Here is a 57,671-nt window from a genome sequence, read left to right as displayed (position 1 = left end):
ACCCTCATCGGAAGCGTACTGTTCCCGCAGGACCTTGATAGCAACGGTTCTGTTCAGTAATGTATCCTTGGCCCGGTAGACGATTGCCATCCCTCCGGCCCCGATCTTTTCTTCTATTTCATATCTTCCTCCGAACATCTTTTCCATTAGTTTTCACCTTCTTTCAATTCAAGTGCTTTCTCTATGACTGCTTTAGCAATCGGCGCTGCCGCTCCGCCGCCAGTTCCGCCATGTTCCACCAGGACTGCTACAGCTATTTCCGGATTCTCCGCAGGAGCGAAAGCAATATACCAGGCGTGGGTATCCCCGTCTCCGCCCGGTTCCGCCGATCCGGTTTTCGCTGCTATTTGGGCCCCAGATATGGCTCCGGGAGATGCTGTTCCTTTATTGACAGCCAATACCATGCCGCTTGTTATTTTTTCTGCTTCTTCCTTACTGAGAGGCGTCAGCCAAACTTCAGGTGTCCTTTGATAGATACTATTTTGCTTGGAATCGAGCACACTGTCAATCAAATGTGGGACCATTATTTTGCCGTCATTGGCAACTCCGGCTGTGATCAAGGCCATATGGAAAGGACTAACCATCACCTGACCCTGACCGAAGGTACTCTCGGCAAACAAATTGAGGCTTAAGTTTTCCGGCAAAGGGTCATCTCTGGTAATTGAACTGATTGGAACATACTGATCAAACGGGATATCCCTGCCAAATCCGAAATTGGACACAGCCTCCAAAAAATGATTTACACCAGCTTTGATCCCATACTGAGCAAAATAAGTATTGCAGGAGTAGGCCAAAGCAAGATCATAATTGACCCAGCCATGCGCTTTATCATTTTGTTCCTGGATCGTCTGCCCGTTAATCACTGTAGAACCTTCACAATCATAGAGTTCCGTCGTGCCGAGTCCTGCCTGAAAAATGGCTGCTGAAGTAACGACTTTCATAATTGATCCTGGAGGAAACAACGAGAAAGCGTGATTCACCAGCGGACTGTCCTTCTCGGCAATAATTTTGTCCCAGTCTTGTTCAATTGCTCCAGCATCATAGCTTGGCTGACTGACCAGCGCCAGAACATCCCCGTTTTGCGGATCGATTGCCACCACTGCTCCGGTCTTGCCCTGCAAACTCTGATAAGCAGTCTCCTGTAGACGGGAATCAAGTGTCAGTATCAGGTCATTACCCGTTCTCTGCAATTCAAATGCATTCTGAATCCGTCTGAGAATGGAAGGATTCTTCATTCCGAGAAGTGTTTCCGCCTCCGTTGCTTCAATGCCGGCAGAACCGTATTTTACTGTGGCATACCCCAGTAAAGGTTCAAACATCTCACCCTGCGGATACGTTCTGACTTTTCCGTCAGCGGTATGCTCCGTCTTTGCCAGAACAACGCCGTTGCGGTCAAAGATGCCGCCCCGGGTAATTCTTTCCTCTAAATAAATCGCGCGGCGGTTAGCTGGATTATCCAGCATCTCATCGGCCTTAACCACTTGCCAGTATACCAGACCCAGGCTTAGAAAAACAAAGCTAAAAACCATGATCAGTGCAATTTTGCGGATTCCATCGTTCATAAGGCATCTGCCTGCTTTCCGATTGGTATTTGACTCACGGAGAAAGCTGAGCTATGAGAAATGCCGGCCAGAATCCCAAGGAGTAAAAAGTGTCCGACCATGGAACTTCCCCCGTAACTCATCCAAGGCAAAGGCAGACCTGTAAGCGGAAGCATTTTGGTCACCCCGGCCAGGATGATCAGTGCTTCCACACCGATCAGAATGCCTATTCCCGCCGCCAGGATCTGGCCAAACCGGTCCACAGCTCTGGTGCTGACGCAGAAACAGCGCATTACGACAATAATAAACAGACTGATGACTGCCATTGCGCCAATAAAACCAATCTCCTCAGCAATCACCGAAAAGATAAAATCAGTGTCCGCATTTGGAATCTGGTAAGCACCTATCCCGTTTCCGAGACCTGTCCCCAGAAGCCTTCCCCCGCTTATGGCGAAGATCGACTGGGAGATCTGATAAGCCCCGCCGCTGGCATCCACCCACGGATTAATCCAGGTAGCGACCCTTACGCGAACATGATCAAACAGGAAATAACCAGCTGCCCCGGTCACCATGACCAGCGGAACGGAAACCACGAGATAAAGCAGTCTTTCGGTTGCGACATACAGGATAAACACCATGAGAAGGAAGAATACCAGCGCCGTCCCAAGGCTTTTCTGGGCACCCAGCAAGCCGAGAACAAATACGCCGATAAAAACAAACGGGCCCATTGTTTTGGCATCAGGCAGAGAAAATTTCCCGACCTGAATCGTCCCAAAACGCAAAAGTTCTTTATTGTCATTTAAGTAGGATGCCAGGAAAAGAAGCAGCGCTACTTTAACAAGCTCCTCGGGCTGGAAGCCCATCCCGGCAAACCTAAACCAGCTTGTCGCACCATTGATGGTGGTCCCAAATATCAGCGTCAGCAGAAGCATAAGCAAGGCCAGCATTCCCCAGAGATACTGATACTCGCCAAGCTTGCGGTAATCTCGCAAAATAAAAAAGACAGCATAGTAAATAATCAAACCCAGGTTCGCCCAGATAAATTGGTCCGCCGCCTGGGCAGGATTGATCCTTGCCAGAAACACCAAGCCAATCGCGAGGATGGTCTGGACTACCGGCAGAAGATAAGGATCTCCTTGATAGCAAAAAAATATTTCAAACAAGGCACCTGCTACGATCAAAAAAGAAAATACAGCTCCTTGCAGGAAAAAACCGCTTTCAGTCATATCATCCAGTTTCAGTACACCGAGTCCCATCCATAGAATTAGTAAAGTCAGAACTCTCAAAGATAGACGATGTAACATGTTCTCACCGCTCCACAATACAGCATATAGCCGTAAAATTATCCGGAGCCCCCCGTTCGATCACAACATTCTTCAAGGTTTCGAGATGATCATCCCATGATTTGGCCTCGGAAAACTCCGCAGCAATCTCCTGATCACTGATCTCATTCGAAAAGCCATCCGTGCACAGAAGAAAAACATCTCCGTCCTGTACTTTAAGTTGGAAACAGTCTACATCAATGTTGAGCTCCACACCCAGCGCTCTGGACAAAACATGTTTATGCGGATGATTTTTGGCTTTCTCCTCCGTCAGCTCTCCGAGGCGGACAAGTTCGTTTACCATCGAATGATCCTCCGATAGGAGCGTGAGGGTCTTATTTCTCCATAAATAAATCCTGCTGTCGCCCACATGACCGACAACGGCTTTATTGTCATAGATCATCAGAGCAGTCAGGGTTGTCCCCATGCCTTCCGTTCCTTCAGTCCGAAGCGATACTTCGTATACTTCACGATTGGCCTGATTCACAGCCTGAACAATCCAGTCCTGCAGATCCTGAATCTCCGAAGATTTTAATTCAGCTGCTTTTCCCTCCAATTGTTCGACCGCGATCCTCGAAGCTATTTCCCCGGCATTATGTCCGCCCATTCCATCGGCCACCGCAAAAAATGACTCCTCCGGCAATATAAGAAAATAATCTTCATTGTTTTTTCTAACACAACCGGTCTCATAGATCTTAACTGCTTTCATTTCCCCACCTCGAATAAAGAAAAGTAATGCTGCCTATCTTAATGAAGTCACCGGAAACAAGCTGGACCTGGGAGTTGATCCGTTCTCCGTTCACCCAGGTGCCATTCGTGCTCCCAACATCCTCCAGCGTTGTCATCCCTCTGTTATGCTTAAATTCAACATGATCCAGCGAACAGTAATGGTCCGGAACGACGATATCGTTGTGCTTTCCTCTTCCGATGGAAAGCCCCCGGGAATCAATCTTGATCTTGCGTCCTTTGGGCAGCTTTTCAGCTCCGCTTAAGACCTCGATACAGCCAAGATCAGATTCGGTCTTGCTCATGATTCCCTTCGACCTTAAATCGGCCAGCATAACCGTCAATATCCGTAAGAGAAAAAGATAGATGAAACCAACAAAGACAATCCTTCCAATTACCGTAAGCATTTGCATTCAATCACCGACTTTACTTATCTACATGAAATTGAAAATGCGTTTGTCCGGCCTTTATCCTGTCTCCAGGATTCACCATATAGCGGTCAACCCTTAATTTGTTCAGATAGGTACCGTTGGTACTGCCTAGATCCTGAACAAACCACCTTCTATTCTCTGTATAAAGCTTCAAATGGTGACGGGATATCTCCAGGTCTCTGACTTCAATATCACAATCTTCCTGGCGTCCAACAATATACTCTTCCTTATCAAGATCGTAAATGTCACCTTCGTTTGTCCCTTTTATAACTTCGAGATAAGGATGAATTTTCCTGCCGACTGTTTTGGATGATGCCATGATTAATCTTGCAGCATCCGCCAGGACTGTTGTTTTTTCCATTTCCTCATCTTCCGCAGGCAGTTTTTCTTCGTTAATCCGCCAATTGGCGACAACAGAATCTTTAAACTCAACCTGGGTTTTCATTAAGCCAGCATCCATCTTCTCTGAAGGCTGCATCCGCACAACCGGAAGCGCCAAAAAAGTGTAGCCCTGCCTGGTCCCTTCGTCATAGAGATGTTTGGCCAGTTCCACCAGCAGTGTCTCTCCAAAACTTTCCAAGACCGCATAATCCTCAGGGCTTAAACTTACGGTGTAAACATTCGGGACATAGACATGGGATATGCTGACCTGTTTATTTTTCAGCATGATTTTATTTAGTTCTCTGGCAACCTGAACAGGCTGAATTGTGCCCACCGACTTACTGAACAAAAATGTAGCCATCTGTTCGGCAATCGATTCAACTTTGTTTAAGAGACGCATACTCCTCACACTCCAAACGCTGTCTAAGCTGACCACAGGCTGCGTCAATGTCCAGACCTTTTTCTTCTCTGATCGAAACAGGAATCTTGCCCATTTCGAGAACCCTTTTGAACATCGTTAACCGCTCTTTGCCCGTTCTTTGGACGTCGCTGCCGATTACCGGATTAATGGGGATCAAATTGACATGGGCCAGCATGCCCTTAAGGAGAACGACCAGTTCTTCTGCTTCCTCTTTGGAGACATTCTGTTGGTGTAAAGCAAACTCAAATGTAACTCTTCTGTTCGTCTGACCGGAATAATACCGGCAGGCTTCCAGCAGTTCCTGCAATGGATATCTCCTGTTGATAGGAACCAGCGTATCCCTGACTTCATTTCTGACTGAATGAAGCGATACAGCTAAACCGACTTGCGGGTTGTCATGTGCCAGCTGAATGATCTTGGGGGCAACACCGCTCGTCGAGATGGTCATTCTCCGCATGCCGATATTCTGACCGTTCTCGCTGTTCAGGATTCGAATCGCTTTCATCACCGCATCATAATTAAGAAAAGGTTCACCCATCCCCATGAAAACAATATTGGTTACTTTGAATTCCGGATCTTCCTGCTGAAGCAGCCGGCTGATTTCGAGCACCTGTCCGGTGATCTCTCCTGCAGTCAGGTTTCGGCGGAATCCATCCATTCCGGTTGCACAGAAAGGGCATCCTACAGGGCATCCTACCTGAGTCGAGACACATAGCGTGTGTCTGTCCCGGCTTGTCAGATGATCATAATCCATCAGCACCGTTTCAATGCTTTCTCCATCAGCCAGGCGGAATAAAAACTTCCGGGTCCCATCGGCAGAACGCTGCGCTCTTAAAACAGTCAGCGGCTGGATAAAGAAAACCCTGTCAAGCCGTTCGCTGTCCTGTCTCCCGATATTCTTCATTTCATCCCAATGATGGACTCCTCTGGCATTAACCCAGTTGAAAACCTGATTGGCCCTGAACTTTTTTAAGCCGTTTTCGAGGCATACTGCACGCATTTCTCCTTCAAGACAGCCGCGGCAATCCAGCTTTTCCATAATTAGTATTATTCTCCCAATTTCATCATTTTAAACATGCTTCTCCGTCAGACGTAAAGCTTTGTCAAGTAGAGCATATAGGCTTGCTATAAAATCTTCTTGCCGCTCCTTGCCATCCGTAGCATCGCGTCACTAGGCCATCCGTGGCCTTCGAAACTTAGCGACAAAGAATCCATCCATATTGTGATGATGAGGCAGGATCTGCCATACCCCTTTCCGGAGTTGTTTCAGATCTCTCTCCTCTGCTGCAAAAGGCAAACTTCCCGACAAGTCGACGGAAACAAACTCGGGCTTAAGCTGCCGGAAAGCTTTAACCACTTCAAAGTTTTCTTCCGGCTCCGTGGTACAGGTCGAATAAACAAGCTCTCCGCCTTCCCGCACATGATCGGCAGCTTTCAGCAGGATTGCCAGTTGGAGTTCTGGCAGTTTGCTGATCTCGTCTTCTCTCTTCTGCCAGCGCAGATCGGCTCTTTTTCTAAGCACACCCAAGCCCGAACAGGGCGCATCGACCAGGACCCGGTCAAATTTATCTCCGATCCCTTCCAAAATCCGGGCGTCGCCCTCAATTGTTTTTATGATCGTAATTCCGAGCCGCTCGGCTGATTCCTTAATCAAATCAAGTTTTTGGGGATACATATCTACAGCAACAATGGTTCCCTTGTTTTCCATCAATTGCGCCAGATGGGTTGTCTTTCCTCCCGGGGCACTGCAGACATCCAATACGCTGTCCCCTTCCCGGGCTCCCAATATATGAGCAGCTAACTGAGAACTTTGATCCTGAACCGTGAAATATCCGTTTTGGAATTCCCGAAGTTGGTCCAATCCGCCAAAATCTTTCAGAATTAAGCTTTCCGGTGTGTATTCTCCGTCCGTGACCTCAATTTCCTGGCTTTCCAATAAGGTTTTTAATTCCTGCCTTGTTGTCTTTAGGGTGTTTACCCGGATCGAAGTAGAGGAAGGTTCATTGTTGGCTTTGAGCAAAGCTTCTGTTTCTTCCTGCCCCCACCTTGTCAGCCATCGCTTGATCATCCATTCAGGATGGGAATATCTGACCGAAAGATAGCGGACCGTTTCCCTCTTTTGGTCTGGCCATTCAAAATTCCAGCCTGTTTCAGCCGCCTTACGCAGGACACTATTGACAAGGGGGGCATAGGTTTGGTTGAGCTGGTTCATCAGGTCAACACTCTCATTGACTGCGGCAGGCGCCGGCACTCTGTCCATAAGTAGTATCTGAAAAACACCGGTCCTTAAAACAGCCCTGACTTCCTGCGGCAGTGCGGACATCGGCTTCGTCAGATGTTTTCTCAACGCATAATCCAGCGTCAATTTATTTTTTAATACCCCGTTGACCAAAGCAGTAGCCAGATTCCTGTCCCGGCTCTGGGTCAGTCCGGAAAGCTGGGAACGCAAAAGGAGATTGGCATAGGCCCCCTCCCTCTCGACCCGCGTAAGAATACGCACGGCTATCAGCCGTGCGTTTTGATCGTTTATGCGTTTCCGCGTACGTTTGGTTTTTTCTTCAGTAATAGGATTATTCTTCTCCGTCATTTTTCTATCCCAATCTTTTTTATTCTCTTAATTCGGTATTAATCATCCCGGCCTTGTGCAATCAATACAAAGCGCAGCAAGGTCAGAATCGCAGTCAGTGCTGCGGCAACATAAGTCAGGGCGGCTGCACTCAGCATCTTTTTAGCGCCTGTCATTTCTTCTGCATCTTTAATAATACCGCTGTCTCCCAGAAAAGCTAAGGCCCTGTTGCTGGCATTGTATTCAACAGGAAGCGTAACGATCTGAAACAGGACCGCAAACGCAAAAACATAAATCCCGATATCCAGCAAGAAAGATATCGACGGTAGGAACAAGCCAAGAAGAATCAAAACAGGCCCTGCCTGGCTGCCAAATGAAGCTACAGGCACAAAAGCTGTCCTGATTTTCAACGGAACATAGCTGTCGGCATGCTGTACTGCGTGACCTGTCTCGTGGGCAGCAACAGCCAGCGCCGCAATAGATGTGCTGTTATATACACCGCTGCTGAGCCTTACAACATGAGTCCTCGGATCGTAGTGGTCCGTAAGGTTACCAGCAACCTGTTCTACCTGAACATCATAAAGCCCATTTTCATTTAGCAGGGCTCTGGCCACGTCCGCACCTGTTGTACCTGAACTGCTTCTGATTTTGGAATATCTGGAGTAAGCACCGCTGATCTTGGCCTGAGCATAAACAGTTAGAATAATCGCTGGAATCAGTAGTATTATTGTGTAATCTAAGTAAAACATAATCTTCCTCCTTAAAAAGCCAGTCCTGCTCAAATAGCATAGGAATCATGCTTCTTATCTATAATTCAAGGCACTTAAACAATCATTGTTTTAACTATTAGAAGTATATCCATTTATTCTTAGATTTTGCTTAAAAGAAGGAAAGACGAGCGCGATCGTTTACTCAAAGCGCTCGTTCGCTTTAAGTCTGTATCCGTTATAAAAGTCCTGGGCACGCATTTTCTTTTTCCCGGCAGGCTGAAGCTCTGAAATTTTTAAAATACCTTCCCCGGTCTGGACCAGCAGTCCTCCCTTAGCAAGGGACAAAATGCTTCCCGGCAAAGTATTTTGCGCAGTCTGTCCGTATAAGGCAGTTTTTCCGGACAGCTCACTTAGCCATATTTTAACCTGTTCTCCCCGGAAAAGCGTAAAAGCACCGGGCCAGGGATTCAGCCCGCGAATCCTGTTATGGATTTTGGCTGCGTCCCAGGACCAATCCACCTGCTCATGTTCTCTTTTCAGAAGCGGTGCATACGAAAATGCTTTAGGCTGAGGTACCGGCCGAACGGTCCCATTCTGCAATCCTTCGAGTGTATCAAGCAACGCCTTTGCGCCGATTCGGGCCAGCGCATCGTAAACTTCACCCGTTGTGGCCTCCGGTACGATTGCATATTCTTCGCTGATAAGCATTGCGCCCGTATCCAGACCTTCGTCCATCAGCATGGTTGTAACACCGGTTTTAGACTCTCCGTTCATCACGGCCCAGTGGACCGGAGCTGCTCCGCGATAAGCCGGAAGCAGTGAGGCATGCACGTTAATGCATCCAAAAGACGGTATTCCCAGAATCTCTTTGGACAGGATTTGTCCGAAAGCGACCACCACAATGCAGTCCGGCCGCAAATCCCTGATCTGGCCGACCACTTCCGGTGTTTTGATCCTGGCAGGCTGAAATACAGCAAGTCCATACTTTTCAGCAAGTACTTTGACCGGACTCGCTTTTAATTTGTTTCCTCGTCCCGCAGGTTTGTCGGGCTGGGTAAAAACGCCGCCGATTTGATGTCCTGAAGCATAGAGCGCCTTCAGAACAGGCACCGCAAAATCCGGTGTTCCCATAAAAACAAGCCGCATCTGACACTGTCACTTCCCGTTCCGTATTCTAAATGCAAAAACTTTCTCTTCGCGCATTTAGTAAATCTTAGCCATAAATCTTATACCCCATATTTTGTCTGCGTGCTACAATTTCAGCGTCAAGCGGAGCATGGAGTGCGTAGCGCGGCCTTTTGACGGCCATGGATGGCCTAATGTCGCGATGCCATGGATGGCAAGGAGCGACGGGTCAAGGATGACACAACGGCCGAAAGCGGAATTGTGGCACGCAGACAGACCCGAGATACTATGGTACTACACATTATAAATCTTGTCTGCAATATCGACGAAAAGTATCCCGTCAAGATGGTCTGTTTCGTGCTGCATCGCTCTGGCCAGGAATCCATCGGCATGATATTCTTTCATCTCTCCATTGCGGTCCATGGCCTGAACTACCACTTCGACTGCCCGTTTCACCCTGCCAGTCTTATTGGGGACACTTAAGCATCCTTCTTCATCTACTTCCGAACCGGTTTTTTTAATAATCATCGGATTGATCAATTCTAAAAGACCGTCTCCGACGTCGATCACCACAACTCTTTTGGATACGCCGACCTGGGGAGCTGCCAGCCCTACCCCTTTCGCCTCATACATGGTCTCAGCCATGTTATCGAGCAATTTAATGATATTCGGGGTAATTTTCTTGACTTCTATTGCTTTTTCCCGCAGAATGTCTTCTCCAATTTTTACTATCTGGTAAACGGCCATTGCTGGATCCGCTCCCTTCTCATACAATTTCTGAAATAATATCCCATAAAAAAACCATATAATAGAATTATACATTTCTGAAAGCCTGAAAGCAATTAACACCTTAAGAGCGACGTGTCAGGGATGACATAACGGCCAAAAGCGGTACTGTGGCATGCAGACCTCCCTCAAATATGTTGTATTTAAGATAGTGGATTCACCTCAATACTTATATTGATCCCTGAACTGCTCGTTCCAAGATAGAAAGCCCGGACTCCTTGATGTACGATCCTGCGGAGAACCGCTGGGTTCTTTCCTTTGACCGATACCTGCCAGCGAAATTCATTCTTCAGCCTGGTCAAAACAGCCGGTGCCGGTCCCAAAATCACATATTCCTGATCTTGATCAGTAAGCACCTGGCGGATGCCGTTGGCCATGGCCTGAGCCGCTTTAATTACCCGATCTTCTTTTTCATGAAAAATCATGATCCTGATGATATGGACAAACGGCGGATAATTTTGCTGTTTTCGGTAAGCAATCTCTTCCCAGAAAAAGGCTGCATAATCCTGTTTAGCTGACCGCAGGATCGATCTTTCTTCAGGTGAATAGGTCTGGATCACCACTTCGCCGCCTTTAGCCCCACGTCCTGCCCTGCCAGCAACCTGAGTCAGCAGCTGGAAAGCTCGTTCTCTGGATCGAAAATCGGGCATATTGAAAAGCTGATCGGCAGAGATTACACCGACAAGGGTAACGTTCGGGAAATCTAGCCCTTTGGCCAGCATTTGGGTCCCGACAAGAATCGGAACCTCTCCGCTGCGAAACCGTTCTAGAATTGTATTGTATTCCCGGGAGCCGGAGGTCGTATCCGTATCCAGTCGTAAGACTTCAACTCCGGGAAACAAAGCAGAAACCTCTTCTTCAACTTTTTGGGTTCCCTGGCCGAAGAAACGAATAAACCGGCTGTTGCATTCCGGGCAACGGTGAAAAACATCCTGTTGGTAATTACAGTAGTGACAGCACAACTGCTGATGATGACTGTGGTATGTCAGGGAAACATCACAATGCGGGCAGCGTGCGACATACCCGCATTCACGGCAAAATACAAAGGTCGAATAACCTCTGCGGTTCAGAAAAAGGATACTTTGTTCTCCGTTGTCAATTCTATCCTGGAGCTTGTTTCTAAGTGCCATGGAGAACATTGTTTTATTGCCGCTAGCCAGTTCCTGTTTCATATCCACAATATTAACCACGGGTAAAGCTCGTTGGTTGAAGCGCTCTTCTAGCGACACAAGACCAATCTTGTCCCTTTGGGCTGCCGCATAGGCTTCTAGGGATGGGGTAGCGCTGCCCAGAAGCACAAGCCCGCCTCTGTCTTCCATCCTTTTCCGGGCGACGTCCCGGGCATGGTACTTGGGGTTTTCATCCTGTTTATAAGCGTTATCGTGTTCCTCATCCAATATGATCAGTTTAAGGTTTGACAGAGGTGCAAAAACAGCGGAGCGCGCTCCGATAATCACGCGCTTATTCCGTTGCAGAATTTGCTCCCAGATTGCTAATTTATCGCCGGAGCTGATGCCTGAATGAATAATTCCGACCATGTCTCCGAACTGTTCTAGAAATATTCTGGAGATCTGAGAAGTAAGTGAAATCTCAGGTACAAGCAGAATAACATCGCCGCCTTCAGCCAGTACTTTTGCCACCAGCTCTTTATAAACCTGTGTCTTGCCACTGCCGGTTATCCCATGGATCAAAACTGTTCCGCCATCATTTTTATTGCGAAACGTTAGAATATCCTGGAAAGCTTTTTCCTGGGCAGGACTTAACGTGTTATTTTTTTTTCTTTCAATGCCTATATTTTCTACCCGGTTCTTCATGTCGGGACTGCTTGCTTTTCCGGAAAATCGGATTTCTTTTTTGATCCATCCCTGCTTAAGCATATCCTCAAGCAGTTCTTTCTTCGCTCCGCTTCTTTTTAGCAGGACATTTTCCGGCAGACCTCCCCGGCGCGCCCTGTTAAGGATTTTTAAGACCTGAAATGTATCCGGATCAAGAAGTTCCAAAACTTTAACGTCTTCATCGTCCATGCTGACCATGGAAGTCATCCAGGTTTCTCCCTTTCCCTTTAAAAAAGGCCACACAGAATGAAGGGCTTGTGCTTTTGGGCAGATCGTCGTCTCCGAAAGCCAGCAGGCCAGTTCTATGAGCTCCTGCGGAATCAGACAGTTTTCCTCCAGGACTGCTTCTATGCTACGGAATCTGGGCTCACCGTCAAGTTCAGGCGGGTCAGGACTGATACTAACAACAAGGCCCCGGACTTTTCTGTGCTTAAGCGGGACAACCACCATCATTCCCACCTGAATAATGAGATTGTCCGGAACGTAATAATGAAAACTCTGATCAAGACGCCTGTTGGCGACATCGATCAGCACCTCTGCGTATCCGCTCAATTTCAAAGGCTCCTCCCTGCTGATGTCAAAAAAATCGAATGCTGTATTAATTATAGCAGATAACCTGTCATCTGTTCATGCTGAAAAAATACATGCAATATGAAAATCATTCTGACGCAGAAAAAGTATTTGCCGAAAAATCTCTGATATGACGGCGTTCCTCGGGCGTCAGCCTAAACTGTTCCATAATGAATTGGTCCAGGATTTCAAACTGATCTTCCCCGACGATGATTTGGTTCGTTAATTGCAGGATATGGTCAATCACTGCCTGTTCCCATAAGGGCAGCGGAAGCAGTTCCAGATCTCCCCTGAGCACTTTCAGGGTATGAAATCTCTTGCGAAAAAGAAATTGATAAAGGCTGCTGTTAAATAAAGCAAGAATTACTTTCACTGGATAGTTTCCTGGTTCGGGGATCAGGATATTGGCACTGTTCAGTGTAAGACTACCTTGATCATCATAGGCAAAAACAAGTCTTTCAGAAATGAAGCGGTAAATCAGTTTCTCCGCCGTCCTGTATTTATGTTCCGGTGCTGTTTGCTGGAACTTGTCTGGCTGAAACCGTAAAAAAGAAGACGGCTTCTTAAGAACAAATCTGTCCACATCCGAGCCTTTGTAGACCGGCTCAGTATCCTGTTCTTTTGTCTGAAGCAGGTATCTCCTGTTATCTCCGGTGACAATTCCCAAGGCCCAGCCGGCCTTATCTTTCAGGTAAGTATGTTGGGTCGAATAGACCTTGCTGAAAATGGCTTCGTCCTGGCTGCTCAGATAAATATCAAAAATATGCCAGGCATTACTTCGGAACCTTTCCTGAGAGACCAGGTATTCCTGTTCCGGAAATTTCACCAGAACTTGGTCCTTCTCTGACGGCAAGGCCTTTCTTAGGTCAAGGCGGATCACGGCTGAGAAGACATTTTTAAATCTCCTGCCCAGATATTCGATCCTGATGATCTGACAATTCTCAAGCAGATATCCTCTGATATCAGCATGGGCACGGATGTTCAGAATGGATTCTGGCAGAATAAACGAGATAACCCCTCCGTCTTTCAGCAGATCAAGACTCGCCCTGAGAAAATAAGAAAAGGACTCCCCGGAAGTTATTTCCGGAAACTCCACAGCCATTTTCTGGCGGACACCCAGATCAATCTCCGCTCCCCACGGAGGGTTCGTGGCTACAAAATCAAATTTCCCGAAAGCGGAAGATTCCCGTCGCATATCGGTTAAAGTATTGCAGTGAATAACGTTAGGCTGAAAATCCCGGGAACATGTCAACAGCAGATTGAGTCTGGCAATCCTTACCGATGTCAGATCGAGGTCCATCCCGTAGATGTTTTCGGGTTCGTCCATATTCCAGGCAAAGGATAAAAGATACTGTCCCGTGCCGCAGCAGGGATCAAGCACCTTCTGTCCGCTGCGGATATAAGCCCGGACAGCATCATCCGTGATGCCCGGCGGAGTAAAGTAAGAGCCAAGGCGGGATTTATTCCCCTCCATGGTCAGCGCTTGATAAATGAGACCAAGTATATCGTCTTCAAAAGGGAAACAGATATTAAAAAGATATTCAAGGTGCTGAGAATCTGGCCTTCCGTTTGAAGACTTCAAAGGAGCTTCCAAAGAAGATTTCTCAGATGCCCGGAGGATATCCTGATAGAAATTCTTTAGTTCCATGCGGACATGCTGTCGCTGGAAAATAGCTTCCGGGAAATCAATAATCTGTTTCAGGTCGTCGGACAATATGTCTCCCGAGCTCCGAAAAAGATTCAAAGCCAAAATGAAGACTGCCCATCCCCGGTCTATGTTGTGCCGGAGCAGATATGCCAATAGATCCACGACCTGCTTACGTGTTCTTTCGTTAGAGATGTATTCCGTCGGAGCAAAACGTTTATCAGCTCTGACTTTGTTTGCCCTTTTCCTTAAGCGGTCAAGCTCTCCCTGCGTAATTTTTTCCCGAAGTAGGATCACCTCAGCAAGATCAAAGACCTTTCCGTCAGGATCTGAAGGATGGAGATAGCCATGCCGGACCCAGTTGCGGATACTTGGCACAGATACCCCCAGAATTTCAGCGGTTAACTTTGCATCAATTCGATGATTATCCATTTCTGTGTTCCTACCGTTTTAGATTTAAGCTAGGTTGCCTTCCTTCCTGGTTTCCTGGCTGTTCACCGCATAGAAAAGAGAATCGAGGTTGCGGACTAAGTCCTTCGCAATCTGCGGTTTGTTCATCGTATAGATATGGACACCGTCAATATCATTCGCAAGCAATTCCACAATTTGTTTGGTCGCGTAAGCAATACCGGCATCTTTTAAAGCTTCCATGTTATGCTCAAATTTGTCAAGTATTTTAATCAGTTTCTGCGGCATCCGTGCATTCGACAGTGCTAATATTCTTTCAATCTGAACCCGATTAGTGATTGGCATGATCCCTGCCAGAATCGGAACATTAATGTTCAGCTTAGCAACTTTCTCCTGGAAACGGAAGAAGGCGTCATTATCATAGAATAACTGTGTAATAAGAAACCCGACTCCGGCATCGACTTTCCGCTGAAGGTTTTCAATATCATGGTCTTTATCGGGACACTCGGGATGGCCTTCCGGATAACAGGCGCCGCCCAGGCAGAAAGAATGTTTGTTCTGAATATACGCGACAAGATCAGAAGCATATTGGAAATCCCTTGCCCTGCCGGTCTCACCCGCACCCTTCGGAATATCTCCCCGTAAAGCGAGAATATTGGAGACATTGCTGTCTGCCAGCTGTGTCAGTGTTTCCTCGATTTGTTCTTTGGAAGAGGTAATACAGGTCAGATGAGCCAAAGAATTAATGTTGTATTTGTTTTCAACAATGGATGCGATTTCTGCAGTCGTTTTGCTGGTACTTCCTCCAGCACCGTAGGTAACACTGATAAAATCAGGACGGAGCGGTGCCAGGGCATCAATCGTATCATAAATGACCTCTATAGATGAAGTAAGTTTTGGTGGGAAAATCTCAAAAGATACGACCTTTTTCTGTTGGAACAATTCGCAGATAAACATTCTAAAACCTCCTTCATCTTTAATACAATCCAAATTTATTCGATTGGAATAAGCACCGGAATTGAATCATTGGATGTTGAGTCCTTTAATCCCTATGTCGGTGCGGAAATGGGCATCAGGGAACTTGATACTGTCGACGAGCGCATAGACATTCTCCCTGGCTGCCGCGATCGATGCATCACGGACGGTGACGCCAAGTACCCGGCCGCCTGAATTGACTAGTTTTCCGTCTTCCATCTTGGTGCCGGCATGGAAAACTACCTGGTTTTCTTGGGTCATCGGAAGACTGATCGGAATCCCCTTCCTGTATTCGCCCGGATAGCCGGGAGCAGCCATGACCACACACAGCGCGGTGCCGGCATGCCATTCGATTTTGACTTCGGACAGTTTCCCGTCGATACAAGCTTCGAAGATTGGGATCAAGTCCGACTTGAGCAGGGTCATCACAACCTGTGTCTCAGGATCACCGAACCGAACATTGTATTCCAGAAGTTTAGGGCCTTTGGACGTAATCATTAAGCCTAAAAACAGTACGCCGGTAAATGGCGTTCCTCTTTGGCGCATAACTGAAAGCGTCGGCTGAGCAATCGTATCGATAACTTCCTGTTCTAACGCTTTGGTCCAGAAAGGAGGTGGAGAATAAGTCCCCATTCCGCCTGTATTTAACCCCTTATCTCCGTCGAGTGCTCTCTTGTGATCCTGAACGGGAGTCATCGGAAGAGCCTTTTCACCGTCGCAAAAACATAGCAGGCTGACCTCCTGCCCCTCCAGAAATTCTTCAACCACGACCTTGTCTCCGGCAGCACCAAAGGCCCCGCCCATAATGGTCTCGATGCCTTCAAACGCCTCTTCCAGTGTAGCTGCCACAATGACCCCTTTACCTGCCGCCAAGCCATCCGCTTTAATGACAATCGGGGCGCCGATTTCTCTAATATATCTTTCTGCTTCACTCTTCTCGGTAAAAGTCCGGTAGTCTGCTGTCGGAACCTTCGCCTGTACCATAATTTCCTTGGCAAAGGCTTTGCTGCTTTCAAGCGTCGCTGCCGCTCCGGACGGGCCAAAAACTCTGAGCCCTGCAGCCTGAAAAGCGTTGACAATTCCCAGACTAAGTGGTTCCTCAGGACCAACAATCGTAAGATCAATCCCTTCATCCTTGGCGAAGTCAACCAAAGCGTCAAGTTCATTGGCCTTGATTGGGACATTCCATTGCGCTGTTCCTGCGTTACCCGGAGCTACAAAGAGTTTCTGACAAGAAGTGCTCTGATTGATTTTCCAGGCAAGGGCATGCTCTCTTCCTCCTGAGCCTACAAGCAGAATTTTCTTCCCGTTTTTTTGACAACCAGACAAGTCAGCCATCCTTTTTCCACCTCAATAAGTCATATTTATTCCTAGTGCTCAAAATGTCTTCTTCCGGTATGGAGAATGATCATTCCCAGCCTGTTGGCTGTTTCAATCACTTCTTTGTCCCGGATGGAACCACCGGGATGAACAATAGCTTTGATCCCATGGGAATGAGCCAGTTCGACCGTATCCGGAAACGGGAAGAAAGCATCCGAAGCCATATAGGCGCCCTGTGCTTTTTCTGCAGCCTGCTCAAGCGCAATTTTGGCCGAGCCGACTCTGTTCATCTGGCCGGCTCCGACACCAATGACCTGTCTTTTCGCTGAAATAACGATCGCATTGGACTTGACATGCTTGCAGGCTTTCCAGGCAAACTCTAGTTCCGCCAGATCATCTTCGGTCGGCTTGGCTTCCGTGACGACTTCCCATTCGGCAGGCGGTGTCGTTCCTTCATCCTCATCCTGAACCAGGAAACCACCGTTTATCGTACGGATTTTCCAGCCCCGCGTCTTACAACACGCTTCCCTGCCAACTGCGAACAAACGAAGGTTAATCTTTACAGCCAAAATTTCCTTCGCCCGCGGGCTGAAATCTGGAGCAACGACCACTTCGTAGAATTTCTCTTTAATCGCTTCAGCTGTGGCCTCATCTACCACACGGTTAAGCGCAATAATTCCGCCGTACGCCGAGACCGGATCCGCTTCCAGCGCTCTTTGATAAGCTTCCAGCAGTGAGTTTCCAAGCGCAACACCACATGGATTGGTATGTTTAATGATCACACAGACGGTCTTGTCATATTCCGCAGTGATTTTCCAGGCCGCGTCCATGTCCATCCAGTTATTGTAGGATAGCTCCTTGCCCTGGAGCTGCTGGCCATAGGCAAGTGTCCCTTTTCCGGCCTCCGGGTCCACATAAAAGGCCGCCTGCTGCCCGGGATTTTCTCCATAGCGAAGATCCTGCACCTTAGTCGCCACTACACGGAGATGCTGCGGAAAAGAAGCTTTTGTATCGATTTGGCCTTCCAGATATCCGGCAATCAGACGGTCATATTCCGCCGTATGCGCAAACGCTTCGGCTGCAAGTTCTTTCCGTAAGGCCAATGGGATGCCACCGTTCTCCCTGAGGCTCTCAAGCACCCTGCCGTAGTTTTCCGGATTGACAATAATAGTTACTCTGTTGTGATTTTTCGCAGCCGAACGGACCATGGTCGGTCCGCCGATATCGATATTTTCGATCGCTTCTTCGAAGGTAACCCCTTCTTTAGCAATTGTTTCTCTGAAAGGGTAGAGATTTACGCAAACTAAATCGATAAAATCAATTCCGTTTTCCGCGCACTGAGCCCGGTGTTTCTCAGTATCAATCGCGAGGATTCCGCCGTGAATCTTCGGATGGAGGGTTTTAACCCTGCCATCAAGGATTTCCGGAAACCCTGTAATTTCACTGACATAACGAACAGGAATATCCGCTTCTTTCAATGTCTTATACGTACCACCTGTTGAAATCAGTTCAAAGCCCTCGGCAACAAGGCCCCCGGCAAATTCTACGATACCTGTTTTGTCTGAAACACTGATCACTGCTTTTTTCACCATCATGTCAACCCCCTATCATCATTCCTTGGAGATTTCCTCAGAACAATCCTAAAATTATCCTTTAGAACAACCCCCGAATAATCCTTAAATACGCCGATAGATTCGTGCCAACTCAACCCTAAATCTTATATATCCTGGCGGCATATTTCTCGTAATACTGCATTGTCTTGCAGCTCCTTGCTTTACAAGAAATCTGCTCGCCATTTTAGGGTTGACAAGGTACTCGCAATTATGAATCTCTGAGGACAATCACTCTTCTTCCCTCTCTTTTTATCTTCCCATTCACAATAAGTCTGACTGCCTCTGGATAGATGGTGTGCTCAACTTTCAGAATTCTTGCAGCCAGCTGATCGGCATCATCCTCAGCAAAAACCGGCACCGCCTCCTGCAGGATAATCGGTCCTGAATCCATCCCCTCGTCCACAAAATGCACCGTGCAGCCGCTGACTTTAACACCATATTCTACTGCCTGTTTTTGGGGATGTAAGCCCGGGAAAGACGGCAGCAGCGAAGGATGGATGTTCAAAATCGGATATTTGGCCCTGCGGATAAAATCCGAGCTTAACACCTGCATGTAACCTGCCAGAATCAGCAGTTCCGTATCAATGACTTCAAGCCAGTTTAAGATATCCGTTTCCTGAGAGTTCTTGTCCGCATAGCTTTCCCTCGGAAAGGTCCGGATCTGAATACCGGATTTTTCTGCCCTGGCCAGAGCTTTTGCGTCTATTTTATTCGAACCTACGCCCACAAATTCTACAGGAAGCCGTCCATCCTGCCATTCGTCCAACAAGGCCTGCAGGTTGCTGCCACGCCCTGAAGCGAGTACGGCAACTTTCATCGATAACTCACTCCTTGTCCAGAAATCACACTGCCTATCCTGACCGGCTCTTCCCCGTTTCCAGCCAGAATATCCATGGCCTGTTTTTCATTTTCAGGATGAATGACCAGGACAAAGCCAATTCCCATATTAAACGTCCTTAACATTTCCGGATCTTCAACCTTGCCAAGTTTCTGCATTAATTGAAATACCGGCGGAACTTGCCATGTAGAAGGGACAATCTCCGTTCCAAGTCCGGACGGCAGAACCCTTGGAATATTTTCAGTCAAACCGCCACCGGTAATATGTACCATACCGGGAACAGCCATCTTATCCAGAAGGGCCAGCACTGACTTTACATAGATCCTGGTCGGGATAATCAGTACTTCCCCGAGTGGCCCCCCGAGTTCCGGGAACACCTTGTCAAGCGGGTATTCCGCAAAAATCTTGCGGACAAGAGAAAAGCCGTTGCTGTGCAGTCCGCTGGACTTCAGACCTAAAAGGATATCCCCTTCGCGGATGTCCGAACCGTCGATCAGCTTGTCCCGGTTCACCGCACCGACAGCAAAGCCGGCAATATCATATTCTTCTTCAGCGTAAAAGCCGGGCATCTCAGCAGTCTCGCCGCCAATGAGTGCACAGCCTGCCAGACGGCAGCCTTCAGCCACGCCACCTACGATGGAGGCAATTCTTTCCGGAACCAGCTTTCCTACCGCAAGATAATCGAGGAAAAACAATGGCTCGGCACCCTGGACCAGAACATCATTCACGCACATCGCAACAGCGTCCTGGCCGATGGTATCATGCTTATCTAACTGAAAAGCCAGGCGCAATTTTGTTCCGACACCATCCGTACCGGAAACCAGCACGGGGTCAGAATATTTCTGCAGATCCAGGCTGAACAATCCGCCAAATCCGCCGAGTCCCCCTAAAACTCCGGGCCGCCAGGTTGCAGCTACGGCAGGCTTAATTTTCTCCACAGCTTCATTTCCGGCCTGGATATCCACACCGGCATCTTTATAGGTAATTCCCATGATTACTCCCCCTAACGGTTCGTTTAACACTCCATGTCTTCTTTGGAGAACTTCTTCGGAACAGTGGTCGGATAATCACCGTTAAAACAGGCCAGGCAAACTGGATCACTACCTAAAGCCTTTTTCAGCCCTTCCTCCGACAGATAGTACAGGGTGTCCGCTCCTACAAACTTGCGAATTTCATCAATGTTCATTTGATTGGCAATCAATTTTTCCCTTTCAGCCGTATCGATGCCATAATAACAGGAATACTTCACCGGAGGTGAGCTGATCAGTAGATGAACCTCCTTGGCGCCGCATCCTTTGACCATCTCGACGAGCTTGGAGCTCGTTGTCCCTCTGACAATCGAATCATCAATCATCACAACCCTACGTCCGCGGATGACCTGCTTGTTGGCATTCAACTTAATCCGGACAGCAACTTCTCTTAACTCCTGCGTTGGCTGAATGAACGTCCGTCCAACATACCTATTTTTGAGCAGCCCCTCCTCAAAAGGGATACCCAGCGTTTGGGCATAGCCCAGAGCGGCCGGCGTCCCGGAGTCTGGAACCGGAATAATCACATCAGCCTCAATCGGACATTCTTTAGCCAGCTGAACACCCATTTGCCTCCTGCTTTCCCAGACATTCAGATTATCCAGTGTACTGTCAGGCCGTGCGAAATAAATATATTCAAATGAACAGGGAGCAATCCGTTCCTGCGGTGTACCCAAACGGGTATGAAGCCCTGCTTCGTCAATTGTCACGACTTCTCCTGGTTTAACGTCCCTGACAAATTCCGCGCCAATCGTATCAAGTGCACAGCTTTCCGAAGCGAAACAGTACCGCTCTCCCAGACGTCCGATACACAAAGGCCTCAGACCATGGGGATCTCTCGCCCCGACAATTTTGTCTTCAGCCATGATTAGCAGTGCATAGGCTCCCTTGATGTCAATCATCGTTTTGATAATTGCATCTTCCAGGCTATGCCTGCGGTAACGTGCAATCATATTTAGAATGACTTCGCTGTCAATGGTTGTCTGAAAGACTGTTCCCTGACTGCCAAGTTCTTGTCTGATTTCTACGGCGTTCGTCAGATTCCCATTATGTGCGAGCGCCATCATCCCATTCTGAAAATGAACAACCAGCGGCTGTGCATTCGATAACAGACTTGAACCCGTTGTTGAATACCGGACATGTCCGATCGCCATTTTCCCTTGCAGACCTGCGAGTAAATCAGGCGAAAATACCTCGGATACCAAGCCCATTCCTTTTTCTACAACGATTTTTCTTCCATCGGAAATAGCAATCCCCGCACTTTCCTGTCCCCTATGCTGCAGCGCATAAAGGCCATAATAAGTCAGACGGGCAATTTCCTTTTCAGGAGCAAAAATTCCGAAGAGACCACACTCCTCTTTGGGCTTGTCATCCCAGAGCAAATCCACAGTCAAGAACTCCTTTCATCTACTGTCATATACTGTCTCTGTCCTCTAGCAATTATGTTTCAGCATCATATTCTAGGATCGCTTTAAGCATTTTCTACGGCGTTCTTCAGACGGGTATATACTTCGGCATATGCTTCTTCAATCTTGCCGAGATCCCGGCGGAAACGGTCCTTATCCAGCTTTTCTCCGGTATCTTTGTCCCAGAAGCGGCAAGTGTCGGGAGAAATCTCATCTCCGAGCATGACTTTACCGTCAATCAGACCAAACTCCAGCTTGTAGTCAACCAGATCAATCCCAGCCTTGGCAACAATTTTGGTCATAAGCTCATTGACCTTCAAAGCAATTTCCTTCATTTTGTTGATTTGTTCGATCGTTGCCCATCCCATCGCAATCGCATGGGTTTCATTAACCATCGGATCACCGAGCACGTCATCCTTGTAATAAAGCTCAAGTACAGGAGAAGCCAGAGGATAGCCCTCTTCTTTGCCAACCTTCTTTACGAGACTGCCGGCTACAATATTACGGACAACGATTTCCAGCGGAACCATCTGCAGGCGGCGAACAATTTGTTCTCTGTCATTTAAAAGCTCAACAAAATGTGTATCCACGCCGTTTCTTTGAAGATAGGAAAACATCATTGCGGACATCTTATTGTTGATGATCCCTTTATCAACAATGGTGCCCTTTTTTATCCCGTTAAAGGCAGTTGCATCATCTTTATACTCGACCCAGAAAACATTTTTGTCATTCGTATCATAGATTTTTTTGGCTTTGCCTTCATACAGCATTGCAAGCTTTTCCATATCATAACCCTCCAGTATTCAATGTCCAAATTAACACCCATATTCAATTTTAATCGTTTAATAAACCGTTTATTTCAGTAGTCCGACTCTGCGGAAAATATAGTCAATGTTTTTCGTATGATACTCATAATCAAACAGCGCATCGACTTCTTCTTTGGTTAGAAACTGCATGATCTCAGCATCCTGAAGCACATAATCCTTAAACGGTACTTTGGTGTCCCAGGCTCTCATTGCATTTTTTTGTACCAGCGCGTAGGATGTCTCCCTGCTCATGCCCTTATCGACCAGTGATAGCATAACCCTTTGGGAAAAGATCAGGCCATAGACCTTTTCAATGTTTGTCATCATCTGTTCCGGGGACACTCTTAATCCTTCCAAAGTCTGAATCATCTTATGCAGCATATAATCCAGTGCAATGGTGCTGTCAGGAAGGATCACGCGTTCAGCTGAGGAATGGGATATATCTCTTTCATGCCAGAGTGCTACATTTTCAAAAGCAACCTGGGCGTTCCCGCGGATTAGGCGGGCCATTCCGCAAATTCTTTCCGAAATAACCGGGTTTTTTTTATGCGGCATCGCTGAAGAACCTTTTTGTCCCTTGCCAAAAGGTTCTTCGACCTCATGGACGTCCGTCCGCTGCAGATTACGAATTTCCGTGGCAATCTTATCAAGTGAAGAAGCAATTCCGGCCAACACGCCTACATAGAATGCATGCCTGTCCCGCTGAATAATCTGGGTTGATACTGGAGCCGGCTTTAAGCCCAGGCTCTCACAGACCCATTCTTCCACGGCAGGATCAACGTTCGCAAACGTGCCAACTGCACCCGAAATCTGGCCTACTCCTATCTCTTCGCGCGCATATTTCAGCCGCTCCTTCTGCCGTTTCATTTCGTCATACCAGAGTGCGAATTTTAAGCCGAATGTAATCGGTTCGGCATGGATCCCGTGTGATCTTCCCATTTGAAGCGTATCTTTATATTCAAGAGCTTTTCTGCCCAAAACATTAATCAACTTGTCCATCTTCTCAAGCAGAATTTCGGAAGCCTCAACCAGCTGCAGTGAGAGCGATGTATCTAGTACATCAGAAGAAGTCAGCCCAAGATGGATATATTTGGCTTCATCTCCGACGTTTTCAGCAACATTGGTCAAAAAGGCCAGCACGTCGTGCTGGGTGACTTCTTCAATTTCCTTGACCCTGTCCCAGGAAAAAGCGGCCTTCTGACGAATCACTTCGACAGCTTCTTGCGGGATCTTTCCTTTTTTCGCCCATCCTTCGCAGGCTGCAATTTCTATCTTCAGCCAGAGCGTTAGACGGTATTCATCTTGCCATATCCTCCCCATAGCGGGAAGCGTGTACCTTTCTATCACAGAAATTCTCCTTTATCTTAATATTTTCTAAGCTTTCAGTCTATCCTGAAGCGCACTATCCTTGGCTTCAACATCTGCCGCCATTTTTTGTCTAAAAGCTTTCAGCTGATCCTGCAGTTCCGGATCAGCAATCGCCAGCATTTCTATAGCCAAAAGCGCTGCGTTGCGGGCACCGTTGATCCCGACCGCGGCGACCGGGATACCCGGAGGCATTTGCACAATCGCATAAAGCGCATCTACCCCCTCCAAAGCGCCACTCTTGATCGGGACACCAATAACAGGGAGTGTCGTGGCTCCGGCAATCACACCTGGAAGATGCGCGGCCATACCGGCTCCGGCGATGATCACCTTTCCTCCCTTTTTCTCAAAACTTTCCACCCATTCCACGGTTCTTTTCAGCGTGCGGTGAGCAGAAGATATTTTCATTTCAAAGGGTACTGAGAATTGCTGCAGAATTTTTGCTGCTTCCTCCATGATGGAAAAATCAGAATCACTGCCCATGATTACACCAACAGAGATCATTCGTTCATTTCCTCCTTTAAATGCTTTTTCTTATTTGTGAGCAGAAATAATCACAAATCCACAATAATTATCTGCAATAAATTCTAAACATATTTTACCCGACAACAAATACAGGGTCAATCAGAATCCGAACATTATTTTGTTTTTTTGTTCTAATGTTCGGAATATAACCAATAATAAGGAGACCTCCCACAGCAATGCTACGAAAGGTCTCCCTATCGTGTTCATACATTTAGGCCTTGGATATCCATATTCTTGCCGCCTTCGTTCCAATTTTCGTAGAGGAATAATACTTCATCAATAATCCACAATGCTGGTGATCATCGTAGATAAATGCTTGGATAAATCCAGGTCATCTGGATTGTCCAGGGCCTGATCGCCTTGAGCAATTACCCTGACCACCGGTCTTGTTGGCAATATAGGATTTTGTTTGATAACAACACCGCGCAAACCATTGCTGAGCTCTATACCGGTTCCTGTCGGATACGGTGCCACAGACTGAGCAAAAATACGGACGATCTCAGGGTCAAACTGTAGCCCCGAATGAACAATGATATATTCGTATGCTAGGTAAGGCGGCATTGCATCGCGATAAGGACGCTTACTGGTCAAGGCCTCATACACGTCCGCGACAGAGGCAATCCTGGCGTATTCATGAATTTCATTCTCTCTTAGCTCCCTGGGGTAGCCCCCGCCCTTCCATTTTTCATGATGTTGCAGCGCAACATGGGCAGACAGGATGCTGAAGTCGCGGTTTCCGCGGATATATTCGTAACCATATAGCGGATGGGCCTTAATCTGCTGAAATTCTTCTTCTTCCAATTTACCTTTTTTGTTCAGAATTTCTTTCGGTATTTTTGTTTTTCCGATGTCATGCATCAGAACTCCCATCCCAAGCTCCAAAAGCTGATTTTGCGTAAAGCCTTTGCCGATTCCGAGCATCAAAGCCAGGACTGTGGTATTGATCGAATGATGATACGTATATTCGTCGTAGCCGTTAATATCAGTCAGATTACTAAGGATATCAAAGCTGCGGAGCAAATCCTGAACAAGATTCAGAACCGCAAAACGGACTGAATCCGCATCTATCTCTGCCTCCGGATGTTTCTCCAATTCATCGGTAACTCCCCGGACCGCATTATAGGCAATCTCTTTGGTCCTGTCGGTAATGGCATAACCGATTTCAACATCTTGAAACCGTTCATCTTGAATGAATACCATATCGTAGCCGATATCTTTAAGCTTTGCTAAATAGTTCTTATTAAGCACGACTCCTTCACCGAGAAGTATCCTGCCGTAGGAGTTTCTTATCGGTCTGGCCAACAAAGATCCTTCCTGAACATATTTGATATTGACTAACCTCATGTGTACTCCTTGTTATTGTAAAGTAAGGAAACTTTGACTGGAGTAATTATACCATCAAAATGTCATAATTTATATTGCATTGAAGTGGTTTTAGCTTTTTTTATATTTAATAGTTTGAAATGGGTAGTTGAAAAAAAAACGACTTAAGCCTGCGCTCAAAAAAGAATAGCATGTAAGCTCCAAGAACAGTTTAATCTTAGTGGACGTCGGGTCTGCAGGTTTCTCAGCATAAACCGAACATTTAAAAGATATATTCCAATAATCAATCCGGAGAACGAAGTAATAATTAAGCGCCTTGACGAACTTGCTGTTCGCTGGGAACTCTGATAGATGAAGCAACACGGAAATGTCTGGCGCTGGAAGTCGATACGTCGATCACCGGCAAGCGCGTTAAGTCCATATTAAACAAAGCCGCTTTCTTCCGGGATACCCCGGAAGAAATACTGACAGACAACGGTCCTGAATTTACAAGTAACGCCTTAAGCGAATGGGCTTATAAAAGAAGATCAACCGTTTATTTATTGATCCCGGAAAACGGAAAACCGAATCAGAATGCTTTTATTGAAAGCTTTAACGGTGATATTAACATGATTAGAGATAGCGCATAAATAAAGCTGATCATGGCCAATAAAGAGATAATGTTCGATAACAATGATCAATGGTTTAACTTCATTCCTAACTGGAAATAATAGGTAAGGTTAGGTTCAAAGTGGAAGGATGAAAGCAGTATGTTCCGCTACATTCATTCTAAACTGCGTTTTTGGCAGTTAGTAAATCATAACGGCGCTGACGCCAATCATTCAGGGAATTCTCACTCTAACCTTTTCGACAATCTGAACAAAAACCTTACTGCTCTAAAAGGTATGTTCGGAAATAGCTATGATGTTAATGTGCGGGAATTTAACTTTGGTGATCAGGGACTTACGCGTGGTGCGATCATCTTCCTATCTGGGATGACGGATGCAGCCATAATTAACGAAAGTATTATAAAACCATTGATGTATGATATCCGGTTAAGCGCCAAACAAGATACATCATTACTGAATAATATGAGTATTATTCAGACAACGCTGCTTACGGTGGGAATGGTTCAAAAAGTTTCGACGATCGATGAAGTCGTAGATGGCTGTTTGTCCGGAAAAACGATTCTACTGATGGATGGCTCAAAAGAAGCTTTAGTCATTGGCACCGAAGGTTGGGAAACCCGTGGCGTGGACGAACCCAAAACAGAATCCGTTGTCAGGGGTCCGAGGGAAGGCTTTACCGAAAATTTGCTTACCAATACAACCCTGTTGCGTCGTAAAATAAAAAACCCTAATTTAACTCTGGAAACAATGAAAATAGGTGAACGAACCAAGACTATCGTTTGTGTTGCCTATTTAAAAGATCTCGTTTCTCCACAGCTCATCAAAGAAATTCAACGGCGTCTTAATAGAATTAAGACAGATGCAATTCTGGAATCAGGGTATATCGAGCAGTTCATTGAGGATGCTCCTTTTTCTATTTTCTCCACAGTTGCTAACAGTGAAAAACCAGATCTTGTCGCAGCAAAAATCTTGGAGGGAAGGGCAGCCATTTTTGTTGACGGGACTCCCTTTGTGCTTAGCGTTCCAATGGTTTTTATTGAAAGTTTCCAAAGTGCTGAAGATTACTATTCCCGGCCTTATTTTGCAAGCGTGGTTAGACTTCTCAGGCTTTTAGCTTTTCTGATTAGCATTACGTCTCCGGCAATCTATGTTGCTTTAACAACTTTTCACCAAGAATTGATTCCTACTTCCTTACTTTTTACCATGGCTGCATCCGAGGAGGGCGTTCCTTTTCCTGCGATGGCAGAAGCACTCATTATGGGAACAACATTTGAAATTCTCAGGGAGGCCGGGGTTCGCTTGCCCCGTCCTATTGGTCAAGCGGTCAGTATTGTAGGGGCTTTGGTTATTGGCGAGGCTGCTGTAGGCGCCGGAATAATCGGAGAGCCTATGGTTATCGTGATAGCTTTGACAGCAATTTGCAGTTTTGTGGTTCCCTCCCAAACAGATTCCGGTAGTATCTTACGATTAATTCTTGTTCTCCTAGCAGGGGCAATGGGAGGGTTTGGGATTGCACTTGGATTAATGGGGACATTTATTCACCTGGCTTCCTTAAGATCTTTTGGCACCCCGTATTTGTCGCCTTTCGCTCCTCTCAGTACGCAAGACTTGAAAGATACATTCATCAGGGTACCTGTTTGGGCAATGTTTACCCGCCCTAGAACGATAGGCTGGCATGACCCTGAACGCCAGGAGTTCAGATTAAGACCCAGCCATCCGTCAGAAGAAGACAAGAGTTAGACCGGCTTGAATAACGTTGAAAACAAGAGGCAATTGATGAAAAATCGTATGGGTTCCATTATAAAAATCATAGTATGTTTCATGTTAATTTTGCCCCTAAGCGGTTGCTGGAGCCGCCATGAGTTAAATTCTTTATCGTTCGTCGTAGGCGTAGGTTTAGATAAAGCCGAGAAGCCCGGAGAAATACAATTGACGACACAAGTTGTAAAACCAGGTGAACTAAAATCTGCTTCTGCTAAAAGTAAGAGCGGCGGGAGTGGTGCGAACGGGACAAACGCTTACTGGAACATAAAAAGAACGGGATATGTTGCCTCTGAAATTATCAGAGATTTTAGTCATGAATCCAGTCATAGGTTATATTTTCCACATAATCAGGTTTTAATAATCGAGAAGAAATTGGCTGAAGAAGGAATACAAAAATATATTGATACTTTTATACGGGATAATGAGACTCGCTTTAATGTTCTGATTGTGGTCTCCGAAGACCGGGCAAGTGAGGTACTTGATGTTTCGCCTGAATTGGAGAAGCTGCCGGCAATAAATATCGCCAAATTAGTTGAAACGCAAAATGTAACGTCTGAATCACCAACAGTTAGGTTAATCGATTTTATTAATCGTTTAATGAGCAAGACCACTGCTCCCATCGCACCTTTGATTAGAGTGACCGGCGACGGAAATAAAAAAACAGTGGAAGTCTTTGGGACAGCAGTTTTTAAACATGATAAATTGATTAGCGAACTGAATAAACGTGAAACACGCGGACTGTTATGGGTTATCAACAAAGTAAAAGGCGGAATGATTGATGCACCTAGTCCTACCGGTGATGGTACAGTGAGCTTGGAGATTACGCTTGCAAAAAGTAAAATGACACCTGTCATCCAAGATGACACGATTCTGATAAAGCTGGATATCAAAGCGGAAGGAATTGTCAATAGCCAGAGTGGTTCAGAAAACATAGAATCACCAATCATTTTCGCCTCTCTGGAAAAAGAAATATCCTCGGAAATCAGAAAGGAAATCATGGCTGCTTTAAAAAAGGCCAGGGATCTCAATTCAGATATATTTGGTTTTGGTGATTTAATCTATTGGAAATACCCCTCAGAGTGGCATGAACTGGAATCTAAATGGGACAAGGTCTTTCCGGACGTTGAAGTAGCGTTAAATATCGATACTAAGCTACGCAGTACAGGCAATATCAGCGCTCCTGCCGTACCTGCTAAGGAGTAATTCATGAGGCTTGAAAGAGGAATCATATCAAGTTCACAGTTGATGTTTTTAGTTGCAGGATATGTCCAGGGTTCTGTTTTGGTGGTTTCATATTCAAATGCAATTACCAAGCAGTATACATGGCTGGTTGTTTTATCGGGATTGGTTATAAGCATTCCCGTTGCCATGGCTTATGTCGCCTTAGCGAGAAAATTTCCCAGTAAGAACTTGGTACAAATCAATAACATAGTCTATGGTTCCTATTTAGGTAAACTGGTTTCCGCCTTGTATATTTGGTTTTTTTACTCTGTTTCATGTTTAATGCTAACATATGTCGGCAATATCATAAAGAATTACATGATGCCGGAAACTCCTAAGTTTGCAATTTGTATTCTATTTGCTTGCATCTGCGCCTGGGCAGTTCGTAACGGAATAGAGGTTCTCGCGCGGACCAGTGTTATATTTGACATGATCGTATTAAGTGTAATCCTAATAACTTTCGTTCTACTGCTGAAAGACATGGAAATAACAAACTTTCTACCGTTTCTTGGCCTTTCCCTGAAGGATTTCATTCAGGGTACACATATCATGGTGGCCATTCCCTTTTGTCAAATTGTAGTGTTTCTCATGATCATCCCCTATGTAAACAAGGGAGTAGAAGCAAAAAAATCTGTTGTCTTAGGATTGATTATCGGAGGGGTCAGCATATTAATTGATACGGTTCGCAATACAGCTGTGCTGGGAGTGGCATCGGCTATTATGGTTTCCCCTTCGATTGAATCAGTGCGCCTGATAGACCTGGCAGAAATCATAACCAGGCTGGAAATGCTTGTTATTATTATATTTTTAATTACAATGTTCATAAAAATAACTGTTATGTATTATGCCACAGTATTTGCGATAGCCCAATCATTTAATTTACGGTCCTATAAGCCATTAGTTCTTCCAATTGGAAGTCTTATTATTAGTTTTTCCATGATGATATTTGATTCTTCGGCGGAAAACGTTGAGTTTGGAACTAGAATAGGGCCTATTTTCACTCTTCCTTTTGAGCTGGGTTTGCCTCTATTAACATTCCTTGTAGCAAAAATACGAAAGTTACCAAAAAAATAGGAAGGAAACGGCCGTGATTTTTTTATTAACAATAACTTTTGTCGCCATAGGATTATTTGAAGTCCCCGCTCTTGTCAGAAACAAGCACTGGCGGGAACTTACCGTCTTTTCGGCCTTTTTTGTGTTTGCGTTTATACTAGCTATATTACAAGCAGTAGATGTCAATATACCCAATCCAATCAAAGGCATTGAATATTTGATTAGGGATATATTAAAAATGAGTTATTGATAAAAAACTCAATAGAATTCCTATTCTGCTTTTATAATGCAGCTTGGTAGATATCAATGATATCTTCAACCGATCCCTGCCTGGGGTTGGTTAACATGCAAATGTCTTTCATTGCATTATTTGCCAGTTTTTCTATATCACCTTCTTTAAGACCCATCATTGATAGTTTTTCGGGAATACAGAAGACAAATGTTGAAAACATTTTTAAATGTTTAAGATTACTTACAAACCTCAAATTGAAACAGACCAATAAAAAAAAACCTTGAACATTCAAGGTGGCCTTAACTTAGCCTCTCTATCTAAAAAAATAAGTCCTTTCAATTTTAACTTTTATTATTTTATGATACACTAACATACAAATGATCCTTTGTTAAAAACGGATAACCAAATATTACCAGACAACAAAATCAGCGAGTCGGAAAGATGTCAGCCTCAATGTCTTTGGCATCAAGCCCATGTGAAAATGGCTTCAGCGTGATTCGGTTATTATTATTTGATTCTTTATTCAGGGGGATTAAAGTATGGAAGAAAATAACTGCTTTATCTATGGGAAAAAAATAGTGCCTGGTATTTTTTTAGAAAGGGGAAATGAACTAAAATTTAAGCGGAATCAAATTATTTATTATCCCGGGCAGCTATTGGAAGGCATACTTATCGTAACAGAAGGCAGAGTAGAAAATTTTATCTATTCCTCTAATGGTAATTCCAAAATCTTTTTCATCTTTGGTCCCGGTTCGATCATAGGCGAAACTAATATTTTTGCGAATGTACCCAATCCACTCTATTATAAAGCATCCGATAATTCCAAGGCCTTATATGTAAGTAGAAATACGCTTGTTGATATCTTGAAAACGGATTATAATGCTGTTGAATATTTGATGGAATCAATGGCTAAAAAAGTAGTAACTTTCTACTACCAGACTAATGATCTGACTTTTGGTGAGGCAGAAACTCGAGTATGCAATACATTAATTCAACTTGCCAAATATTATGAAAAAAAGAATAGTGATAATACTGTTAGTCTGAATATTAAAATTACGCATCAGTTTCTTAGTGATATATTGGGTATTAATAGAACAACAGCATCCAAAATAGCTATTAGCTTAAAAAAACAGAATCTCATTAATGTTAAAAGTGGAAAATATATTATTACGGATATAGATAAACTATCTGCTTATAATAAGGCTATAACAGAATAACTACGAAAAAATTTATCGACAAAGCTTCATAAAGTATCAATATTTTCAAAGGCAAAGAAAATATGTAGCCCAGACAACAAAACCCCTGTTGTCTGGGCAATATGTTTTCTTTTTTTATTTTGCTATCTTTATCTCAAAAGAGCTATAGCCTTTAATCACAAAACAAAATCTCAATGTCTAAAGGGGGTATCTAAAAAAAAGTTAAACAAAACGATTAAGTGTCCGTAATCATGGCAGATCAAAAAAAGGAGAGTGATTTTTATGTGGTTAATCTGGATGGCGGCAGGAGCTTTAGCTGTCTTTGTCGCCCAAACATTCAACAAGCGCTTAAAAGAAAAAGGAATTGTATTAAAATGGTACCAATGGGGAGTTTTTGTTATCTGGTATGCCCTTGGTTATTTGGCCATTGATGTTATCTGTCTCAGTATTCATGAAAATGAAATAAGAGCAGCCGCAATTATGGGGGGGACTCTTATAGCCATCATGCTGGCATTACTGCCCCTTTTTAGAAAAATGCTTAACTCTGGCAAAAAGAACCCAGTTAACATAGAGAAAAAGGGGGAAATGGCATGAAGACTTCCAGAAGAAATTTCTTAAAAACAGCACTAGCGGCTGGAGCGGCCTTAAGCGTTCCTGCTATCTTAGCACCGGAAGAAGTCCAGGCCAAAACCGTAGACAAACCAATTTACGAGTTAACAAAAGATTTTGGCCGTTACCCACAAAAGAATCATATGTATACTCGTATGTTTTGGGATAAGGAATACGTGGCTTACAGAGCAACTTTAAAGCAGCGTGATGTTAGTGTAAAGGATGAGCACGATTCCATGGCTCTGGCTGTTGCTGCTTGGTGGGACCATAATAATGCGGCAGATTGGAACTGTTACGGAATCCCTGCCCAATCACCTTTCATGAGATGGGACGACCCCGTCATTACTATGGACGAGAAGTACGCAGAGGCTTATAATAAGCATACAACTATAATTACCGAAAACGCCATGATTTGGGATGATACAATAGCACCAAACGCTTTTCAGGCAGAACCTGAGGTCTTTAGCCGAAAGGTCAAGAACGCCGGCCTTTTTCTGGGGGCATTTGATGTAGGTATTGCCAAATTAGACCCCAGATGGATGTATTCGGATTACTTTGATTTTAAAGAAAAGGTAAGTAAGCCTTGGCCGAAAGATCCTGCGCAGTTTAAGTATATTGTAGTTACGGCGATTGAGATGAAAAATGACCCAATCCGCGATCTGCAATCCTACAACGCTTCTGCAAGTGTAGGACTGGGCTACTCTAATATGGTTGAGGTTGCTAGCGCTTTGGCCAAATTCATCCGTTGTTTAGGATATCCGGCCATCCCCATCGGTAATGATACGCTGCCAACAGTTCCTGCTGCAATTGAAGCCGGTTTGGGTGAATTAGGAAGAAACGGAATAATTATTACGCCTAAGTTCGGTCCCCGGGTACGGCTCGCAGCGGTGCTTACCGACGCACCTCTGATGCCGGATAAACCTATAGATATGGGAGTTAAAGCATTCTGCAAGATTTGTAAAAAATGTGCGGATAAATGCCCTAATGGTTGTATTGACACCGCTACTGAACCTTCCGATAAAGTATATAACATTTCCAACCGCCCCGGTGTCGTAAGATGGCCGGTTGACGGACAAAAATGTTTTGACTTTTGGAGAATGAACCGTACATCTTGCAGTCAATGCATAGCAATATGTCCGTACAATAAGGTAAAAGGAACAGCCTGGTTCCATGATATTACACCTACGGTCTTAGAAAAATTCCCAATAGTTGATAAGACTATTTTCGAACTGGATAAAGTATTGGGATATGGCTTAAAGGTACCTTTCGAACTTTAATAGAAGACAGTAAAAATAAAAAATTCAGGGGGAGGTGTTGTTTTGCAAAACGCACTTCCCCTACCTCTTTGGAGATGAAAAGAATGAAGAAGCGTTTGCTGCTTAAAAAGATAATGATCATCCTGGCAATCGTTACTTTGCTTGGAGCCTGGTTTATTTCATATAAAGAAAAAACAAAAAAAACGAATGAAAACATAAACGACGACAAACAATATGCTGAAGTATTAAAACAAGCGTATCCGCAAGCAGAAGAATTCCAAAAAATTTCCCCGGAACCTTTAACTTTTTCAGCAAGAGATTCAAATCAAAAAGAGATCGGTTTTGTAGCTTTTGGAGAAGCCAATGGTTATGGCGGCCCTTTAAAGATTGCAGTAGGTATAGATTTAAACGGACAAATTATTAGCACCATTATTGCCGAACAAAGTGAAACCCCTTCTTATATAGCAGAAATCATCCAAAAAGGTTATTTGGACAAATTCAAGACTGCAAAAGTAACCTCCCCTTTTGTTCTGGGAGTAGACCTTAATGGAATCTCAGGTGCCACCATCTCCTCAAAAGCCATAGCTAAAGCGATTCGCAACGCATCCCATACTGTCGGCAAAACAGATCTGAACCTTGAAGTCAAAGAAATAAATGAACCATGGAATTTTGGAGCGGCAGAAGCTGCCGTAATGTTGGTATTCATTTGTGCTATCATTTTTTCCTTCTTCACTAAGCAATTGAATCTTCTCTTTAAAAGGAAATTAAATCTTCGATTGCCAATTATTCTTTGTAGTATGATAGTACTTGGCTTTTGGCTTAATCGTCCAATTTCTATGCAATATTTGACAGGCGCGATGTTAGGTTTCTTTCCTTCAATTCGGGAAAATTTTTTATGGTATTTAATCTTATTTACTGGCATTGGTTTGCCATTATTCACAGGAAAAAATATTTATTGCTTTTGGGTTTGCCCCTTTGGCGGTTTACAGGAAATAATCAATAAACTTTGTGGGGTAAAATACCGTTTAAAAATTGCCAAAATCTTTAAAGTAACGCGTTATTTCTTGCTATGGCTTGGTATTTTTCTAGTAATAATCAATAACAATACGGCTTCAGGGAATATTGAACCGTTTGGAACAGTATTTGGCTTCAAAGGAACAGGATTTTATTGGATAGAACTTATTACTGTATTGGTAATAGGGATATTTAGCTATAAGTTCTGGTGCTATTTCTTATGTCCGATAGGCGCAGTAATGGACTTGTTATGTAACGTAAACCATGTGGTTACAAAAAAATTGTTGCAAGTCTACAGAAGATTAATTTATAAAAAAAGCCACGAAACATCTGCCTCTTAAACCTAGTCGCCAGCAAAACCTAAAGCCTGTTGAAAATAATATCACTAAAGCCTCTTTTTATGGATTTACGGATTAGAACTGCTTAACACAAATAAAAAATCCAAGAACACCGGATATCAGTGTCCTTGGCAAAACGTGTCTACTATCGGACTATCGGTACCTTTCTCAGTGAAGCTAACTGACCCCATCATCCCATTTAACGTTAGACATCTTCATCATATACTTCGTAGCAAATAATTACTCCTCTTGTTCTTTCGACAAAACACAACATATTTCTGTGTGATTGGTCCACGGGAACATGTCCACCGGTTGTACGCGCTCGATTCGATAAGTATTCCGGCAAAGCACTTTTAAATCCCTGGCCAGTGTGGCAGGATTGCAGGATATATAGATGATTCTTTCCGGACTGATCTCAAGCAGTCCTTCAAGGACTTCCGGCTCCATGCCAGCCCGGGGCGGGTCGCACACTACGAGGCTCGGGGTTCCGGAAAGTGCGGCCATCTTCTTCTCGACTTTCCCTTCCACAAAGCGGACATTGGTGATGTTATTGTCCGCGGCATTGTCTTTTGCATCAGCGATCGCATACGGATTTTCCTCGATGCCCAATACCTTTTTGGCTTTCCGGGCCAGCATTAGGGTCATCGTACCGATACCGCAGTAGAGGTCCCAAACCTCATCTTTTCCAGTTAGTCCGGCCCAATCAAGTACCAGTCCATACAGCACGGCCGTTTGCACCGGATTGACCTGCAGGAAAGACCTAGGGGAGACTTTGAAGCGTAGACCGTCTAAGTGTTCATTCAGATGCTGAGCCCCGCTTCCCTCAAACTCGTTATTTCCTCGGGGAATCGCGATTGAACAGCTTTGGGGAGAAAATTCCACTTGTCCCTTCAAATGCCTGATTAGCTGATCCAGTTCTTTCGTGTTTTCCGTATTGCCGTCAAAGACCAGCAACCCCTTGCCCCGGTTACTTTCTCGGAACGTGGCTGTCTTGGTTTCCTCGCAGCATTCTCCGATCACCTGCTGCATTTTTTTTATTCTGTGGTTGATCTCCTGACTAAGCAGAAGACAATCGTCAAAAATCGTTACATCCTTGGACTTACCACGATAATAGCCAAACCGGCCTTTCCGATCACGGTGCAAAACCGCTTTGTTGCGGTAGCGCCAAGGGTCGTCCATGCCTAGAACCGGTTCGACCTGAATATTGGTGAATCCGCCGATTCTCCGCAGGGCATCTTCCACCCACCTTTGTTTCCATGTGAGTGTGGTCTGGTACTTAACATGCTGAAGGTTGCAGCCGCCGCAGGCTGAATAAACTGAGCAGGGCGGTGATACTCTTTCTTCGGACAAACATTCAATTTCTACAATCCGTGCTCGCCTGTAGAATTTTTTCTGCTCCGTCAGCTGTACCCGGCCTTTTTCCCCTGGCAGCATTCCCGGGACAAACGTGGTGATCCCGTCGGTATAGCCGATGCCGGATCCGTCGGAAGCCAAGCGGACGATTTCTATATCCAGGGTTTTACTGCTGCTACGTTCTTGATAAACGGGAGGATTATCTTCAGCGCCTGGCCTATGATCTTTTTTTACCATGGAGCTTCTTTCCTCTCTTGGTGATCTCGTCGGAACATTATCTTTCCTCGGCGCAGTCTCGCCTCAGCCCAATCCTTATTTAGCCTCGCTGCCACCACATCAGGACAACCATCAAAATATTCCAGACCCCGTGCGCAATGACTGAAGTCCAAAGGCTCTTGCTTCTTTCGTATAGGAAAGTCAGCACCAGGCCTCCAATCACCAGCGGTACAAATCTTATCAGATCGAAATGCATCAGTCCAAAAAACAGTCCTGCAAAAAGAATGCCCTTCGCTTTGCCATACCCCTGGCGCAGCGGAGGATAGATCAGTCCCCTGAAAATCATTTCCTCTTTAAGCGGTACGATAAAACCGCCTAGCAGAACCAGCGGCATCAGCTGCCAGATAGAATCAACGCCCTCAACGACCAGTGCAAAGCTCTGGGGTTCGGGCTGCCCGAAATATTCCACGAGGACATTTCCCAGAAGACCTACAGCAAAGAACAGCACGATCCCGCCGCCCAGTCCGGCTAGAAGGCATTTCCAGTTTAAATTGGTCAGCCCCAAATCAGCAAACGATCCGCGCAGGATCTTGAAAAATAAAAACAGTGCAACAAAAAAGAGTAGACCCTCGCCAAAACCGATGACAAGATAGCTGATATACCCCTTCAGATAGCCAAGGTTCTCTAGCGGCTTTAGCCAGCCCAAAACAAATTCCAGAACATAGACAATAAGAATCAGGTAAAGAGCCTGCCAGAAGTTCCATCTGGGGTTTTCCAAAGCGTTCATTTATACCTATCTCCAGTTATGTTATTTTTAATCATGGATGTTCAGTCTCGGCATATTTCCATCTGAGAGTAATTCTACTTCTTTTTCAGTTCCATAAAGGTCTTTGTAAATATAAATCAGTTCCTTATCGAAAAGTGAGCGTTTCATATCGACTGCAAGGGATCTTACATGCTTCAGAATCTTATCGGCTTGCTCAGAGGTAAGCTCTCTGCCATATTCCCTGAATTTCGCTTTAATCGAGGCTGTACCTGAGTGCTTGCCGATCACAATCTGCCTTTCCAGCCCGACTTCTTCAGGGCGAAATACTTCATAGGTTTTCGGGTTTTTCAGGGCACCGTCGACATGAATACCGGATTCATGCGCAAACATATTACTGCCTACAATGGCTTTCCAGGGCGGAAGAATACGTCCTGAAGCCCTGGAAACATATTCGGATAATTCCACAAATCGCTCCGTAACAAAGCCAAGGTCCGTTTCTTCCAGGTATTTCAGAGCCATGATGACTTCTTCCAGCGCTGCATTGCCGGCTCTTTCTCCAAGACCGTTCACGGTTACGCCGATAAATCTGGCTCCGGCCTTCACTCCGGCTAAAGCGTTGGCCGTCGCCATCCCAAAATCATTATGCGTATGCATCTCTATATCAATATTGGCGCGTTCTCTTAAGGTTTTGATTCTATCAAAGGTCAGAAAAGGATCGAGGATGCCAATCGTATCACAGTAGCGGAGACGGTTTGCACCGGCCTTTTTGGCCTCCGTCGCAAATTCCACGAGATAGTTCATATCTGATCTCGAAGCGTCCTCAGCATTGACGGAGATATAATCGACATGCTTTTTCGCAAACTCCGTTGCTTTGATCATCATATCAAGAACTGCCCCGGGCGTTGTTTTTAATTTATGTTTGATGTGAATGTCCGAGGTCGATACGGAAATGGCCACGGCATCACAGCCGCAGGACAGCGATGCTTCAATGTCCTTGATCACGGCGCGGTTCCAGCCTATGATACTGGCTTTCAGTCCGAGGCCGCAGATACCTTTGATGGCATCAAGTTCTTTACCGCCCATAATCGGTATTCCCGCTTCGATCTGGTTAACCCCGATCTCGTCAAGCATCCGGGCAATCCTTAATTTCTCTTGATTGGAAAAGACAACCCCGGCGGTCTGTTCCCCGTCGCGCAGGGTTGTATCCACAATCACCAATCCGGTATCCGGTACTTTTCCCATTTTATCCACCTCTAAACGTGTTCATTCTTATATTATTTAAGCTTATCTTATTATTTTGGCACCATATTCCGCTCTACTGTGCTTTTTATTTGCACTTAACAATAACCTTTATTTTGCGTTATATTACATTTCATCGCATTTTACTGTGCCAGCTTTTCTTTCAGCAGTTTGTTGACCAGACCGGGATTAGCCTGTCCTTTGGTTGCTTTCATGACCTGACCGACTAAAAATCCAAGTGCACTTTCTTTGCCGGCTTGGTAATCAGCGACGGATTTTTCGTTAGCAGCAAGAATGCCGTCCACAATTATTCCAAGTTCACTTTCATCGCTGATCTGGACAAGTCCTTTCTCTTTTATGATGGTCTCCGGATCCTTACCGGTGTTATAGATTTCTTCGAGCACACTCTTGCCGATCTTGCCGCTGATATCGCCTTTCTTGATCAGCGTCAACATCCCTGCCAGCTGTTCCGGAGAGACGGGCGAATCTTCAAAGGAGCGTCCGTTGGTTTTCAGCAGGCCGCTTAAATCTCCCATGACCCAGTTGGCAAGAAGTTTCGCGTCATCGATTCTGGCGAGTGCCTGGTCAAAGAATGCTGCCATCGCTCTGGCTGCGGTAATGACCCCTGCGTCGTATTCCGACAGGCCGTGGGACTGCAGTCTTGCTTTTTTGGCGGCAGGCAGCTCCGGCAAGGAAGCTCTGATTCTCTCGACCCAATCTCGGTCGATCACGAGCGGCATCAGATCCGGCTCCGGAAAATAGCGGTAGTCGTGGGCCTCTTCCTTGGATCGGAGAGACAGCGTCATTCCTCTGCCTTCGTCCCAGGTCCTCGTTTCCTGAATGATTTCTCCGCCGTCGTCGAGGGCTTCAGCCTGACGCTCGGTTTCGTATTCTAGACAGCGGCGGACGGAGCTGAAAGAGTTCAGATTCTTAGTCTCTGTCCGTATGCCAAATTGCTCGGTCCCTTTCAGGCGAAGCGAGACATTGATATCAAAACGGACGGAACCCTGTTCGAGTTTGCAGTCGGAAATTCCGGCATAATCCATGATCTGGACCAGTTGTTCCAGGTAAGCCAGAACTTCATCTATAGAGCGCATATCCGGTTCCGAGACAATTTCCAGAAGTGGTACACCCGTCCGGTTATAATCAACCCCGGAACTGCTGGAAGTCATGATAGTCTCTCCGCTGTGCACCAGTTTTCCGGCATCCTCTTCCATATGAGCTCTCGTGATGCCAATACGTTTATTTGCTCTATTCACCGTAACGTCGAGCCAACCGTTTTTGCAGATCGGCAGATCATACTGAGACGTCTGATAATTCTTTGTTAGGTCCGGATAGAAATAGTTCTTACGGTCAAATTTGGAGAATTCGGCGATCTCGCAGTTCAAAGCAAGACCCGCCTTGATCGCGAGATTGACGACTTCTTTGTTCAGCACCGGCAGGACGCCTGGCAGTCCCAGACAGACCGGACAAACATGCGTATTCTGCTCGCCGCCAAACTCCGTCGAACAGCCGCAGAAGATCTTGGTTTTCGTAGCCATCTCAACATGGGTTTCCACGCCGCAAACCATTTCATATTTATCAGTAAAAGACATCTAGCGCACCTCCTTGAGCAGCGCAGGTATCTGCAGATGATACTCAGTATTTTGTTCAAACGCATAAGCGGCTTTGTACAGCGTACCTTCTTCAAAGTGCTTGCTGATCAGCTGCATTCCGACCGGCATGCCGCCGACAAATCCCGCCGGCGCTGAGATGGCCGGCAAACCGGCCAGATTAACCGGGATCGTATAGACATCTCCCATATACATCGCCAAAGGATCTGATTTTTCGCCGATCTTATACGCAGTGGTGGGTGCCGTCGGAGACAACAGCACGTCATATTTTTCAAAAGCGCGATCAAAGTCCTGTTTGATCAGCGTCCGCACTTTCTGGGCTTTCAGGTAATAGGCGTCGTAATAACCCGAGCTCAGGGCATAGGTCCCGAGCATGATCCGGCGCTTGACCTCCTGACCAAAGCCTTTTTCCCTGGTCTTTTTAAACATCTCAATCATATCGTCGGCTTCCGCACGGTAACCATAGCGCACTCCGTCGTAGCGGGCCAGGTTGGAGCTGCATTCAGCCGGAGCAATAATATAGTAAGCCGGCATTGCAAATTCCGTATGCGGTAGTGAACAGCGCTCGATCTCCGCCCCCAGGCTTTCAAAAGTCCGGATCGCCTTTTGTATAACTTCAGCAACATCCGGGTTCAGACCGGAAGCAAAATATTCATCGGGAATCCCAATTTTGAGGCCTTTTACATTATTTTCTAAAAACTGGGTATAATCTGGCTTAACAAACGGTACTGAAGTCGAATCTTTCGGATCATGGCCGGCAATCGCATTCAGGACCAGGGCATTATCCCTGACGTTCGTCGTAAGCGGTCCGATCTGGTCAAGCGAAGAAGCAAAGGCCACAAGGCCGTAGCGTGACACAGCACCGTAGGTAGGCTTCAGACCAACGACTCCGCAGAAAGCTGCAGGCTGGCGAATGGAACCGCCAGTATCCGAACCGAGCGCAAACGGTACTTCTCTTGCTGCGACGCAGGCCGCCGACCCCCCGGAAGAACCACCCGGAACTCTTTCCAGATCCAACGGATTCGCAGTCGGATGGAAACCGGAGTTTTCGGTAGACGATCCCATCGCAAATTCATCCATATTCAGTTTGCCGAGCAGCACGGCTCCTGCCGCCTTCAGCCGTTCGGTCACCGTAGCGTCATAAGGCGGATTGAAATTCTTTAGAATCCGGGAACCGCAGGTCGTCGGGATTCCCTCTGTACACATATTATCTTTCATGGCCATTGGCAGCCCTTCGAGCGGTCCAAGGCTCTCCCCGCCGGCAATCTTCTTATCGACTTTTGCTGCCTTCATCAGCGCCGAATCTGCGGTAACCGTCAGAAACGCTTTAACCTGGGAATCCGCACTGTCAATATAATCAAGATACGATCTGGTTAATTCCACGCAGCTGATTTCTTTGTTTACGAGCATATGATGTAATTCTTCTAGTGACTTGAATATTGTCATGAACCTGGTACTCCTTTCCGAATCTGAGACACTCAGAGAGACGTTCAATTATCGTTTGTCAGAAAGCAACCTGCTTGTTGATCAGTTACTGATTGAGTTTGTAAATTCTGTTATCAACAAAGCTTTTAATTGGATCAGTCTCTGTTTTATACTAGACGATTCTGGGAACCCGGAAGAACCCGTCCTCTTCGTCAGGTGCATTCATTAAGATTTTATCCCGGCTCATCGAAAGTTTTACTTCATCTTCCCGCAAAACATTAAAAAGCTGCACAGCATGCGCGGTCGGAGAAACCTGATCCGTGTTGAGCTTTTGGAGCATTTCAGCATACCCGAGGATCGAATTCAGCTGCTCCGTATATAATTCCACTTCCTCTTCTGAAAGCTGCAGCCTGGCCAGAAGAGCAACGTGTTCCACTTCTTCTCTGGATAGTTTCATAACTCGATAACACCGCCTTTCTCAAATGGACATATAAATAAATATAACAAAAATGAGCCTGCGGGGCAAGGAAAAGCCAAAAAAGCAAGCAAATCCAAGTTATATATAAGAATTTATGACTAATCGGTATAAACCACGATGAGTAGAAATGATAAAAAAAATAACAAACTGATAACGAGAAGATAGCGAGTAGATTAAATAAGATGATCAGAAAAAAGACAAAGAAAAAGTTTTGGCCGCCTGAAAAAATTAAAAGGTGATCAGATACTTGACGTAGAACTATGTAATTCAATTACATTGGCAAAACGCTGAAACACTCTCATTTTTCTTTAAGAAAAAGTATCAATAATGATGCTTAAGGAGAAAATAATCACTATTTTAAATATACAACTGAATCAGAAAGGAAGTAATGCCAATGGAGCAGAATGTCAGACCCTTTGAAAAGTTTCTTCCGGGAAGTCACCTTATTCTCGGAGAAGCGGGTTCCGGAAAGACCCGCCTCATTTGGTCCATACTCCAGGGAAAAGACTTTGTTGAGGATCATTCTATCAACATCGTCCTGACAGATTCAGAAAAACGCATTTGGTACAATCCTCCCAATAATCCTGTCCACACGATCAATCCTTATGAAACCGATATTTCCTGGGTCACTGAACCTACGAAACCAGGTATATACTACTGTGCCTGCGACTACGCACCCCGAATCATCACTTTTCTGGAATGCCTTGCTACCTGGTCAATCCACGAAAAAAACATAACAAACCGAGTCCGGATCTTCATCGATCTTCCGTCCAAGTACTGGAATATTCCTGAGTTTGCAGAGCAGCTCGGCCGACTCGATTATATTACAGCCAACCGCAAGGAAGAAGACGGCTCACTCATCGAAATATGGGCTGCCATCGGATCTCTGAACAAAATATCCTCGGAAATCAAATCCCTGTTCCAGCACGTAAATCTGATTATGCTTAATCCCCTACCCAACGGCTGGTCCAATAAGCTCCTGAACCTTCTGGATATCAAGTGCGATAATCTGCCGGAGATTGTAGCCGGAATCAATAGTGACATCAAAGATGGCTTTTACTACATCCCAATTACGGAAGAGTACCTCGCTTTAGATCCTAAACCAATTGTAAAGCCGTAATAATTTCCAGCTTGACAGCTGCTGACTTGTGTTAGCAGCTATTTTATTTTCTATGTTTATATTTGCATGTTTACGGAACGTAAGCAAACCGTTCTTCGGCACTTATTCTTCGGCATTAATCAGCGCCTTAAATTCATCTTCGGTATAGACCGGGATTCCGAGTTCCCTGGCTTTATTATACTTTGAACCGGGGTTCTCACCGACGAGAACCAGGGATGTTTTTTTGCTTACACTTGATGAGGCCTTACCGCCGAGCTGTTCAATCAGATCCTCGATTTCGCGCCGTTCCCACGATCGAAGTGCTCCAGTCACCACAATGCTCTTCCCTGCAAGGATCTGGAAAACAGACGTATTCGCTGCGGTCATGGTGACACCGGCCGCCTTCAGCCGGTTCAGGAATTCGCGGTTCGCAGGGGCACTGAAGAAACCCACAATACTTTTGGCCATGATGCCACCGATATCGCCGATTTCCCGGAGTTCTTCCTCGGTCGCATTTTCCAGAGCTTCCATGCTTCGGTACCTTGCGGCCAGGATCTTGCCGACTTTGACCCCGACATGCCGGATACCCATCGCAAAAATCAGTGAAGCCAGGCCGCGCTCTGTGCTTTTTTTGATCGAAGCAAGCAGGTTGCGGGCTGATTTATCAGCCATCCGGTCTAATTGAACAAGGTCTTCGTACTGAAGATAATATAAATCGGAGGCGTCTTTGACAAGCCCTGCATCCAGCAGCTGGCTGACCACAGCGGGCCCGAGACCTTCAATATTCATCGCGTCCCTGGAAACAAAATGGATCAGGGCTTCTCTCTGGCGCGACGGGCAGGAGATATTCTGACAGCGGTGGGCGGCCTCTCCTTCCAGCCGGTAAACTGGACTGCCGCAGGACGGGCAGTTGGCAGGCATTTCAAACACAATTTCCTGGCCGGTGCGTTTTCCGGGTAGCGATTTGATGATTTCAGGAATCACATCTCCGGCCTTATGAATTAATACGTAATCGCCGATCCGGATGTCCTTGTCCCGGATATTGTCCAGATTATGCAGTGTGGCCCTCCCCACGGTAGAACCGGCTACAAATACGTCGTTAAGAACCGCAGTCGGGGTGAGCACTCCCGTCCGGCCCACATTGATCTCAATATCCTTCACCTGGGTCTCGACCTGTTCGGCCGGGAATTTATAAGCAGTCGCCCAGCGCGGGCTTTTGGCCGTATAGCCTAGCTCGCGCTGCTGAGAAAAGCTGTTCACCTTAATGACCAAGCCATCGATTTCATAAGGGAAACCGTGCCGTTCGTCCGTCATCCGGCTGCAATATGCAATCACTTGCTCCATGGTTGAAAACAGCTGATAGTTCGGATTGACATTAAATCCGAACCTGCTCAAGGCTTCCAGCACTCCGGTCTGGGTGCTGATCCCCATTTGTTCGGCCTGAATCAGCTGATACGCAAAATATCCCAGTTTCCGCTGAGCCGTGATCCTGGAATCCTGCTGACGCAGAGAACCGGCTGCCGCATTTCTCGGGTTCGCAAACAGGGAAAGTCCCTCTTCTTCCCGCTCCGTATTCAGCTGGAGGAAGGACTCCTTCGGCATATATCCTTCGCCACGGACATCCACAGAACCTTCGAATTTCCTGTCATCTGCGTTATACAGCCGAAGCGGCACCGCTCTAATGGTCCGGACATTTGCTGTGATCTCTTCCCCTACTTCACCGTCACCGCGGGTTGCCCCCCGCTGCAAAATACCTTCCTGGTAAGTTAAGGCTACCGTCAGCCCGTCGATCTTCAATTCTACGACATATTCCGCATCGGGTGCCATACTGCGCACCCGACGGTCAAAGTCCATCAATTCCTCAGCATTGAAAGCGTTATCGAGACTCAGCATCGGTTCCGGGTGTCGGACCTTTGGAAACTGGGATGCGATAAAACCCCCGACCCGCTGGGAAGGAGAATCAAGTGTGACCCAGTCCGGGTGTTGATGTTCGATCTCAATGAGTTCCCTTAAGTAAAGGTCATATTCGGCATCCGTAAAAATGGGGTCATCCAAGCCGTAATAATGATAATTGGCCTTTTCGATCATATTCTTGAGTTCGACCAAACGGTTATTTTGATCCATACCGGAACCCCTTACCTTATCTTATATTTTTCCTGCGAAGGCTTATTTGCCGTTTCGCCAAAAAAGATTGACCAAAAGATTACCAAATTGTCGGATTTATCATCAGAATAACCCGTTAGATCTTTGACAGTCGGGCATACTCGGCAATCAGTTTCTTAACTTCACCGCTGAAAACAACCGTGATCTCGGCACTGTTCCCTTCGCCTTTTACGGACATTACAATGCCGTGACCGAATTTGGGATGCTCGACTTTGTCACCGACCAGAAAGCTTCCGGGATTAGAGCTAACAATGGACGCTCCACTATCCTTCCAGCTTTTACGTCCGGCAAAGGAGTTGCCTGAAGAGTAAGCATCACCGACGGCATAGTTCCTGGTTTGGGAAGAAAGCCCGAATCCCCTACCGAGAATTTCCCGACGGGAAGTCTCCTCTGTCAGAAGCTCCTCGGGTATTTCTTTTAGGAATCGCGAAGGCACACTGCTCTGGATATGCCCATAGACCATCCTTTGTTCCGTCGTGCTCAGGAAAAGCTTTTCTCTAGCCCGGGTGATCGTAACATAGCACAGCCGGCGTTCTTCCTCGAGCAGAACCTGTTCCAGAAGGCTTCTGCTGCTCGGGAAGATCCCATCTTCCATTCCGACTGCAAATACAACTGGGAATTCCAATCCTTTGGCGCTGTGCATGGTCATCAACTTCACGGCGTCTTCCGCTTCATCAAAACTGTCAATTTCTGCAACCAGAGAAACCTGTTCGAGGAATCCTCCCAAAATAAGCATATTCTGATCAGTCTCCAGATCAGGATCCTCAAGGTAGTCCTGAAGGTTGTTGTCGTACTCGGCTGTTACGGAAAGGAATTCATTAAGGTTTTCTATCCGGGATTCAGCCTCCACAGTATTTTCCGCTCGGAGAGTGGCCATGTATCCTGTATCCCTTATGATCTTCTCCGTCAACTCGGTCAGCGGCACACCCTTTTGAGCTTCTTGACGGAATCCAAGCATCAGTTCATGGAAATTCGTCAGTGTGCCAACTCCTTTGGTCTGGAGACCGGGAATATATGCCACTTCAGCCAGCGCATCCAGAACCGGCATGCCCTGTTCCTCAGCGTACTCCAGTATTTTATCCAGGCTGACTTTTCCAATACCTCTTTTGGGCACATTAATGACCCTGGCGAAGCTGACGCGGTCGGCAGGATTGTTCAGCAGCCGCAAATAGGCCAGGATATCCTTGATTTCGAGGCGTTCATAGAACTTAACCCCGGAATATATTTTGTAGGGTATGCTTTCCTTCATGAAGTGTTCTTCCAGCACCCGAGACTGGGCATTCGTGCGGTACAGGATCGCAAAATCGTTATACCGTCTGCCTTCTGTATCAGCCAGATCACGAATTTTCCCAGTCACAAAGCGGGCTTCGTCATGCTCATCTGTCGCTTTAAAGAGAACAATTTCCTCTCCTTCCGTATTTTCTGTCCAGAGGGATTTCCCTTTGCGATTATAATTATTGCTGACGACTTCGTTGGCCGCCCGCAGAATCTTCTGCGTCGAACGGTAATTCTGTTCCAGCTTCAACACTTTGGCTTCCGGGTAGTCTCTTTCAAAATCCAGGATATTCTGGATATCAGCGCCTCTCCAGCCGTAAACGGACTGGTCGTCGTCCCCGACGACGCAAAGGTTGCGATAGCGTGCAGCAAGCTGCTTGATCAGGATATACTGGGCATGATTGGTATCCTGATACTCATCGACGAGGATGTAACGGAATTTTTCCTGATAGTAGCTTAAGACATCCGGGTTTTCCCTGAATATTTTCACTGTCAGCATGATGATATCATCGAAATCTAAGGCATTATTGCTGGAAAGCTTTCTCTGGTACAGACGGTAGGCCGCAGCCGCTTTTTCGGTAAAGAAATCTCTGGCCTCCGCAGCAAAAGCATCCGGCCCTAAAAGCTTATTCTTGGCATCGCTGATCGTCGCTAAAACAGCCCGCGGCGCAAATTTTTTATCATCGAGATTCAGTTCCTTCAGACACTCTTTAAGCACCGTCAGCTGGTCCCCCGCATCATAGATCACAAAGCTCCGGGAATATCCCGGCAGGACATTGATTTCCCGCCTTAAGATCCGCACGCAGGTAGAATGAAAGGTCGCTACCCAGAGCCCCTCACCTTCACTGCCTACCAGCGCAAGAACGCGGTCTCTCATTTCCTTGGCAGCCTTATTTGTAAACGTAATCGCCAGGATGTTCCAGGGATTAACACCTTTGGCCACCAGATGCGCGATCCTGTAAGTCAATACCCTTGTCTTGCCTGAACCGGCCCCGGCTAAAATAAGAAGAGGACCGTCTCCACTTTCAACTGCTTCCCGTTGGACAGGGTTCAGGTCCTTAAGATAATACATTGATAAGATCACCTTTCTTATTCATTTCCAAATTAAAATCTCCGAATATACTCGTTTATGACCGATACAAAACATCATCCTTATTTTACCACATAAAAAGCGAAATGGGAACAGGTGTTCGAGGAAAATAATCAGATTAATAGCAAGAGATTAATCGCAATATCCTTTATCTTTCAATTTGCTGAGATGTGATGTCAGAATCTCATTGAGATCAATACCGTAATGCTCTTCCAGAACGAACATCATGGTTACCGCAGTCTGGGCAACATCCATCAGTTCCTTAGCGACCATCTGCATCGCCTCTGCCTCTTCCACCCGCAGCGCTTCTCCGTTTAAACCCCGGAACTTGCCGATCGCCTGGGCCAGCTCCCCAGATTCTTCCATGATTTTTAACGCGGTGCTTTCAAGGGAAGGATTCAATCTGTTCAACCGCGGCAATGTGATGGTTTTCGTTACTTTTTCGTTCATGCTCTTTCTCCCTTTACAGGCATTACGACATCTTCACTTTGAATATGCATCTTGTGAAATTAAGTTTATTTTCTTCTTGAATTGAGCTCTTCGGCAATCTCTGTTAAAGGAACGTTCCTGTCTTCCAGCAGGACCAACAGGTGGTACAGCAGATCGGAAGCTTCATAACGGATCTCACTCAGCGAATCGTTTTTGGCGGCAATGATGACTTCCGCGCACTCCTCACCGACTTTTTTTAGGATCTTGTCGATCCCTTTGGTAAAGAGATAGGTTGTATAGGCACCTTCCGGCCTCTCGATATTTCTCTGCTTGATAACTTCGGCGAGCATTTCCAAAGTCCTGCCCAAAGAGACAGGAGGTTTGGTATCCGGTTCGCCGCAGCACGTTTCAGAGCCCGGCAGATAGTGAAAACAGGAGTAATAGTTTTCATGACAGGCCATTCCACTTTGTTTCACCTTCAGAAGAATCGTATCCCGGTCACAATCAAACCGGATGTCGATGACTTCCTGGTAATGACCTGATGTTTCTCCCTTGACCCACAGCTGGCTTCTGCTGCGGCTAAAATAACACGCTTTGCCTTCAGTCAGGGTTTTTTTCAGTGCTTCCTGATTCATGTAGGCGAGCATCAGCACTTCTCCGCTTTCGGCATCCTGGGCAATGGCCGGAACAAGACCTTTTTCATCCCACTTCACAGCCTGTACGGCTTTGGAAATATCGATGCTCCCTGACTCAAATCTACTGTTCATCTCGGTTGACTCCTAACTTTTCTCAATCATTATTTTCCGGGGATCTAATTACTAAGATATTTTTTCGATATCCAAATTTGCTTATCTTTTCTGTGATTATCAATTTCTTTAAGATTATCTTCGAACGGGTATGCCTTTTCCTGCCAGATAATCTTTCGTCTCTTTGATGCTGTATTCCCTGTAATGGAAAATGGATGCAGCAAGTACTGCATCTGCTTCCCCCTCCGTCAGACCTTCAGCCATATGTTTAAGTGTTCCGACCCCGCCGCTCGCAATTAACGGAATAGATACCGCTCTGCCAACGGTCCGGTTCAGTTCGTTGTCATAGCCCTCTTTGGTTCCGTCACGGTCCATCGAAGTCAGCAGGATTTCACCCGCCCCAAGTTCTTCAACTTTCCTGGCCCATTCCAGAACATCGATCCCGGTCGGTTTGCGGCCTCCGTGCGTGTACACTTCCCAACGGCCCTCTCCGACTTTGCGGGCATCGATTGCGACAACAATGCACTGGCTTCCGAAGGCGAGAGCCCCTTGTTCGATTAACTCCGGATTTTGAACTGCAGCCGTATTTAAGGAGACTTTATCTGCTCCAGCCCGCAGCATTCTCCGGATATCCTCAATGGTTCTTAAGCCCCCGCCAATGGTAAACGGAATAAACACTTTCTCAGCAGTTCTTCGGACGACATCGACCATCGTTTCCCGTCCTTCGGCAGAAGCCGAAATATCCAGGAAGACAAGCTCATCAGCACCTTCGCAGTCATACAGCGAGGCAAGTTCCACAGGGTCACCCGCATCCCGCAGATGAATAAAATTAGTCCCTTTAACTACCCGGCCGTCATGAACATCGAGGCAGGGTATGATTCGTTTGGCAAGCATTCAATTTGCTCCTTTTGCTTGGGTTAGTTACCGTAATGGATGGCCTGGTGGCGTAATCAGCAGGTGTATAAGTATTGTAAATCAGAAATTATATTCTAGCAGATAACCTGCAGGGCCTCTTCCAGGGTGAAAGCGCCGGAATAGATCGCTTTGCCGACAATCGCGCCTTCAATCGTTATTCCACGGTCAGCCTCCGCTTTCAGCTTCTTCAGGTCATCCAGCGCGGAAATGCCGCCGGAAGCAATCACTTGCAGGCCGGTTGTCTCAGCCATATTGACGGTGCTGGCAATATTCGGGCCGCCAAGCATCCCGTCCCGGGAGATGTCGGTGAAGACAATCCGGGACACGCCGACTTGCTTCATCGCTTTGCCGAGATCCTCCGCTTGGAGATCGGTGCTTTCCGCCCATCCCTGAACCGCCACCATACCGTCTTTGGCATCGATGCCGACAATAATCTGATCGCCATACCTACGGACAGCCTCCGTCACAAGCTCTGGGTCCCTTACCGCGACTGTTCCGAGTATGACCCGGGCCACGCCTAATTCCAACAGTTCTTCGATTCTGGTCAGTGTCCGGATACCGCCGCCCACCTGAATTTTTAACGAAACATTCTTGACAATATCCCGAATGGCTTCATCGTTCACAGGCTTTCCGGAGAAAGCCCCGTTCAGGTCGACGATATGCAGAACCTTTGATCCTCTGTCCTTAAAATCAGCCGCCACCCCGGCAGGATTGTCGGAGTATACGGTTGCATCCTCCATTCTTCCCTGCAGGAGACGGACAACTTTGCCGTCTTTTAAATCGATTGCCGGATATATGATCATTGATTTTTCACCCATTCCCCAAAATTATCGAGCATGACCAGACCCCAGGGGCTGGACTTCTCTGGGTGGAACTGCGCACCCCAGACATTGTCTTTGCCGACCAGCGCAGGAAACTCCAGTCCATACTCGCTGATTCCGGCAATACAGTCCCGATCGACTGGCTGAGCGAAATAAGAGTGGACAAAATAAAAATAAGAATGGTTCGGAATATTCTCACAGAGCCTGTTCGGTCTGACAACATTCAGCGTATTCCAGCCCATATGTGGAATCTTCAAACCCGGCGGAAACTTTACCACCCGGCCTTTCAGAAAACCAAGACCGGCATGTTCTCCATGTTCCTCGCCAATCTCAAAAAGCAGCTGCATACCGAGGCAGATGCCCAGAAAAGGTTTGCCGCTTTGTACATACTGTTTTAAAGGGTCAAGCCAACCGCCTTTCGCCAGCGCATCCATAGCATCCGCGAAAGCGCCGACTCCAGGCAGAATAACTCCGGCCGTACCGGTTAGCTTCTCCGGAGACTCCATGATCTCCGCTGAAAACCCAAGTTTTTCAAACGCCTTTTCTACACTGCGCAGATTTCCGCGTCCATAGTCTACTATGCCTATCATTCTAATGATGTCCTCCAGTAATTACATGCTGTTTTGCCAACTAGTACCTTATCAACCTTAAAAGCGCTATTTTATAAGCTTCCTTTGGTGGAGGGTACGCCGACAACATGGCTGTTTTTCCTTACAGCAAGCCCGAAGGCCCTGCCCACGGCCTTAAATACAGCCTCGAGAATGTGGTGCCTGTTTTTTCCGTCCAGCAGGCATATATGCAGCGTAATGCCGGCATTCGTCGCCAAGGCCCGGAAAAATTCTTCCGCCATTTCTACCGGGAAATCACCGACCATCCCTTCCGGGCAATCCACTTTCCAGACCAGGAATCCACGATTGGAGATATCTGCGGCAACCTGAACCAGGGCTTCATCCATCGGAAACAGGCAATCCCCGACCCTCTCAATTCCGGACTTGTCTTCAAGCGTTTCTTTCAACGCCTGTCCAAGAACAATCCCGCAATCTTCCACCAAGTGGTGCTGGTCAACTTTCAAGTCCCCTCCGGCTTCGATCTCCAGATCAAAATGGGCGAACCGGCAGAAAGCATCAAGCATGTGATCAAAGAAACCGATTCCTGTATCTACGCTTACTCTTCCGCTGCCGTCAAGCGCCAGCGTCAGAGTAATTTCCGTCTCCAGGGTTGTTCTTTTCAGATTCGCACTCCTCATTCTATAGGCCCCCTTATTAACCTTGTCTTTATATTATACATGAAGATACTATTCTTCCGCCATCACGATTTCAAAGCGGCTTCTGTCTGGCCTCTATCGCCCTGGCATGCGCCTCCAGCCCCTCTTTGCGGGCCAGGTATGCAATCTGAGCGACATCTCTTTGCAAGGCTTTTTCAGAATAATTGATTACACTCATTCTTTTGACAAAGGTGTCAACGCCAAGGACAGAGTAAAAGCGGGCGGTCCCTCCGGTCGGCAGGACATGATTCGGTCCCGCAAAATAGTCGCCGACCGGTTCCGGCGTATATCTTCCCAGGAACACCGCTCCGGCATTTTTTACCTTGCCCAGCCAGGCAAACGGATCCTGCACAACAAGCTCAAAGTGTTCAGGGGCAATGCGGTTCACATGATTTATCCCTTCTTCAAGATTTTCAACCAGGATTGCAGCCCCGTAAGTATCCCAGGAAGCTCTGGCAATTTCAGCTCGCGGCAGCACTTCAAGCTGGCGCTCCACCTCAATCACAGTCTTTTCCAGCAAATCGGAACACGGTGAAATGAGAATTGCTGAAGCAAGCCTGTCATGCTCGGCCTGCGATAGCAGATCTGCTGCCAGTTCCTCCGGGACAGCACTTTCATCCGCAAGTATCAAGATCTCACTTGGTCCGGCCAGCATATCAATATCCACGGTTCCATAGACCATTTTCTTAGCAAGGGTCACAAAGATATTGCCCGGCCCTGTAATCTTATCCACCTGTGCAATCGATGCTGTGCCAAAAGCAAGGGCGGCGACCGCCTGGGCACCTCCAACCTTATAGATCTCTTTGACACCGCACTCTGCGGCAGCGACCAGCACCTCCGGCAAAAGACTTCCGTCTTTCAGGGGCGGAGAAACCATGACGATCTCCTCGACTCCGGCTACAGCTGCCGGAAGCGCATTCATCAGAACAGAAGATGGATAAGCCGCTGTTCCTCCCGGAACATAGATCCCAACCCGCTGCAGAGGACGAATGATCTGACCGAGGATACTGCCGTCTTCAGTAGTATCAAACCAGGAAACCCTTTTTTGCTTTTCGTGGTAGGTCCTGACGTTATTGATCGCTTGGCTGATTGCTTCCAGATATTCATCATCTACTTTTCTGTAAGCTTCCCAGATCTCCTGGTCGGTGACCCGCAGTCCCGAGGCCTTCAGATCAACTCCGTCAAACGCGGCAGTCAGTTCATAAATGGCTTCATCGCCCTGTTCACGCACCTTTCGCAGGATTCCTGCCACTTTTTCTTCCAGGTCACGGTCATCGCCGTAGGATTTATTAATAAGCTTCTTCAGGTCAATATCCTGAATTTTTTGCACAGTCTTCATCGTTTTAACCTCCTTTGGCAATGTCAGTCGTACTGCTGGACAAGGACTCTCATTTTCTCTGCAAGTCCTTGGATGCGTTCGTATTTTACCCGATAGGAAACACGGTTGGCAATCATTCTGCTTGTAGCTTCAAGGATCTGGGCGACCTCGGCCAGATTATTCTCCTTTAAGGTCTTACCGGTTGAGACAATATCCACAATCATTTCAGCCAGACCTACCCGGGGAGCAAGTTCAATATTGCCATGCAGCTTGATCGGTGTGACCTGCATACCATGCTCATTGAAGAACAGCTGGGCGACTCTCGGGAACTTGGTTGCCGCTCTCTTATGATTCAGCACGCTCAGGTCATACAGCCCACCCGGCAGCTTCTGCGGCAGGCTCTCCTCCGGCATCGCCACGACAAAGCGGCAGTACCCGAATTTTAAATCGACCAGCTCAGCAACATCTTTGTTTTGTTCAATTACGGTATCCTTGCCGACAAAACCGATATCCGCAGCTCCCTGTTCCACATAGGTCGGGATATCCGTCGGGCGACAAATGATGATCCTCGCCTCTGATCCGGGAAGATCAAACAACAGTTTACGGGAATCGTTTTCTACCGATCTGCAGTCCAGCCCCGCTTCCGTCAGAAGCGCCACTGAATCTGTCAGTAATTTTCCTTTTGGCAGCGCTATGGTTAAATAATTTTTCGGCACAATGCAAAGCCCCTTCCAAAGATTCATGATTAGACCAATGGCCTTTAAATTAATTGTTAACAATGTTAAATATAAATCATGTAAGTTCGAAACTATTCAGCCTGCCCCATTAGGCAGGACATTTATTTATTGCTTTCAATCTTCTCCAGCAGTGCAATTCCGCGGCTGGAAGCCAGGTTCCTGGCATCGGTTTCCGCCAGGAACCCGAGGGCCATCTCCACTTTTTTGCCGCTCTTTCTGAGTTCCCGACAGCGCTTGATCACAGCTCCCGGAGATTGCCCGTAAACCAGAACATCGGCCATATCCAATTCAAAATCTGCAGCCTTCTCGAGCATAAAGCCAAGATTAATTGCAAAGCCTGTTGCGCCGTGGTTCATTCCGAAATCTGCATAGAGACCGTCGTAACGTCCTCCTTCAATCAGCGGAACGCCGATCCCCGGAAGATAGCCTTCAAAGATTGCGCCGGTGTAATACGAGAACCCTCTTAAAATCCCAAGGTCCAGGGATACGTAGTCCTGAACTCCGAATTCCTTTAAATACAAATAGATGGTCCGTAAAGATTCAACAGCTTTTCTTATCGGTTTGATATGCGTCCAGCTCTGGAGCTTATCAAGGACTTCTTCTTTGCCGGTCAGATAAGGCAGGGAAAGAAGAAGTTCCTTTGCCGACTCAGGCAAATCGTTGGAAGAAATGATTTTTTCAAGTTTGACCATGTCCTTGCGGGCTATACCGTCTTCCAGCTCCTCCCTGACTTTGGTTTCAAACTTCATTTCTTCGGCAAGCCCCGAGAAAATCCCGTTATGCCCGAGGTTCAGCTGAAAATTTTTGATTGCAAGCATCTTCATGATTTCTATGGCCAGCGCAATGACTTCAGCGTCTGCAATGTCATTGTCCGAGCCGATTAGTTCAACACCCACCTGCCTGAACTCCCGGTAACGGGCAGAATCATTCCTGTAAACATCACCGCTATAACAGAACCGCAGAGGAAATTGTCCGCCTTTCTGTCTTGTGGCAACCATCCTGGCAATCGGGGTCGTAAATTCCGGTCTTAACGCGAGAATATGACCATTTTTGTCAAAGAATTTATATAGATGGTCATCCTTGTCTGCGTCAGGCTCCACACAGGCTCGGTATTCGAGCCCGGGAGTCGCAACTTTCTGATAGGACCAATTTTTACACACACTGATTGCTTTTCCTTCCAGTTCCTCCAGCTGTGCTAATTCAGCCGGCAGAAGATCGATCATCCCCTCCGGAATTTTAAGCCCCAATGATGAACGTTCCATAATTATTGCACCTCTTTTTTCTGAAAGTTCTTATTCTTTGTGTTTTTTCTCCATCCGCTCGAGAACCATCTTGTAACCGTCGGCGCCATAGTTTAAACAGCGTTTGACCCTACTGATGGTGGCAGAGCTTGCTCCGGTAATTTCAGCAATCCTGGAATAGGTCACATCTTCCTCCAGCATGCGGGCAACTTCCAGCCGCTGCGCTAGGGCCTTGATCTCCGCTACCGTAGCCAGATCCTCAAAGAAGCTGTAACATTCTTCTTTCGTCTTGAGCAGAAGGATCGCTTCAAAAAGAGAATCGGTCAGGGTGTCCCTGATCCTTTCGTCACTCAACATGATTACTTACCTCCGGGGTTATCTCTTTTACACTTTAGTTTATTAAAGTATTCGCCCGGTGTCAAGTACAATATGAATAAAAATCTTTAATCGTGATTCCGTTTAAAAAGATTAATCAGAATTGGCTTGCAGGCCCGATATACTCAGGATATAATCTACTCAACGTCTTATTTTTTTACCCAGAAATGAAGGAAATCGGTGGTTTATTTTACTGAAAAGAGTGAGTGAGCAAATGAGCAAATACTGGAGCAAAATTGCGGCTGGTCAGAGACCGTACGTACCGGGAGAACAGCCGAAAGACAAAAAATATATTAAGCTGAATACGAACGAATGTCCCTATCCGCCTTCGCCCTTAGTTCTCGAAGCGATCAAAGAAGCTGCGAATGAAAAACTGAAGTTATACCCCGATCCGAACGGAGAGGACTTGCGCCAGACCGTAGCCGAATATTACGGCCTGAAGAAGGAGTGGGTATTTGTTGGAAACGGCTCCGATGAAATCCTGGCTTTTGCGTTTATGGCTTTTTTTGATCCGGGCAGCACGATCTTGTTTCCGGATGTTACCTATAGTTTCTACCCGGTCTATACCAATCTGTTTCAGCTGAACTACCGGCTAGTTCCGCTGCGGGAAGAATTTTCTTTATACCCGCCTGATTTCTACGATTCCGAAGGCGGCGTCATTTTCCCAAACCCCAATGCCCCTACCGGCAACTATGTAACGATGGAAATGATAGAAAAAATCCTTATCCGCAATCCAGATAAGGTGATCATCGTTGATGAAGCTTATATCGATTTTGGCGGTGAAACTGCCATTCCGCTTATTACGAAGTATCCGAATCTGCTGGTGATTCAGACTCTGTCCAAGTCCCGGTCTCTGGCAGGCTTAAGGGTAGGCTTTGCTTTAGGTCAGGATGAGCTGATGGAAGGCTTGGACCGGATCAAAAACTCCTTTAATTCCTATACGTTAGACCGCCTGTCAATGGCCGGAGCAATCGCAGCCATGAAGGATGAAGCTTACTTTCAAGCCACAAGACAGAAAGTGATGCAAACCAGGGAAAGAATTGTTCCGATACTCAGGCAAATGGGCTGGCAAGTGATTCCTTCACAGGCGAATTTTATTTTCATATCCCATCCCATGCTCCAAGCCGAAGGGACCTTTACCGCACTCCGACAGCAGGGCATTCTGGTTAGGTACTTCCGCCAACCCAAGATTGACAATTACCTGCGTATCAGTATCGGCAGTGACGAGGAGATGGACAGCTTGCTCCAAGCACTTAGTAAACTAGTACCTTGTCAACTCTAAAATTGTAATATAATGGCGAGCAGATTTTTTATAAGACAAGGACTAATCCCATGATTCCCAAACTTCAGACACATACCCTACCGTGGCTTGTTTGCCGTTGCGGACGATCGGTGTCCGGTAGAGACTTGGATTGTTCAGCAGCAATTCTTCCCTGACATTGGAACTGCTGATTTTGTCCAGGTTTAATCGGAAATAGTCCTTGCTTCCGGTATTAAACAGGTTGTTCAGGCCAACCGCTGCTTTGATGCTCTGCAGTTCCCCTTTACTTAATCCCTTTTGGTCCAGATCAATCAGCTGATATTGAATGCGGCGTTCTTTAAACCAGCGTTCCGCTTTTTTTGTATCAAAACACTTTTTGATCCCAAATATCTGTATGTTCATGAACTCTCCTTAACCTCCGGATCAGGCTTCGACCCGGTATCTTCTGTTCTTTTTGGTTAAATAAAGCTTGTTGTCCATTTTTTTGTATCAAAAATAAAGAATAACACGTAAAAACGAAGATGTCCAAATTTCTTGGACATCCCCGACTACGCAAGCAATTTTCATTTATTTTTGGTCTTACCATCCAGCAGATTCAGCCGTAAGAATTAGAATATTACGCCAAGGGCAATTAGAATCAAAATTGCAATCGCAATAATTGCTACCCCATAATTGGGTACAGCCACTGGTCTGGCAACCGGCATACTGCAGCAACAACCACCTCTATACATCCTTTGGGCCTCCTTTCCGGGACACTTGTATTATTTCGTTATCCTAGAATACGATTCCCATTGCAATCAACAATAATATGATTACAACGACAATAGCGATCCCACAAAGACATCCGCCGCCTAAGCCTCCGCCATAAGCGCCTACAGCACCGTCAACAG

General features: G+C 46.3%; 55 protein-coding genes (1 of these 55 running past the window's edge). 11 read left to right on the top strand and 44 right to left on the bottom strand.

What is annotated here, in order from left to right:
* The 23 genes from pknB to AAH944_RS04395 form a co-directional block, all read right to left on the bottom strand.
* Window positions 1-147: the 5' portion of a Stk1 family PASTA domain-containing Ser/Thr kinase gene (gene pknB / locus AAH944_RS04505; RefSeq protein ID WP_415536862.1), read on the bottom strand. 1,530 nt of this gene lie to the left of the window's left edge; the window shows 147 of its 1,677 coding nt (coding positions 1-147); it begins with the start codon at window positions 145-147; the stop codon falls past the left edge of the window.
* Complete coding sequence (locus AAH944_RS04500; protein ID WP_415536860.1) at window positions 147-1,562, bottom strand: peptidoglycan D,D-transpeptidase FtsI family protein; 1,416 nt, start codon at window positions 1,560-1,562, stop codon at window positions 147-149. Before AAH944_RS04500 ends, pknB begins: the two co-directional genes overlap by 1 nt.
* Window positions 1,559-2,845: an FtsW/RodA/SpoVE family cell cycle protein gene (locus AAH944_RS04495; RefSeq protein WP_415536859.1), complete on the bottom strand. Its 1,287-nt coding sequence runs from the start codon at window positions 2,843-2,845 to the stop codon at window positions 1,559-1,561. The genes AAH944_RS04500 and AAH944_RS04495 overlap by 4 nt, the downstream gene beginning before the upstream one ends.
* A 4-nt stretch (window positions 2,846-2,849) precedes the next feature.
* A complete protein-coding gene (locus tag AAH944_RS04490) occupies window positions 2,850-3,572 on the bottom strand; it encodes a Stp1/IreP family PP2C-type Ser/Thr phosphatase (RefSeq protein ID WP_415536857.1) in 723 nt (240 codons plus the stop codon).
* Window positions 3,559-4,002: an FHA domain-containing protein gene (locus tag AAH944_RS04485; RefSeq protein ID WP_415536855.1), complete on the bottom strand. Its 444-nt coding sequence runs from the start codon at window positions 4,000-4,002 to the stop codon at window positions 3,559-3,561. The genes AAH944_RS04490 and AAH944_RS04485 overlap by 14 nt, the downstream gene beginning before the upstream one ends.
* A 13-nt stretch (window positions 4,003-4,015) precedes the next feature.
* Window positions 4,016-4,801 carry an FhaA domain-containing protein gene (locus tag AAH944_RS04480; RefSeq protein ID WP_415536853.1) on the bottom strand — a complete coding sequence of 262 codons (786 nt, stop codon included), beginning with the start codon at window positions 4,799-4,801 and terminating at the stop codon, window positions 4,016-4,018.
* A complete protein-coding gene (gene rlmN / locus AAH944_RS04475) occupies window positions 4,779-5,861 on the bottom strand; it encodes a 23S rRNA (adenine(2503)-C(2))-methyltransferase RlmN (protein WP_415536851.1) in 1,083 nt (360 codons plus the stop codon). The genes AAH944_RS04480 and rlmN overlap by 23 nt, the downstream gene beginning before the upstream one ends.
* Before the next feature lie 132 nt (window positions 5,862-5,993).
* Window positions 5,994-7,409, bottom strand: coding sequence for a 16S rRNA (cytosine(967)-C(5))-methyltransferase RsmB (rsmB, locus tag AAH944_RS04470; protein WP_415536849.1), 1,416 nt, complete (start codon window positions 7,407-7,409; stop codon window positions 5,994-5,996).
* Window positions 7,410-7,447: 38 nt separating this feature from the next.
* Complete coding sequence (locus AAH944_RS04465) at window positions 7,448-8,137, bottom strand: zinc metallopeptidase (protein ID WP_415536847.1); 690 nt, start codon at window positions 8,135-8,137, stop codon at window positions 7,448-7,450.
* A gap of 159 nt (window positions 8,138-8,296) precedes the next feature.
* Window positions 8,297-9,244, bottom strand: a complete 948-nt coding sequence (fmt, locus tag AAH944_RS04460) for a methionyl-tRNA formyltransferase (protein WP_415536845.1) — start codon at window positions 9,242-9,244, stop codon at window positions 8,297-8,299.
* A gap of 273 nt (window positions 9,245-9,517) precedes the next feature.
* The gene (gene def, locus AAH944_RS04455) at window positions 9,518-9,970 is read right to left on the bottom strand and encodes a peptide deformylase (protein ID WP_415536843.1); all 453 of its coding nucleotides are present in this window, start codon (window positions 9,968-9,970) and stop codon (window positions 9,518-9,520) included.
* 182 nt (window positions 9,971-10,152) lie between these two features.
* Window positions 10,153-12,396, bottom strand: a complete 2,244-nt coding sequence (gene priA, locus AAH944_RS04450; protein WP_415536841.1) for a primosomal protein N' — start codon at window positions 12,394-12,396, stop codon at window positions 10,153-10,155.
* Window positions 12,397-12,502: 106 nt separating this feature from the next.
* Window positions 12,503-14,491, bottom strand: coding sequence for an N-6 DNA methylase (locus AAH944_RS04445; protein ID WP_415536839.1), 1,989 nt, complete (start codon window positions 14,489-14,491; stop codon window positions 12,503-12,505).
* A 24-nt stretch (window positions 14,492-14,515) separates the two neighbouring features.
* Entirely contained in the window at window positions 14,516-15,424 is a 909-nt protein-coding gene (gene metF, locus AAH944_RS04440) for a methylenetetrahydrofolate reductase [NAD(P)H] (protein ID WP_415536837.1), read from the bottom strand.
* A gap of 66 nt (window positions 15,425-15,490) precedes the next feature.
* Complete coding sequence (gene purD / locus AAH944_RS04435; RefSeq protein WP_415536835.1) at window positions 15,491-16,780, bottom strand: phosphoribosylamine--glycine ligase; 1,290 nt, start codon at window positions 16,778-16,780, stop codon at window positions 15,491-15,493.
* A 32-nt stretch (window positions 16,781-16,812) separates the two neighbouring features.
* A complete protein-coding gene (gene purH / locus AAH944_RS04430; protein WP_415536833.1) occupies window positions 16,813-18,354 on the bottom strand; it encodes a bifunctional phosphoribosylaminoimidazolecarboxamide formyltransferase/IMP cyclohydrolase in 1,542 nt (513 codons plus the stop codon).
* A 229-nt stretch (window positions 18,355-18,583) separates the two neighbouring features.
* Window positions 18,584-19,192, bottom strand: a complete 609-nt coding sequence (purN, locus tag AAH944_RS04425) for a phosphoribosylglycinamide formyltransferase (protein WP_415536831.1) — start codon at window positions 19,190-19,192, stop codon at window positions 18,584-18,586.
* Window positions 19,189-20,205: a phosphoribosylformylglycinamidine cyclo-ligase gene (gene purM, locus AAH944_RS04420; protein WP_415536829.1), complete on the bottom strand. Its 1,017-nt coding sequence runs from the start codon at window positions 20,203-20,205 to the stop codon at window positions 19,189-19,191. The genes purN and purM overlap by 4 nt, the downstream gene beginning before the upstream one ends.
* 23 nt (window positions 20,206-20,228) lie before the next feature.
* Window positions 20,229-21,629 (bottom strand): amidophosphoribosyltransferase, encoded by a 1,401-nt coding sequence (gene purF, locus AAH944_RS04415; protein ID WP_415536827.1) that lies wholly within the window; start codon window positions 21,627-21,629, stop codon window positions 20,229-20,231.
* Between the two features lie 83 nt (window positions 21,630-21,712).
* Complete coding sequence (purC, locus tag AAH944_RS04410; protein WP_415536825.1) at window positions 21,713-22,432, bottom strand: phosphoribosylaminoimidazolesuccinocarboxamide synthase; 720 nt, start codon at window positions 22,430-22,432, stop codon at window positions 21,713-21,715.
* A gap of 69 nt (window positions 22,433-22,501) precedes the next feature.
* On the bottom strand, window positions 22,502-23,800 hold the full coding sequence (purB, locus tag AAH944_RS04405) for an adenylosuccinate lyase (protein ID WP_415536824.1): 1,299 nt from the start codon (window positions 23,798-23,800) through the stop codon (window positions 22,502-22,504).
* Window positions 23,801-23,827: 27 nt separating this feature from the next.
* Entirely contained in the window at window positions 23,828-24,322 is a 495-nt protein-coding gene (gene purE / locus AAH944_RS04400) for a 5-(carboxyamino)imidazole ribonucleotide mutase (protein WP_415536822.1), read from the bottom strand.
* A 297-nt stretch (window positions 24,323-24,619) separates the two neighbouring features.
* Window positions 24,620-25,687, bottom strand: coding sequence for an HD-GYP domain-containing protein (locus tag AAH944_RS04395; protein WP_415536820.1), 1,068 nt, complete (start codon window positions 25,685-25,687; stop codon window positions 24,620-24,622).
* 314 nt (window positions 25,688-26,001) lie between these two features.
* Here AAH944_RS04395 and AAH944_RS04390 point away from each other — a divergent pair, with 314 nt between their 5' ends.
* From AAH944_RS04390 to AAH944_RS04370, 5 genes are all read left to right on the top strand, one after another.
* Window positions 26,002-26,295, top strand: coding sequence for a DDE-type integrase/transposase/recombinase (locus AAH944_RS04390; RefSeq protein ID WP_415537768.1), 294 nt, complete (start codon window positions 26,002-26,004; stop codon window positions 26,293-26,295).
* Between the two features lie 120 nt (window positions 26,296-26,415).
* The gene (locus AAH944_RS04385; RefSeq protein ID WP_415536818.1) at window positions 26,416-28,014 is read left to right on the top strand and encodes a spore germination protein; all 1,599 of its coding nucleotides are present in this window, start codon (window positions 26,416-26,418) and stop codon (window positions 28,012-28,014) included.
* A gap of 36 nt (window positions 28,015-28,050) precedes the next feature.
* A complete protein-coding gene (locus tag AAH944_RS04380) occupies window positions 28,051-29,241 on the top strand; it encodes a Ger(x)C family spore germination protein (protein ID WP_415536816.1) in 1,191 nt (396 codons plus the stop codon).
* A 3-nt stretch (window positions 29,242-29,244) separates the two neighbouring features.
* A complete protein-coding gene (locus AAH944_RS04375; protein ID WP_415536814.1) occupies window positions 29,245-30,333 on the top strand; it encodes a GerAB/ArcD/ProY family transporter in 1,089 nt (362 codons plus the stop codon).
* 13 nt (window positions 30,334-30,346) lie between these two features.
* Window positions 30,347-30,562, top strand: a complete 216-nt coding sequence (locus AAH944_RS04370; protein ID WP_415536810.1) for a hypothetical protein — start codon at window positions 30,347-30,349, stop codon at window positions 30,560-30,562.
* A gap of 31 nt (window positions 30,563-30,593) precedes the next feature.
* Here the strand turns inward: AAH944_RS04370 and AAH944_RS04365 are convergent, their stop codons facing one another.
* Window positions 30,594-30,836 (bottom strand): hypothetical protein, encoded by a 243-nt coding sequence (locus AAH944_RS04365; protein WP_415536806.1) that lies wholly within the window; start codon window positions 30,834-30,836, stop codon window positions 30,594-30,596.
* A 247-nt stretch (window positions 30,837-31,083) separates the two neighbouring features.
* Between AAH944_RS04365 and AAH944_RS04360 the strand changes: the two genes are divergently transcribed.
* The 4 genes from AAH944_RS04360 (at window position 31,084) to AAH944_RS04345 (ending at window position 34,960) form a co-directional block, all read left to right on the top strand.
* Window positions 31,084-31,761 (top strand): Crp/Fnr family transcriptional regulator, encoded by a 678-nt coding sequence (locus AAH944_RS04360; protein WP_415536805.1) that lies wholly within the window; start codon window positions 31,084-31,086, stop codon window positions 31,759-31,761.
* 261 nt (window positions 31,762-32,022) lie between these two features.
* Window positions 32,023-32,334 (top strand): hypothetical protein, encoded by a 312-nt coding sequence (locus tag AAH944_RS04355; RefSeq protein WP_415536804.1) that lies wholly within the window; start codon window positions 32,023-32,025, stop codon window positions 32,332-32,334.
* A complete protein-coding gene (locus AAH944_RS04350; protein ID WP_415536802.1) occupies window positions 32,331-33,626 on the top strand; it encodes a reductive dehalogenase in 1,296 nt (431 codons plus the stop codon). Before AAH944_RS04355 ends, AAH944_RS04350 begins: the two co-directional genes overlap by 4 nt.
* An 83-nt stretch (window positions 33,627-33,709) precedes the next feature.
* Complete coding sequence (locus tag AAH944_RS04345; protein WP_415536800.1) at window positions 33,710-34,960, top strand: FMN-binding protein; 1,251 nt, start codon at window positions 33,710-33,712, stop codon at window positions 34,958-34,960.
* Between the two features lie 237 nt (window positions 34,961-35,197).
* On the opposite strand, the gene rlmD is transcribed toward AAH944_RS04345, so the two are convergent.
* The 6 genes from rlmD to gatC form a co-directional block, all read right to left on the bottom strand.
* Window positions 35,198-36,547 carry a 23S rRNA (uracil(1939)-C(5))-methyltransferase RlmD gene (gene rlmD / locus AAH944_RS04340; RefSeq protein ID WP_415536798.1) on the bottom strand — a complete coding sequence of 450 codons (1,350 nt, stop codon included), beginning with the start codon at window positions 36,545-36,547 and terminating at the stop codon, window positions 35,198-35,200.
* Window positions 36,548-36,626: 79 nt separating this feature from the next.
* Entirely contained in the window at window positions 36,627-37,313 is a 687-nt protein-coding gene (locus AAH944_RS04335; RefSeq protein ID WP_415536796.1) for a lysostaphin resistance A-like protein, read from the bottom strand.
* A 27-nt stretch (window positions 37,314-37,340) separates the two neighbouring features.
* Complete coding sequence (gene nifV / locus AAH944_RS04330; RefSeq protein WP_415536794.1) at window positions 37,341-38,534, bottom strand: homocitrate synthase; 1,194 nt, start codon at window positions 38,532-38,534, stop codon at window positions 37,341-37,343.
* 140 nt (window positions 38,535-38,674) lie between these two features.
* The gene (gatB, locus tag AAH944_RS04325; protein ID WP_415536793.1) at window positions 38,675-40,126 is read right to left on the bottom strand and encodes an Asp-tRNA(Asn)/Glu-tRNA(Gln) amidotransferase subunit GatB; all 1,452 of its coding nucleotides are present in this window, start codon (window positions 40,124-40,126) and stop codon (window positions 38,675-38,677) included.
* A complete protein-coding gene (gatA, locus tag AAH944_RS04320) occupies window positions 40,127-41,590 on the bottom strand; it encodes an Asp-tRNA(Asn)/Glu-tRNA(Gln) amidotransferase subunit GatA (protein ID WP_415536791.1) in 1,464 nt (487 codons plus the stop codon). It lies immediately after the preceding gene.
* 151 nt (window positions 41,591-41,741) lie between these two features.
* The gene (gatC, locus tag AAH944_RS04315; RefSeq protein WP_415536789.1) at window positions 41,742-42,026 is read right to left on the bottom strand and encodes an Asp-tRNA(Asn)/Glu-tRNA(Gln) amidotransferase subunit GatC; all 285 of its coding nucleotides are present in this window, start codon (window positions 42,024-42,026) and stop codon (window positions 41,742-41,744) included.
* A gap of 415 nt (window positions 42,027-42,441) precedes the next feature.
* On the opposite strand from gatC, the gene AAH944_RS04310 reads away from it, so the two are divergent.
* Window positions 42,442-43,167, top strand: coding sequence for a hypothetical protein (locus AAH944_RS04310; RefSeq protein ID WP_415536787.1), 726 nt, complete (start codon window positions 42,442-42,444; stop codon window positions 43,165-43,167).
* A gap of 102 nt (window positions 43,168-43,269) precedes the next feature.
* Here AAH944_RS04310 and ligA read toward each other — a convergent pair whose 3' ends face one another.
* The 12 genes from ligA to AAH944_RS04250 all read right to left on the bottom strand — a co-directional run bounded on the left by ligA (window position 43,270) and on the right by AAH944_RS04250 (window position 55,502).
* Window positions 43,270-45,270: an NAD-dependent DNA ligase LigA gene (gene ligA, locus AAH944_RS04305; RefSeq protein WP_415536785.1), complete on the bottom strand. Its 2,001-nt coding sequence runs from the start codon at window positions 45,268-45,270 to the stop codon at window positions 43,270-43,272.
* A 115-nt stretch (window positions 45,271-45,385) separates the two neighbouring features.
* Window positions 45,386-47,656 carry a DNA helicase PcrA gene (gene pcrA, locus AAH944_RS04300; RefSeq protein WP_415536783.1) on the bottom strand — a complete coding sequence of 757 codons (2,271 nt, stop codon included), beginning with the start codon at window positions 47,654-47,656 and terminating at the stop codon, window positions 45,386-45,388.
* Window positions 47,657-47,806: 150 nt separating this feature from the next.
* Window positions 47,807-48,124: a MazG-like family protein gene (locus AAH944_RS04295; protein ID WP_415536781.1), complete on the bottom strand. Its 318-nt coding sequence runs from the start codon at window positions 48,122-48,124 to the stop codon at window positions 47,807-47,809.
* A 65-nt stretch (window positions 48,125-48,189) separates the two neighbouring features.
* A complete protein-coding gene (hisIE, locus tag AAH944_RS04290; RefSeq protein ID WP_415536779.1) occupies window positions 48,190-48,870 on the bottom strand; it encodes a bifunctional phosphoribosyl-AMP cyclohydrolase/phosphoribosyl-ATP diphosphatase HisIE in 681 nt (226 codons plus the stop codon).
* Between the two features lie 114 nt (window positions 48,871-48,984).
* Window positions 48,985-49,743 carry an imidazole glycerol phosphate synthase subunit HisF gene (hisF, locus tag AAH944_RS04285; RefSeq protein WP_415536777.1) on the bottom strand — a complete coding sequence of 253 codons (759 nt, stop codon included), beginning with the start codon at window positions 49,741-49,743 and terminating at the stop codon, window positions 48,985-48,987.
* A gap of 95 nt (window positions 49,744-49,838) precedes the next feature.
* Window positions 49,839-50,567, bottom strand: coding sequence for a 1-(5-phosphoribosyl)-5-[(5-phosphoribosylamino)methylideneamino]imidazole-4-carboxamide isomerase (gene hisA / locus AAH944_RS04280; protein ID WP_415536775.1), 729 nt, complete (start codon window positions 50,565-50,567; stop codon window positions 49,839-49,841).
* Entirely contained in the window at window positions 50,564-51,175 is a 612-nt protein-coding gene (hisH, locus tag AAH944_RS04275; RefSeq protein ID WP_415536773.1) for an imidazole glycerol phosphate synthase subunit HisH, read from the bottom strand. The genes hisA and hisH overlap by 4 nt, the downstream gene beginning before the upstream one ends.
* A gap of 71 nt (window positions 51,176-51,246) precedes the next feature.
* Window positions 51,247-51,831, bottom strand: coding sequence for an imidazoleglycerol-phosphate dehydratase HisB (gene hisB / locus AAH944_RS04270; protein WP_415536771.1), 585 nt, complete (start codon window positions 51,829-51,831; stop codon window positions 51,247-51,249).
* 70 nt (window positions 51,832-51,901) lie between these two features.
* Entirely contained in the window at window positions 51,902-53,188 is a 1,287-nt protein-coding gene (hisD, locus tag AAH944_RS04265; protein ID WP_415536769.1) for a histidinol dehydrogenase, read from the bottom strand.
* A gap of 23 nt (window positions 53,189-53,211) precedes the next feature.
* Window positions 53,212-53,910, bottom strand: coding sequence for an ATP phosphoribosyltransferase (hisG, locus tag AAH944_RS04260; RefSeq protein WP_415536767.1), 699 nt, complete (start codon window positions 53,908-53,910; stop codon window positions 53,212-53,214).
* Between the two features lie 95 nt (window positions 53,911-54,005).
* Window positions 54,006-55,166 carry an ATP phosphoribosyltransferase regulatory subunit gene (gene hisZ / locus AAH944_RS04255; protein ID WP_415536765.1) on the bottom strand — a complete coding sequence of 387 codons (1,161 nt, stop codon included), beginning with the start codon at window positions 55,164-55,166 and terminating at the stop codon, window positions 54,006-54,008.
* A 30-nt stretch (window positions 55,167-55,196) separates the two neighbouring features.
* Window positions 55,197-55,502 carry a YerC/YecD family TrpR-related protein gene (locus tag AAH944_RS04250; RefSeq protein ID WP_415536763.1) on the bottom strand — a complete coding sequence of 102 codons (306 nt, stop codon included), beginning with the start codon at window positions 55,500-55,502 and terminating at the stop codon, window positions 55,197-55,199.
* Window positions 55,503-55,734: 232 nt separating this feature from the next.
* Between AAH944_RS04250 and hisC the strand changes: the two genes are divergently transcribed.
* Window positions 55,735-56,802: a histidinol-phosphate transaminase gene (gene hisC, locus AAH944_RS04245; RefSeq protein ID WP_415536761.1), complete on the top strand. Its 1,068-nt coding sequence runs from the start codon at window positions 55,735-55,737 to the stop codon at window positions 56,800-56,802.
* Between the two features lie 42 nt (window positions 56,803-56,844).
* Here the strand turns inward: hisC and AAH944_RS04240 are convergent, their stop codons facing one another.
* Entirely contained in the window at window positions 56,845-57,183 is a 339-nt protein-coding gene (locus AAH944_RS04240) for an arsenate reductase family protein (protein ID WP_415536759.1), read from the bottom strand.
* Between the two features lie 206 nt (window positions 57,184-57,389).
* Window positions 57,390-57,512, bottom strand: coding sequence for a hypothetical protein (locus tag AAH944_RS04235; protein ID WP_415536757.1), 123 nt, complete (start codon window positions 57,510-57,512; stop codon window positions 57,390-57,392).
* Window positions 57,513-57,671 lie beyond the last annotated feature (159 nt).

This window comes from Dehalobacter sp. CP (assembly GCF_047652685.1).
Taxonomy (GTDB): domain Bacteria; phylum Bacillota; class Desulfitobacteriia; order Desulfitobacteriales; family Syntrophobotulaceae; genus Dehalobacter.
This window is presented reverse-complemented; position numbering and strand designations above follow the sequence as displayed.

Excerpts from the sequence above, each read along its gene's own strand:
- hisF (WP_415536777.1), bottom strand. The coding sequence starts at position 49,743 with ATGCTTGCCAAACGAATCATACCCTGCCTCGATGTTCATGACGGCCGG.
- AAH944_RS04335 (WP_415536796.1), bottom strand. The coding sequence starts at position 37,313 with ATGAACGCTTTGGAAAACCCCAGATGGAACTTCTGGCAGGCTCTTTAC.
- purM (WP_415536829.1), bottom strand. The coding sequence starts at position 20,205 with ATGGGAATTACCTATAAAGATGCCGGTGTGGATATCCAGGCCGGAAAT.
- AAH944_RS04235 (WP_415536757.1), bottom strand. The coding sequence starts at position 57,512 with ATGTATAGAGGTGGTTGTTGCTGCAGTATGCCGGTTGCCAGACCAGTG.
- rsmB (WP_415536849.1), bottom strand. The coding sequence starts at position 7,409 with ATGACGGAGAAGAATAATCCTATTACTGAAGAAAAAACCAAACGTACG.
- AAH944_RS04445 (WP_415536839.1), bottom strand. The coding sequence starts at position 14,491 with ATGGATAATCATCGAATTGATGCAAAGTTAACCGCTGAAATTCTGGGG.
- AAH944_RS04310 (WP_415536787.1), top strand. The coding sequence starts at position 42,442 with ATGGAGCAGAATGTCAGACCCTTTGAAAAGTTTCTTCCGGGAAGTCAC.
- gatC (WP_415536789.1), bottom strand. The coding sequence starts at position 42,026 with ATGAAACTATCCAGAGAAGAAGTGGAACACGTTGCTCTTCTGGCCAGG.
- purC (WP_415536825.1), bottom strand. The coding sequence starts at position 22,432 with ATGGAAAAGCTTGCAATGCTGTATGAAGGCAAAGCCAAAAAAATCTAT.
- ligA (WP_415536785.1), bottom strand. The coding sequence starts at position 45,270 with ATGGATCAAAATAACCGTTTGGTCGAACTCAAGAATATGATCGAAAAG.
- AAH944_RS04295 (WP_415536781.1), bottom strand. The coding sequence starts at position 48,124 with ATGAACGAAAAAGTAACGAAAACCATCACATTGCCGCGGTTGAACAGA.
- hisC (WP_415536761.1), top strand. The coding sequence starts at position 55,735 with ATGAGCAAATACTGGAGCAAAATTGCGGCTGGTCAGAGACCGTACGTA.
- hisH (WP_415536773.1), bottom strand. The coding sequence starts at position 51,175 with ATGATAGGCATAGTAGACTATGGACGCGGAAATCTGCGCAGTGTAGAA.
- AAH944_RS04240 (WP_415536759.1), bottom strand. The coding sequence starts at position 57,183 with ATGAACATACAGATATTTGGGATCAAAAAGTGTTTTGATACAAAAAAA.
- AAH944_RS04385 (WP_415536818.1), top strand. The coding sequence starts at position 26,416 with ATGTTCCGCTACATTCATTCTAAACTGCGTTTTTGGCAGTTAGTAAAT.
- gatB (WP_415536793.1), bottom strand. The coding sequence starts at position 40,126 with ATGTCTTTTACTGATAAATATGAAATGGTTTGCGGCGTGGAAACCCAT.
- AAH944_RS04480 (WP_415536853.1), bottom strand. The coding sequence starts at position 4,801 with ATGCGTCTCTTAAACAAAGTTGAATCGATTGCCGAACAGATGGCTACA.
- AAH944_RS04485 (WP_415536855.1), bottom strand. The coding sequence starts at position 4,002 with ATGCAAATGCTTACGGTAATTGGAAGGATTGTCTTTGTTGGTTTCATC.
- nifV (WP_415536794.1), bottom strand. The coding sequence starts at position 38,534 with ATGGGAAAAGTACCGGATACCGGATTGGTGATTGTGGATACAACCCTG.
- AAH944_RS04395 (WP_415536820.1), bottom strand. The coding sequence starts at position 25,687 with ATGAGGTTAGTCAATATCAAATATGTTCAGGAAGGATCTTTGTTGGCC.
- hisA (WP_415536775.1), bottom strand. The coding sequence starts at position 50,567 with ATGATCATATATCCGGCAATCGATTTAAAAGACGGCAAAGTTGTCCGT.
- fmt (WP_415536845.1), bottom strand. The coding sequence starts at position 9,244 with ATGCGGCTTGTTTTTATGGGAACACCGGATTTTGCGGTGCCTGTTCTG.
- AAH944_RS04500 (WP_415536860.1), bottom strand. The coding sequence starts at position 1,562 with ATGAACGATGGAATCCGCAAAATTGCACTGATCATGGTTTTTAGCTTT.
- AAH944_RS04360 (WP_415536805.1), top strand. The coding sequence starts at position 31,084 with ATGGAAGAAAATAACTGCTTTATCTATGGGAAAAAAATAGTGCCTGGT.
- gatA (WP_415536791.1), bottom strand. The coding sequence starts at position 41,590 with ATGACAATATTCAAGTCACTAGAAGAATTACATCATATGCTCGTAAAC.
- AAH944_RS04355 (WP_415536804.1), top strand. The coding sequence starts at position 32,023 with ATGTGGTTAATCTGGATGGCGGCAGGAGCTTTAGCTGTCTTTGTCGCC.
- AAH944_RS04345 (WP_415536800.1), top strand. The coding sequence starts at position 33,710 with ATGAAGAAGCGTTTGCTGCTTAAAAAGATAATGATCATCCTGGCAATC.
- AAH944_RS04350 (WP_415536802.1), top strand. The coding sequence starts at position 32,331 with ATGAAGACTTCCAGAAGAAATTTCTTAAAAACAGCACTAGCGGCTGGA.
- metF (WP_415536837.1), bottom strand. The coding sequence starts at position 15,424 with ATGTTTATCTGCGAATTGTTCCAACAGAAAAAGGTCGTATCTTTTGAG.
- hisZ (WP_415536765.1), bottom strand. The coding sequence starts at position 55,166 with ATGGAACGTTCATCATTGGGGCTTAAAATTCCGGAGGGGATGATCGAT.
- purE (WP_415536822.1), bottom strand. The coding sequence starts at position 24,322 with ATGATCTCTGTTGGTGTAATCATGGGCAGTGATTCTGATTTTTCCATC.
- AAH944_RS04490 (WP_415536857.1), bottom strand. The coding sequence starts at position 3,572 with ATGAAAGCAGTTAAGATCTATGAGACCGGTTGTGTTAGAAAAAACAAT.
- hisIE (WP_415536779.1), bottom strand. The coding sequence starts at position 48,870 with ATGAACAGTAGATTTGAGTCAGGGAGCATCGATATTTCCAAAGCCGTA.
- AAH944_RS04250 (WP_415536763.1), bottom strand. The coding sequence starts at position 55,502 with ATGTTGAGTGACGAAAGGATCAGGGACACCCTGACCGATTCTCTTTTT.
- AAH944_RS04465 (WP_415536847.1), bottom strand. The coding sequence starts at position 8,137 with ATGTTTTACTTAGATTACACAATAATACTACTGATTCCAGCGATTATT.
- rlmN (WP_415536851.1), bottom strand. The coding sequence starts at position 5,861 with ATGGAAAAGCTGGATTGCCGCGGCTGTCTTGAAGGAGAAATGCGTGCA.
- AAH944_RS04375 (WP_415536814.1), top strand. The coding sequence starts at position 29,245 with ATGAGGCTTGAAAGAGGAATCATATCAAGTTCACAGTTGATGTTTTTA.
- AAH944_RS04380 (WP_415536816.1), top strand. The coding sequence starts at position 28,051 with ATGAAAAATCGTATGGGTTCCATTATAAAAATCATAGTATGTTTCATG.
- purN (WP_415536831.1), bottom strand. The coding sequence starts at position 19,192 with ATGAAAGTTGCCGTACTCGCTTCAGGGCGTGGCAGCAACCTGCAGGCC.
- pcrA (WP_415536783.1), bottom strand. The coding sequence starts at position 47,656 with ATGTATTATCTTAAGGACCTGAACCCTGTCCAACGGGAAGCAGTTGAA.
- purD (WP_415536835.1), bottom strand. The coding sequence starts at position 16,780 with ATGGCTGACTTGTCTGGTTGTCAAAAAAACGGGAAGAAAATTCTGCTT.
- rlmD (WP_415536798.1), bottom strand. The coding sequence starts at position 36,547 with ATGGTAAAAAAAGATCATAGGCCAGGCGCTGAAGATAATCCTCCCGTT.
- AAH944_RS04495 (WP_415536859.1), bottom strand. The coding sequence starts at position 2,845 with ATGTTACATCGTCTATCTTTGAGAGTTCTGACTTTACTAATTCTATGG.
- hisB (WP_415536771.1), bottom strand. The coding sequence starts at position 51,831 with ATGAGGAGTGCGAATCTGAAAAGAACAACCCTGGAGACGGAAATTACT.
- purH (WP_415536833.1), bottom strand. The coding sequence starts at position 18,354 with ATGGTGAAAAAAGCAGTGATCAGTGTTTCAGACAAAACAGGTATCGTA.
- hisD (WP_415536769.1), bottom strand. The coding sequence starts at position 53,188 with ATGAAGACTGTGCAAAAAATTCAGGATATTGACCTGAAGAAGCTTATT.
- hisG (WP_415536767.1), bottom strand. The coding sequence starts at position 53,910 with ATGAATCTTTGGAAGGGGCTTTGCATTGTGCCGAAAAATTATTTAACC.
- def (WP_415536843.1), bottom strand. The coding sequence starts at position 9,970 with ATGGCCGTTTACCAGATAGTAAAAATTGGAGAAGACATTCTGCGGGAA.